Source organism: Actinoplanes sp. NPDC051537 (assembly GCF_055586105.1).
The window spans coordinates 52,996-108,891 of record NZ_JBVJIU010000012.1 but is presented as its reverse complement, the minus strand read 5'-3'; the positions used below and the strand labels follow the sequence as shown (position 1 = coordinate 108,891).

Below are 55,896 nucleotides of genomic sequence, written 5' to 3'. Positions count from 1 at the left end.
GCCCATGGCGAGCCAGAACGGCTCGGCGCTGACCCAGGCGAAGAAGCTGGCGAGCAGGCCGAGCGCGATCAGCGAGGCGAAGGCGGCGACCGGCGTACGGCGAGCGGCCGGCCGCCCGGTCCGGCGGACGGCGTGGGCCGGTCGCTCCTCGGGCAGCGGCTCGATGACCGCCTCGGGGTCGGTGTGCCAGAACGGGGAGTTCTCGAGCCGTTCCAGGCGCGCGTCGGTCTCCGGGTCGCCGGTCGGGCGCGGCAACGGCTCGGTGGGACGCTCGGCCGGCCGCTCGCGCCGGTTCTGCCGGGTGAGGCCGGGAACCGCGCCGGTGGGCTCGAGCGGCGCGGCCGGCTCGAGCGGCGCGGTGGGTTCGAGCGGCGCGGCAGGCCCGAGGGGCACGGTCGGGCGGTTGCGGGCGTTCGGCTCGGGCAGGACCATCACGTCCGGCTCCGGGGCCGTCGCCTCCGCCACGATCTCCACCTTCTCGGGCTTCTCGGGCTTCTCGGGCTTGATCTCGTCGGCGGCGACCGTCCGCGCGGCGTGCGTGGGCACGTGCCCGGCCGGCGGCCGCAGCGGGTCGTACCGGTGCCGGTCGGCCCGGTCGTGGTCGCGCTCGACGATCTGCTCGGCCCGGGCCCGGGCCTCGGGGTCGAGCTGCTGGGCGGTGTCGTGGGCGGCGACGGCGTGCGCTTCGGCCTCCTCGGCGGTGCGGCGGGGCACCTCGGCCGGCGGCAGCAGCGTGCCGGTGCCGCCGGGAGCGGGAGCGGCCTGGTGCTGAGGCGCGCGCCGGCGCGGGTGCCGGGTTCGCCCGGTGGGTGGATCGGTCGCGGCGCGCTCGCCCTCGTCGGTGCGGTGCGGCTCGCCGCGCCACCATCCCGCGCCGGGGTCGGAGAACGACCACGGGTTGCCCTCGTGCGAGGGCTTTTCCCCAGGTTGCGGCGTCTCTCCGATCACTGGTCCATTGGACTACGCGGCGGGTCGGCGATCACGCACAATTCGGGCGTGTCGTGATAAATGTGTATCTCGCCGAGGGCTGAAGCAATCCGTTCGCGGTGCCGGTCGGCCGCTCACTACTCTTAGGAACCATGAGTCACGTTCTCGCCGCGGTCGCCTGGCCCTACGCCAACGGCCCGCGCCACATCGGTCATGTCTCCGGCTTCGGGGTGCCCTCCGACGTTTTCAGCCGGTACATGCGGATGGCCGGTCACGACGTGCTCATGGTCTCGGGCACCGACGAGCACGGCACGCCGATCCAGGTGCAGGCCGACGCGGACGGCGTGACCCCGCGTGAGCTCGCCGACCGCTACAACCGGGTGATCGTCGAGGACCTGCACGGCCTCGGCCTGACCTACGACCTGTTCACCCGCACCACCACGCGCAACCACTACGCGGTCGTGCAGGAGTTGTTCTCGGTGCTGAGCCGGAACGGCTACATCGTGGCGCGTACGACGCTGGGCGCGATCTCGCCGTCGACCGGGCGCACGCTGCCCGACCGCTACATCGAGGGCACCTGCCCGATCTGCGGCTACGAGAGCGCCCGCGGCGACCAGTGCGACAACTGCGGCAACCAGCTCGACCCCGAGCAGCTGATCAACCCGCGCTCGAAGATCAACGGTGAGACCCCGGACTTCGTCGAGACCGAGCACTTCTTCCTCGACCTGCCGGCCTTCGCCGAGGCGATCGGGCGCTGGCTCGACCAGCGCGAGAACTGGCGGCCCAACGTGCTGAAGTTCTCCCGCAACCTGCTCGACGACCTCCAGCCCCGGGCGATCACCCGCGACCTCGAGTGGGGCGTGCCGATCCCGCTGGACGGCTGGCGCGACCGCACCGACAAGCGCATCTACGTGTGGTTCGACGCGGTGATCGGCTACCTGTCGGCCTCGATCGAGTGGGCCCGCCGCTCCGGCGACCCCGAGGCGTGGCGGCAGTGGTGGTCGGCCGACGGGCTCGGCAAGGACGCCCAGTCGTACTACTTCATGGGCAAGGACAACATCGTCTTCCACTCGGTGATCTGGCCGGCGCTGCTGCTGGGCTACTCGGGCGAGGGCGACAAGGGCGGCGAGCCGGGCGAGCTGGGCCGGCTCAACCTGCCCACCGAGGTGGTGAGCAGCGAATACCTGACGATGGAGGGCAAGAAGTTCTCCTCGTCCCGGCGGGTCGTCATCTACGTGCGCGACTTCCTGGAGCGCTACGACGCCGACGCGCTGCGCTACTTCATCGCCGCGGCCGGACCGGAGTCGACCGACACCGACTTCACCTGGTCGGAGTTCGTCCGGCGCAACAACGACGAGCTCGTCGCCGGCTGGGGCAACCTGGTCAACCGCTCGGTGTCGATGGCGGCCAAGAACTTCGGCGCCATCCCGGCGGCGGGCGAGCTCACCGCGGAGGACGAGGCGCTGCTGGCGGTGGCCCGGGCCGGTTTCGGCACGGTCGGCGAGCTGATCGGCAAGCACCGGCAGAAGGCCGCGATCGGCGAGGCGATGAGGGTGGTCGCCGAGGCCAACAAGTACCTGTCCGACCAGGCGCCGTGGAAGCTCAAGGCCGAGGCGGAGAAGCCACGTCAGGCCACCGTGCTGCACGTGGCGCTCCAGGTGGTCAGCGACGCGAACACGCTGCTGACCCCGTTCCTGCCGCACTCCGCGCAGAAGGTGTTCGAGCTGCTCGGCGGCGCGGGCGTGCACGCGCCGATGCCGACCATCGTGGAGGTCGACGACCTCGACGGCGGCCCGTCCTACCCGGTGCTGACCGGCGACTACACGGTCGGCGCCAAGTGGGAGTCGGTCCCGCTGGTGGCCGGCACGCCGCTGGCCGCGCCGAAGCCGGTGTTCCGCAAGCTGGAGCCCTCGATCATCGAAGAGGAGCTGGCCCGCCTCGAGAGCTGAACCGCGCCGCCGGCGTCCTCTACAGCACGTAGGGGATGTCGGCGATGTGGTGGTCCATCAGCTCGCCGACCGGGGCCCACGTCTCGTAGACGCCGCGCTCGTAGCAGCGGGCGCCGGTCGTGTTCAGCGTCTCGGCGTCCGGGCGCACCAGGCGCAGGCGGGCCCAGCTGTCGTCGCGCTGGAGGACCCAGCACGGGACGTTGCGCCACAGGGCCTGCTCGGCGCGGCGGCTCAGCGTGCTCACCGGGTACCGGGCGGCGCGGGTCAGCGCCCGCACCCGGAACTCCTCGGGCGGGTCGGCGACCGCCTCGTACTCCTTGTCCTTGATCCGGCCGATCAGCTTGGACGAGCCGGGGGCGGTGCACGGCACGTACTCCCGGTCGGGGCTGACGCCGGGCAGGTTGTCGAGCAGCGGGCGCCAGCGCGGACCGGCCAGCCGCAGCCAGCCGTGCTGTTCCGGCTGGTAGGAGTAGAGCAGGATCTCCTCGCCGCCCGGCCCGTACGCGATGATCTGCGCGTTCGCCGGCATCGGGAGGTCGGCGAAACCGGCGGTGACGTACTCGGGGACGAGGTCGTCGGTGCTCGGGCTGAAGCCGGTGCCCAGCACCATCGCGCCGACCCGGGAGTGAGCGGGCAGCAGGGCGAGGCCGGGCTGGGCCGGGCCGGCGGGCACCTCGTAGTCGATCGGGTCGACCGCGCGCCAGCGCAACGCGTACGCGACCTCGGCGCCCTCGGCCGCGCCGTCGGTGCCCAGCAGCGTGAGCTCCCGCGGGTCGTGCAGGTGGGCGATGTCGCAGGAGCGGTAGCAGAAGCCGTACGGCACCCAGCCGCCCAGATGGCCGGCCACCTGAGCGGGCGAGAGCACCTTGGTCATTCGCGTGCCGCGGTGAATCGCCGCGGTGGCCCGGATCCGGCGCAACATCACGTCATCCCGGTACGCCGCGGACTGGCTCATCCGCTGCACCTGGTTCCAGCCGAGGTCGCGGCGCAGCGGCGCCGACAGGGGCGGCTCGAGTGGATCAGCGCTGACCGCGCTGTCCTCGCCGGTCAAGGTCACGCGGCGCAAGTTAAGCGACCTCGATGGATATCAGGTGAACAAACGGTTGCCTCGAGGGGTAAGTGCAGAATGTCTCACATGCCATCCACACCGTCCGAGTCGCGCCAGGACTCCGAAGCCCGCCGCCGCGGGCAGTTCCCCGCCGCGCCCGAGCCGCTGTCCGTTCCGGTCTTCGACAGCCACACCCATCTGGATCTGACCATCCAGGAGGCCGGGGTGCCCGGCGACGGCTCCGGCGACCCGGTCGACGCGCTCATCGAGGCCGCCGCGAAGTCCGGTATCGATCGGCTGGTGCAGGTGGGTGTGGACGTGCCGTCGTCGGTCTGGGGCGCCGACCTGGCCGCCCGCAACGACGCCGTGCTGGCCGCCGTCGCGATTCACCCGAACGAGGCGCCGCATCTGTCCGACCTGGACGAGGGGCTGCGCGCGATCGAGGCGCTGGCCGGGCAGCCGCGGGTGCGCGGGATCGGCGAGACCGGGCTCGACACGTACCGCACCGGCGAGGACGGCCGGCACGCGCAGGAGGAGAGCTTCCGGGCGCACATCGCGATCGCCAAGCGGCACGGCAAGGCGCTGGTCATCCACGACCGGGAGGCGCACCGGGACGTGCTGCGGGTGCTGGACGAGGAGGGCGCCCCGGAGACGGTGGTGATGCATTGCTTCTCCGGCGACCCGGACTTCGCGGCCGAGTGCGTCCTGCGCGGCTTCCACCTGAGCTTCGCCGGGACGGTCACGTTCGCGAGCGCCGGCGCGCTGCGGGCGGCGGCCGAGATCACGCCGGCCGAGCAGGTCATGGTCGAGACCGACGCGCCGTACCTGACGCCGGTGCCCTACCGCGGGCGGCCGAACGCGTCCTATCTCATCCCGCTGACGGTCCGGGCGCTGGCCGCGGCGCGCGGGGAGGACGTCGACGCGTTGTGCGCCGCGATCTCCGCGAACGGGGAACGCGTCTTCGGCCCCTGGCGCTGATCGTCAGTCGGCGACCACCCAGGCGGCGACACCCAGCCGTTCGCCGAGGCTGTGCACGGTCTCGGCGAACGCGCGCGGCGCCGCGTTGAGCGGACCGCGGGAGACGAACCGCACCGCCCAGCCGTGCCCCTCGGCCACGTTGAAGATGCGGTGGACCACCCGGGAGCCGCGCGGGTCGGGCTCGACCGAGGTCACCCCGCGGTACCACCACTCGCCCTGGAGCGCGACCGAGCGGGCCGCCCGGTCGACGCTCACCGTCATGCGGCTGCCGTCCTTGACCGCCACGAAGTCGTCGCCCTCGTCGGTCTCGTCCACCTCACCGCTCACGGCCAGCGGTGACCGGCCGCCCGGGCGCACGTCGAGCAGCAACTCGGCGACCTGGTCGGGCGGGGCCTCGACGACCGCCCGCAGCTCGAGCAACTCGGTCATTCCTGCTTTCTACCCCGTCGCGTCCAGCCCGGCGGGCCCCCGGCCGTAGGCTCTGACCTCATGGCTGACGCTCTTCTCGGCCCGGCGGAGATCCGGGAGCTCGCGGCGCGCCTCGGCGTGGCCCCGACCAAGAAGCTCGGCCAGAACTTCCTGCACGACCCGAACACGATCCGCCGCATCGTCACCGTGGCCGGCCTGCGTCCCGACGACGTGGCCCTCGAGGTCGGTCCCGGTCTCGGCTCGCTCACCCTGGGCCTGGTCGGCGCCGTCCGGCACGTGCACGCGGTGGAGATCGACCGGAAGCTCGCCGAGGCGCTCCCGTCCACCGTGACGGCCCCCCATCTGACCGTGCACCCGGCCGACGCGATGCGGGTGCGCGCCGCCGACTTCGACCCGGCGCCGACCATGCTGGTGGCGAACCTGCCCTACAACGTGGCCGTGCCGGTGGTGCTGCATCTGCTCGCCGAGCTGCCGACCCTGCGCGGCGGCCTGGTGATGGTGCAGAAGGAGGTCGCCGACCGGCTCGTCGCGGGTCCGGGTTCCAAGGTGTACGGGGTGCCGTCGGTGAAGCTGGCCTGGTACGCGGACGCCCGCCCGGCCGGCAAGGTGCCGCCCGCCGTGTTCTGGCCGGTGCCCAACGTGGATTCCGGCCTCGTGGCGTTCACCCGGCGTACCCCACCGCCGGGGGACATCGACCGATCTGCGGTCTTTGCCGTGGTCGACGCCGCGTTCGCCCAGCGCCGCAAGACGCTGCGGGCTGCTCTCGCGGGCTGGGCCGGCGGCGCCGATCGGGCCGAGAAAGTGCTGGTCGCGGCCGGTGTGAGCCCGCAGGCGCGGGGTGAGTCGCTGACCGTGGGCGAGTTCACCGCGATAGCCGCCGCGGCGAAACTGCCGGGCGTCGGCGGTAAGCTCAGCGCGACCGACGCCCAGCCCGAAGAGGTGGACTCATGACCGCGGAACCGGTGGCGGAGTTTGCGGCCGAGCTTGTGCTGAGCGCTCCGGTCGAGATCCGGCGGCCGAGCCGGGGGACCGGTTCGTGACGGAGGCGTGGGGGCCGGACGACGATGAGCCTCGCCGGCATGCCGGCCCGGTGCGGGTGCGCGTGCCCGCGAAGATCAATCTTTATCTCGGGGTGGGGCCGCTGCGCCCGGACGGCTTTCACGAGCTGAACACCGTCTATCACGCGATCAGCCTGTTCGACGAGCTCACCGCCCGGCCGGGGGACACGCTCGCGCTGACCATGGAGGGCGAGGGCGCCGGGTCGCTCGCGCTCGACGAGAGCAACCTGATCATCCGGGCCGCACGGGCGCTCGCGGCGCAGACCCGGGTGCCGGCCCACGCGCGGCTGCACCTGCGCAAGTCGATCCCGCTCGCGGCCGGGCTGGCCGGCGGCAGCGCCGACGCGGCGGCCACGCTGATCGCCTGCGACCTGCTGTGGGGCACCGGCCTGTCGCGCGACGAGCTCGCCGAGATCGGGGCCACGCTCGGCTCCGACGTGCCGTTCCTGCTGCACGGCGGCACCGCGCTGGGCACCGGCCGGGGCGAGGCGGTCAGCCCGATCCTGGCCCGGCCCACCACCTGGCACTGGGTGCTCGCGCTCGCCGACGGCGGCCTGTCGACCCCCGAGGTCTACGCGAAGCTCGACGCGCTGCGCGAGAGCCCGTTCCCGCCCAAGGCGATGGCCGGGTCCGACGACCTGATGTCCGCCCTGCGCCAGCGCGACCCGGCCGTGCTCGGCGCCGCCCTCGGCAACGACCTCCAGCCGGCCGCGATCAGCCTGCGCCCCGAGCTGTCCGGCGTCCTCGAGGCGGGCGCCGAGGCGGGCGCGGTGACCGGGCTGGTCTCCGGCTCGGGGCCGACGTGCGTGTTCCTGGCCACCGACGCCGGCCACGCCGAGCGCGTGGCCGCCGCGCTGAACGAGACCGGCATCTGCCGCGAGGCGGTCACCGCGCGAGGCCCGATGCCCGGCGCCCGGGTGACCTGAGCCCGCCGGGTAACGTAGTTCGCATCGTGGCCAACATCATCAACCTGGACCGGGTCAGCAAGGGTTACGGCGCCGCCGGTCAGCTGCTCACCGACGTGTCGCTCGGGCTCGACGACGACGCTCGGCTGGGGGTCGTCGGCCTCAACGGGGCGGGGAAATCGACGCTGCTGCGGCTGCTCGCCAAGAGCGAGGAGCCGGACGACGGCCGCGTCACCCACCGCCGTGACCTGCGCGTCGCCAGCCTGCCGCAGACGTTCACCCTCGCCGCCGACCTCACCGTGCGCGACGTCGTGCTCGGCACCGCCTGGCTCCCGCAGAGCATGGGCGCCGAGCACGAGTGGGCCGGCGACGCCGGCGTCCGCGCGATCCTCGACGGGCTCGGCATGGGTCACCTCGGCCTCGACACCCCGGTCGGGCCGATGTCCGGTGGCGAGCGCCGCCGGGTCGCGCTGGCCGCGCTGCTCGTGCGCGACAGCGACCTGCTGATCCTCGACGAGCCCACCAACCACCTCGACGTCGCCGGGGTCGACTGGCTCGCCCGCTACCTGCTCACCCGCCGCGGCGCCCTGTGCGTGGTCACCCACGACCGGTGGTTCCTCGACGCCGTCTGCACGGGCACCTGGGAAGTCGTCGACGAGAAGGTGTACGCGTACGAGGGCGGCTACGCGGCCTGGATCCTCGCCCGCGCCGAACGTCAGCGGGTCGCCGCCGCCGTCGAGGCGCGGCGGCAGAACCTGCTCCGCAAGGAGATCGCCTGGCTGCGGCGCGGCCCGCCGGCGCGTACGTCCAAGCCACAGTTCCGCATCGACGCGGCCAACGCGCTGATCGCCGACGTGCCGCCGGTGCGCGACACGGTGAGCCTCCAGCGGCTCGCCGTCACCCGGCTCGGCAAGCAGGTCTACGACCTCGAGGACGTGTCGCTGACCGCCGGCGCCAAGCCGATTCTCGACGGGCTCACCTGGCAGGTCGGCCCCGGCGACCGGATCGCGATCCTGGGCGCCAACGGGGCCGGCAAGACCACCCTGCTGCGGCTGCTCGCGGGCGTGAGCACGCCGGCCGGCGGGCGCCTGGTCACCGGCTCGACCGTGCGGGCCGCGTTCCTCTCCCAGGAGCTCAAGGAGCTGCCGGGCGAGCTGCGCCTGCTCGAGGCGGTCGAGGAGGTCGCCAAGCGGGTCCGGCTCGGCGACCGGGAGCTCTCGGCCGGCCAGCTCGCCGAGGTGTTCGGCTTCACCGACAAGCGCATCTGGACGCCGGTCAGCGACCTCTCCGGCGGCGAACGGCGGCGGCTGCAGCTGCTGCGCCTGCTGGCGGCCGAGCCCAACGTGCTGCTGCTCGACGAGCCCACCAACGACCTCGACACGGACACGCTCGCGGCGCTCGAGGATCTGCTCGACTCCTGGCCGGGCACGATGATCGTGGCGAGCCACGACCGGTACCTGGTCGAGCGGGTCACCGACACGGCGTACGGGATGTTCGGGGATGGCCGGCTCGTGCACCTGCCGGGGGGCGTCGATGAATATCTCGCCCGCGCGGCGACGCGGCTGACGGTAGGCGTACGGGAAACGCAGTCGCAGACGACGACGCCGAGCGCGGCCGGCCTCTCCGCGGGTGAGGTTCGCCAGGCTCGCAAAGATCTTGCTCGGTTGGAGCGGCAGCTCGGCAAGCTCGAGGAGCGGATCCTGAAGATCAACGAGGCGCTGGCCGAGCACGGCGCCGACTATCAGAAGCTGATCGAGCTGGAAGCCCAGCTCAAGGCCGTCCAGGAGGAGCGCGGGCAGGTCGAGGAGGCCTGGCTCGAGCTGGCGGAGATCGTGCCCGAAAACTGATCCGGGGGGTGTGCCTGCGCCGGTTGACCGGGATACGCGAGAATCGGCGTGGACAACACCTGACCTTGGAGACGGACACACCATGGCGCACAACCCCGTCAATCACCACCTGCGGCCGCTCTACCGCGTCCTCGGGTTCCTCGCCGGCGCGTACCTGGTCGTGTTCGGGATCATCGGACTGATCCAGACGTCCGGTGACGGCACCGACGGTGATGTCGTCCTCGGCCAGGGCGCCAACACGCTGCTCTCGATCATCATGCTGGTCATCGGCGCGATCGTGCTGGTGGCCACCGTTCTCGGCCGCAACCTCGACACCGCGGCCGACAAGTACCTCGGCTGGGCCCTGCTCGTCCTCGGCAGCTACGGCCTGGCGTTCAGCCGCACCGACGCCAACATCTTCGGTCAGAGCATCGAGACCGTGATCGTCACCTACATCGTCGGGCTCGCGCTGATCACCGTCAGTCTCTACAGCAAGGTCGCGCCCGCCGCGCAGGCCGGCGCGCCCCGACAGGTAAGGGAGGGCCGCACGGCCTGATGGCGCACTATCCCCTCAATCATCACCTGCGTCAGACGTACCGTTTCCTCGCCGGCCTGGCCGGCTTGTACATGACCCTGTTCGGCGTCATCGGCATCGCGAAGACCTGGGGCGACCCGTTCTTCTATCGCGACGGCGGCGACTGGGTGCTCGGGCTGCGGACCAACCCCGCCGCGGCCTGGCTCTACACGATCGTGGGCGTCGTGCTGCTGGCGGCGGTGCTGCTCGGCGGCAACCTCTACCACCGCGTCACACTCGTGCTCGGCTGGGGACTCTGCGGCCTGGCCGTGCTGATGATGGCCTTCATCCAGACCGACGCGAACGTGCTCAACGCATCCATGATCAATGTCATCGTGACGATCATTCTCGGGCTCGTCGCGCTCGTCGGTGGTCTTTACGGCAAGGTGGGTACGCCCAAAGCCGCGCAAGCCGAGCAGATGGCGGCGCACAACGCGCGCTAGCGAGTCTTCCTTGTCAGCAAGGTCGGCTTCGGTTCGAGATGGGACAGGCCGTTCCACGCCAGGTTCACCAGGTGGGCGGCCACCATCTCCTTCTTCGGCTTGCGCGCCTCGCGCCACCACTGACCCACCAGCGCGACCATCCCGACCAGCGCCTGCGAATACAGCTCGGCGAACTTCGGGTCCATGCCGCGGCGCTTGAACTCGCCGCCCAGGATGTGCTCGACCTGGTGGGCCACGTCGTTCATCACGCTCGAGAAGTTGCCGGCCGGGGACAGCACCGGCGACTCCCGCACCAGCACCCGGAAGCCGTGCGGCTCGTCCTCGATGTAGTCCAGCAGCGCGAGCGCGGCCTGTTCCAGCAGCTCGCGCGGATGGCCCGCGGTCAGCGCCGCGGCGATCCGGTCGAGCAGCGAGCGCACCTCGCGGTCGACGACGACCGCGTACAGGCCCTCCTTGCCGCCGAAGTGCTCGTACACCACCGGTTTCGACACCTTGGCCCGCGCCGCGACCTCTTCCACACTGGTCGCGTCGAAACCGCGCTCGGCGAACAACTGCCGCCCGATCGCGATCAGCTGCTCCCGGCGCTGGGCGGCCGACATGCGTACCCGTGGGGTCGCCGCCGGCCGCTGCCGCCGAACGCGTCGCTGCTCGTCGCTGCTGTCGCCCGTCTCGGTCACCTGGCCATCCTGCCAGTTGTGCCCTTTGTCCATGTCCCCCGTGGACGGGCTCACGCTTTCGTCATCTTGGTGGAAAGTCGCTCCATGTTCGGCCACTTGACCGCCCACGCGGCGCCGCTCTTCTCGAACAGCCAGATCACACGGGCCGAGATGTCGATCTGACCGCGCAGCACGCCGTGCCGGGCGCAGGTCGGGTCGGCGTGGTGCAGGTTGTGCCAGCTTTCCCCGAACGACACGATCGCCAGCGGCCAGAAGTTCGAGGCCTTGTCCCCGTTGCGCACCTCGAACGGCCGCTCGCCGTACACGTGGCACACCGAGTTGATCGACCACGTGATGTGGTGCAGCAGGCCGATGCGCACGATGCCGGCCCAGAAGAACGCGGTCAGCGCGCCCTGCCACGACCAGGTCACCAGGCCGCCGATCAGCGCCGGGCCCGCGGTCGAGAAGATCACGATCGCCGGGAACAGCTTGTCGATCCGGTTCATGTCCTTGTCGGCCAGCAGATCCGGCGCGAACCGCTCCCGGTTCGACAGCTCGCGGCTGAACATCCATCCCATGTGGGCGAACCAGAGGCCCTTGGTCAGGGCCCAGAAGCTGGTGCCGTACCGCCACGGCGAGTGCGGGTCGCCCTCCTGGTCGCTGAACATGTGGTGCCGCCGGTGGTCCGCCACCCACTGGATGATGTTGCCCTCGATCGCCAGCGACCCGGCCAGCGCCAGGGAGACCCGCAGCCAGCGCTTCGCCTTGAACGACCCGTGCGTGAAGTACCGGTGGAAGCCGACCGTGATGCCGAGCCCGGAGATCAGGTAGAAGACGGCGCCGATGGCGATGTCCGTCCACGAGAGCCAGCCGCCCCAGGCGACGGGGATCGCGGCCAGGACGGCCAAGAAGGGGACCACCACGAAGGCGTACAGGGCGATGAGGATGCCGCGGGACTGCGGCCCATCGGTGAGCGGTTTCGGACCGGCCTGGGGCTCGGCCTGGACAACGGCTTCGACGGTCATGACACCTCACTGAGCTGGGGGGCAGGGGGAGATGACGGCGCGGGGAGATCAAGTAGTTACGCCTACGTCACCGTAACTTACGCCACCGTAGCTGGAGCGGGTCGCGACTCCAAGAGGTCGCGTCAAGCGAATTGTCTGGCATGCCTTGGGGCTTACCGCTCTGCGTACGAGCGTCCTAACGTAGGTACGTAAGGAGGTGGCGTGGTGGTGAGGGCGAAGAAGGACGAACGGCGGGCGGCGATCGCGATGCGGTTGGACGGGTTTTCGGTGCCGCGGATCGCGATCGAGCTCGGCGTGTCGAAGTCGACGGCGTATCTGTGGACCCGGGACATCCCGCGGGACGCGACGCCGGAGGAGGCGGCCGCGCGGCGAAGCCGGCACTCCAAGGAGATGGCGATCGCCCGGTGGGCGCCGATAAACAGGGAGCGTGACGCTCGCCGGGCAGACCTGAACCGCGCGAGCCGGGACTGGGTGGGCGCGTTGACCGACCGCGAGGTGCTGCTCCTCGGCGCCATGAGCTACTGGTGCGAAGGGACGAAGTCCAAGCCGTGGCAGCCCCATCAATGTCGAGTCACGTTCATCAACAGTGACCCGGCGCTGATTCTCGTCTTTCTCCGTTTCCTCGAGTTGGCCGGTCAGGATCGGCAGCGGCTGGTCTATCGGATTCACATTCACGAGTCGGCGGATGTCGATGCAGCCGGTCGCTGGTGGGCAGATGTCGTGGGGGTTCCCGTCGAACGGTTCGCGCGCCCGACGCTGAAGACGCACAACCCGTCCACCGTCCGGCGCAACGTCGGCGATCCTTATCGGGGCTGCCTGATCGTCCGGGTTCCCAAGTCGCGGGAGCTGTACTGGAAGATCGAGGGTTTGGTGAGTGGGATTGCAGATGCGGGGGCGCCGACCGGGGGCGGTAGTATGTGTCCCACGGAAATGACCTAGAAGGTTTGTCCGCTTTGCCCTCCCGAGTCGTCTAAGGGCAGGACATCACATTTTGGTTGTGATTATAGGGGTTCGAATCCTCTCTCGGGAGCTCTCCACCTGCGGCTGAGTTGTCGCCGCGTCGCGCAGTGTCAACTGCGAACAATGCCTACAGCGAACAATGGAGTTATCGCGTGAGCCAGGCCCCTCGTCGAACTGTTGTCGTGCTTGCTGCCGGTGAGGGCAAGCGGATGAAATCCGCCCTCCCCAAGGTGCTGCACCCGCTGCTCGGGCGCACGCTGCTCGGGCACGTGCTGGTCGCGGCCGAGGCAGTCGAGGCGGAGCAGACCGTCGTGGTGGTGGGGCACAAGGCCGAGCAGGTGCGGGCGCACCTGGCCGAGGTCGCGCCGGCGGCGGTGCCGGTGCTGCAGGCCGAGCAGAACGGGACGGGGCACGCGGTGCGGATCGCGCTGGACGCGGTGCCCGAGGCGGCCGGCACCGTGGTCGTGCTGTCCGGTGACGCGCCTCTGTTGCGGGCCGAGACGCTGGCGGGGCTGATCGAGGCGCACGAGTCGGGGAACCGGGCGGCGACCGTGATGGCCGCGGTGGTGGACGACCCGACGGGGCTGGGCCGGATCGTGCGGGACGCCGGGGGCGGCCTGTCGCGGATCGTGGAGCAGCGGGACGCGTCGGCCGAGGTGCGGGCGATCAAGGAGATCAACGGCGGGATCTACGCGTTCGACGCCACCGCGCTGCGGTCGGCGCTCGGGAAGATCTCGACGGACAACGATCAGGGCGAGGAGTACCTGACCGACGTGTTCGCGCTGCTGGTCGAGGTGGGCAGCCCGGTCGGCGTGTTCGTGGCGCCGGACGCGGCGGAGACGCTCGGGGCCAACGACCGGGCGCAGCTGGCCGAGCTGCGGTCGCTGCTGCGGGATCGGGTGAACACGGCCTGGATGCGGTCGGGGGTCTCGATCCTCGACCCGGCCACCACCTGGATCGACGTGACCGTCACGCTCGAGCCGGACGCGGTGATCGACCAGAACTCGCAGCTTCAGGGCGACTCGTCGGTGGCGGCGGGCGCGGTGGTGGGGCCGGACACGACTTTGATCGACACGTCGGTGGCGGCGGGGGCGACGGTTCTGCGTACGCACTCGATCGGCGCCGAGGTGGGACCGGACGCGACCGTGGGGCCGTTCTCGTTCCTGCGGCCGGGCACGAGGCTGGCGCGCAAGTCGAAGATCGGCGGCTTCGTCGAGGCCAAGAACGCCGAGCTGGGTGAGGGCGCGAAGGTGCCGCATCTGTCGTATGTGGGTGATGCCTCGATCGGGGCCAAGGCGAACATCGGCGCCGGCACGATCTTCGCCAACTACGACGGGGTCAACAAGAACCGGACGACGGTGGGCGAGGCCGCGTTCGTCGGGTCGGACACGGTTTTGATCGCGCCGGTCGAGGTGGGTCCGGGGGCCTATGTGGCGGCCGGCAGCGCCATCGGCAAGGACGTGCCGTCGGGGAGCCTGGGCGTGACGCGGGCGCCGCAGCGCAACGTGGAGGGCTGGACGGCCCGGCGCCGGGCGGGGACGGTGTCGGCCGAGGCTGCCGAGCGGGCCGCGCGGGGCTCGGGCGAGGTCTCCGAGGCCGAGTAGGCGAAGCGGGGCACAGGCGAGGTCCCGGCGGCCGAGTGGGCGAAGCGGGCTCTTCGGGGGCTCGCGGTAGGGAAAGCTGGGCTTGCGGCAGGGGAAAGCTGGGCCTGCGGCGGAGGAAGCCGGGCCGGCGGAGCGGAAAGCTGGGCCGGCGGCACGGAAAGCTGGAGTGGGCCGGGTGAGGCATCTCATCCGGTGGGCTCGGGGGCATGGCAAGTCGGTGGCCTCGGGGGATACTTCAGGTGACTAACCCCTCGATCCAACGGGAGCAGCGAGCCGATGGGCAGCATCGTCGCGGAGAACCGTAAGAGCCTGATGCTTTTCTCCGGCCGGGGTTTCCCGGAGCTGGCGGAGGAGATCGGCCAGGTGCTGGGCGTGGCGCCGACGCCGTCGGACTCGTACGAGTTCGCGAACGGCGAGATCTTCGTTCGTTTCAAGGATTCGGTTCGTGGTTCGGACGCCTTCGTCGTGCAGTCGATGACGGAGGGGGTGAACCGGTGGGTCATGGAAACGCTGATCATGATCGACGCCCTGAAGCGGGGGTCGGCGAAGCGGATCACCGTGGTGTTGCCGTTCTACCCCTACGCGCGGCAGGACAAGAAGCACCGCGGCCGGGAGCCGATCTCGGCCCGGCTGGTGGCCGACCTGCTGAAGACGGCGGGCGCGAACCGGATTCTCACCGTCGACCTGCACACCGCGCAGATCCAGGGCTTCTTCGACGGGCCGGTGGACCACCTGTTCGCGATGGACATCCTGGCCGAGCACGTGGAGAAGAAGTTCGCGGGCCGGCCGCTGACGGTGGTGGCGCCGGACTCGGGCCGGGTGCGGGTGGCGGAGCGCTGGACGGACCGGCTGGGGGGCTGTCCGCTCGCGTTCATCCACAAGACCCGTGACCCGCTGAAGCCCAACCAGGTGGTGGCGAACCGGGTGGTCGGCGAGGTCGAGGGCCGGGTGTGCCTGATCGTCGACGACATGATCGACACCGGCGGCACGATCACCAAGGCCGCCGACATCCTCTTCGAGGAGAACGCGGCCGATGTGATCGTGGCCTCGACCCACGCGCTGCTGTCCGACCCGGCGACCGAGCGGTTGAAGAACAGCCGGATCAGCGAGCTCGTGGTGACGAACACGCTGCCGCTGCCGCCGGAGAAGCGGCTCGACAAGATCACCGTGTTGTCGATCGCGCCGCTGCTCGCCCGGGCCATCCGCGAGGTCTTCGACGACGGCTCGGTCACCACGCTTTTCGGCGGCTTGAGCTAGAAAGTCCGGTTGCCGGCGATGCAACTTGCATCGCCGGAGTGAACTCGCGCGGGCAGCACGGACCCGCTGGGGAGTCGCTCGGTGTGGCAGGTAAGATGGTGCGGTTGCCACGGCGAGGGTGCCCCGCGGTCTGCTGAGGTTCGCAGCCGCTGGGGGGCACCGTGATCGACGCGGTGCTCCGGGCCTGTGCCCAGCGCGCCTCCCTCTGCCCGGCAGCGCCGACGACGGCCTTCAGCACCTTGGCGGCCGATTACCACGCCGGAACAGCACTGCCGGACCATCGCAGCCCGCCGACTTACGACGCAGCCCGATCGAAGAGTTTCAGGAGTTTCCCCGTGTCCGAGGTAAAGATCAGCGCCGAGCCCCGTACCGAGTTCGGCAAGGGTGGTGCCCGCCGCACGCGCCGGGCCGGTTTGGTGCCCGCCGTGCTGTACGGCCACGGCGAGAAGCCGCAGCACATCGCCCTGCCGGCCCGCGAGTTCGCGGCCGCTATCCGGCACGGCGGCCTCAACCAGGTTTTCACCATCGACATCAACGGCGCGTCGGGCACCACGCTCGCGCTGCCCAAGGCCATCCAGCGTGACCCGGTCAAGGACACGTACGAGCACGTGGACCTGCTGATCGTGAAACGTGGCGAGAAGGTCCAGGTCGACGTCCCGGTGACGCTGACCGGCGAGGCCGCTCGCAACACCCTCGTGGTGAGCGAGTCGACGACCCTGGCGATCGTGGCCGAGGCCATGCACCTCCCGTCCGGCTTCGAGGTCTCGATCGAGGGCCTCGAGGCGGGCGCGCAGGTGACCGCCGGCGACGTGAAGCTGCCGAGCGGTGTCGAGCTCGCGGTCGAGCCCGACTACGTGCTGGCGATCGTCTCCCAGGCGCAGACGGCCGAGCAGCTCGAGGGGGCCGAGGCCACCGAGAGTGCCGAGGCGACCGAGGGCGAGACCGCCGAGGGCGCGTCCGAGGAGTAAATCCGCTTCGGCGGTGCCAAGCAGTGATCAGGGAAAGCGCCCCGGGCGGGCGCTTTCCCTGACGTGTATGTGGAGGGTCTGTGAGCGACGACTCGACGTGGCTGGTGGTCGGCCTGGGCAACCCGGGCAAGGAGTACGCCGGCAACCGGCACAACGTGGGCTTCATGGTGGCCGAGCTGCTGGCGTCCCGGGTGGGCGCGAAGTTCGGCCGGTCGAAGCGCGCGCACGCCGAGGTGGCCGAGGGCCGCCTGGGCTTCGGCGGGCCGAAACTGGTGCTGCTCAAGCCCCTGACGTACATGAACCTGTCCGGCGCGCCGGTGGCTTCGCTGGCGCAGTTCTTCAAGGTGCCGGTGGCGAACGTGATTGCCGTGCATGATGAGCTTGACGTGCCGTACGGGCAGGTGCGGGCCAAGCGGGGCGGCGGCGAGGGCGGCCACAACGGGTTGCGGTCGATGTCGAAGTCGCTGTCCAGCAAGGAGTACGCGCGGGTCCGTTTCGGGATCGGACGGCCGCCGGGCCGGCAGGACCCGGCCGATTACGTGCTGTCCGACTTCTCCGGCGCGGAACGCAAGGAGCTCGAGTTCCTCGTCGACCGGGCCGCGGACGTCGTCGAGGCGGTCGTGCTCGAGGGCGTCGAGTGGGCGCAGAACAAATACCACGGCGGCTGATCCGGCGGGGTCCGAACGGATAGATCCTTTGGGCGGTTTTGTCCGTCTCGCGATCCCGTGACGCTGGCCGCCGTCCGAGCGTTGGTCACTCGTACGCACCGCGCGGTGCGGCGGGCCGGCGTGGCGGGGGGAGGTTCGGGGTGAAGCAGGACCTGTCGGCGGAGCAGGATGCGGTGTTGACCGAGCCGACCGTTCTGCTGCCGGAGATCCGGTCCACCCCGGCCGAGATGCCGCCGGAGGGATACGGCCCGGCGAACCATCCACCGGCCAACCACGGACCACGGCCGCGACCGAACCGGACCGCGAGCCGCAAGCGCAACGCGAAGATCCCGGCGCCGGTGGTGCCGCTGAGCCCGCCGCCCGCGGGAGCCCAGGCCGCACCGGCGCGGCCGAACACGACGAACGAGTCGGCGCGGCCGAAGACGACGAACGAGCAGGCCGCGCCGCCGCGGCCGAAGCCGGACAACGCGCCGCCGCGGTCGGTGCGCGGAGCGCCGGACCGGGAACGCAACCAGGCCGGCGACCGGCGCTGGTCGAAGCGGCGCAACCGGTCGGCGGCGACCAGGCCGGCGGCCCGGCCCTTCGTGCGGGTGCGCGGCCGCCACGCGGCGATGTCCCGGCGTCAGCGGTGGGAGCGCAGCTACGTGCGGGCGCTCGTGCTGTGCGACCTGCTGGCGGGCAGCGCGGCCGGCGCGGTGACGTTCGGGGTGCGCTTCGGCGACGAGGTCACCGCCTACAACCGCGGCTACATGGTGCTGACGGCGCTGCTTCCGGTGCTGCTGCTGGCGGTGCTGGCGGTCTCCCGGGCGTACGAGCGCCGGTTCCTCTTCGTCGGGACCGACGAATACCAGCGGGTCCTCCGCGGCGGGATGGGTCTGATCGCGGGGGCGGCGCTGGTCTCGTACGCGCTCGATCTCGATTTGGCCCGGGGTTATGTTCTCGCCGCCCTGCCGACGGCCGTCGTCTCCGCCGTGGTGCTGCGGTTCGCCCTGCGCAAGCGGCTGCACTGGGCCCGTGCCCGCGGGGAGAGCCTGCGCCGCGTGATACTGGTCGGCCACGAGCTGTCGGTCATCGGGATGGCCCGCCAGCTGCGCCGGGAGCGCTATCACGGCCTCGAGGTGGTGGGCGCGTGCCTGCCGCCGGCGCACGACGGCGCCGGGATGGGCGTGCTGCCGATCTACGGAACGTTCGAGGACGTGGCGAACGCCGTCGATCTCGCCGACGCGGACACGGTGGTGGTGCTGAGCTGCCCGGAGCTGGACGGCGCGCACCTGCGCCGGCTGGCCTGGCGGCTCGAGCGCGACGAGGTCGACCTGGTGGTGGCGAGCGCGCTGGTCGACGTGGCGGGCGCGCGCACCACGATCCGGCCGTTCGACGGGCTGCCCATGCTGCACGTCGAGCACCCACGGCTGCACGGCGGGTCGCGCCTGGTCAAGGACGCGTTCGACCGGATCGGCGCGCTGGCGTTGCTGGCCGCCTTCGGGCCGCTGCTGCTGACCGTCGCACTGTGTGTGCGGATGACCTCGCGCGGGCCGGTACTCTTTCGTCAGGTACGGGTCGGGCGCGACGGCCGCCTGTTCCGCATCTTCAAGTTCCGGAGTATGTACGTCGACGCCGAGGCCCGGCTGGCCGAGCTGCGGCATCTCAACGAGCACGACGGTGTGCTCTTCAAAATCCGCGACGACCCGCGGGTCACCCGGGTGGGCCGGTGGATACGCCGGTTCTCGCTGGACGAGCTTCCGCAGCTGCTGAACGTGGCGCTCGGCCAGATGTCGTTGGTGGGCCCGCGACCGCCGCTGCCGTCGGAGGTGGCCGCGTACGCCGACGACGTGCGGCGCCGTCTGGCCGTGAAACCCGGCATGACGGGCCTTTGGCAGGTTTCCGGACGATCGGACCTGCCGTGGGAGGAAGCCGTCCGGTTGGACCTGCGCTATGTGGAGAACTGGTCGCTCAGTTTGGACCTGGTGATCCTTTTGCGGACGATGACCGCCGTGGTGCGCTCGTCGGGAGCGTACTGAAGTGAGGGAGCCTCCATGACCAGCGAGCGGACAGAGACGTCCCCGCGCATCATCAGCCAGCGGGACGACGCCGCCGGCACGCCCCCGGTGATCGACTCGGCGTTCGCGCGCTGGCTCGCCGACCGGGCGGGGCAACTGTTGCTGCAGGTCCGCGATGAGCTGGGCTACTCGGACGGCAAGGCGCTCAAGACCGCCGGCGACCGCGCCGCCCACGATCTGCTGCGCGCGGAGCTGGCCCGCTGGCGTCCCGCCGACGCGGTGCTCTCCGAGGAGGACGACCACTCCCGGCTCGCCTGGCAGGACGGCGAGCACACGACCGTACGCCCGGAGCGTCTCGGCGCCGGGCGGGTCTGGATCATCGACCCGCTCGACGGCACCCGCGAGTTCTCCGAGGAGGGGCGCACCGACTGGGCCGTGCACGTGGCCCTCTGGACCGCCGAGTCGGCGAGCCCGAGCCACCTGGCGGCGGGCGCGGTGGCGATGCCGGCCCGGCACCGGACGATCGCCACGGATCACGCGCCGGCGTACCCGCCGATGCCGTTGCACGACGACGGCCGCATCCGGATCGCCGCGAGCCGCACCCGCCCGCCGGCCTTTGTGACCGCTCTCGCGGACGACATCGATGCCGAGCTGGTGCCCATGGGATCGGCCGGTGTGAAGATCGCCGCGGTGATAAACGGCGAGGCAGATGCCTATGTGCACGCGGGTGGGCAGTACGAGTGGGACTCCGCCGCCCCGGTCGCTGTGGCGCTGGCCACCGGCCTGCACGCTAGCCGAATCGACGGTTCTGCGCTGAAATACAACGAGGCCGACCCTAAGTTGCCGGACCTCGTGGTGTGCCGTAAGGATCTCGCTCCTCGGTTGCTTGCAGCGTTGCAGCGTCACCTCCCGTCAGAATGACGGTTCACACTTGCAACACGGCCGTAAACCCCCGGAAAGGTCGGGAAACCGCATGAGCCAGGCAGGGCACTACCGCGTCTCGCATCTCGATGCTCTCGAGGCCGAGAGCATCTTCGTCATGCGCGAGGTGATGGCCGAGTTCGAGCGTCCCGTCCTGCTGTTCTCCGGCGGCAAGGACTCGATCGTGATGCTGCGGCTGGCCGAGAAGGCGTTCGCGCCGGCCCGCATCCCGTTCCCGGTCATGCACGTCGACACCGGCCACAACTTCGGCGAGGTCCTCGAGTTCCGCGACACCCGGGTCGCCGCGCTCGGCCTCAACCTGGTGGTCGCCAGCGTGCAGGAGGCGATCGACACCGGCCTGGTCCGCGAGCTTCCCGACGGCACGCGCAACCGGATCCAGACGCCGGTGCTGCTGAACGCCGTCGAGAAGTACCGGTTCGACGCGCTGTTCGGCGGCGCCCGCCGGGACGAGGAGAAGGCCCGGGCCAAGGAGCGGATGTTCAGCTTCCGCGACGAGTTCGGCCAGTGGGACCCGAAGAACCAGCGTCCCGAGCTGTGGGCGCTCTACAACGGGCGGCACCACCCGGGCGAGTCGATCCGGGTGTTCCCGCTGTCGAACTGGACCGAGCTCGACGTGTGGCACTACATCGCCCGGGAGAACATCCCGCTGCCGAGCATCTACTACGCCCACGACCGCGAGGTCGTCGAGCGCAACGGCATGTTCTACGCGGTCAACGAGTTCATCAAGCTGCGCGACGGCGAGACCAGCGAGGTGCGACGGGTGCGCTACCGCACGGTCGGCGACGCCTCGCAGACCGCCGCGGTGCTGTCCGACGCGGACACGGTGGAGAAGGTGATCGACGAGGTCGCCGCCACCCGGATCACCGAGCGCGGCGCCACCCGCGGCGACGACAAGGTCAGCGAAGCAGCGATGGAAGACCGCAAGCGAGAGGGTTACTTCTGATGAGTCAGGCCGTCCTGGAGAATGAGACGGCGCCGCCGGCGCGCATGGACCTGCTGCGGTTCGCCACCGCGGGCAGCGTCGACGACGGCAAGTCGACCCTGATCGGGCGTCTCCTCTACGACACGAAGACGATCTTCGCCGACCAGCTCGAGGCGGTCGAGGCGGCCAGCGCGTCCCGCGGCGACGAGTACACCAACCTGGCGCTGCTCACCGACGGCCTGCGGGCCGAGCGGGAGCAGGGCATCACGATCGACGTCGCGTACCGCTACTTCGCCACCCCGCGGCGGAAGTTCATCATCGCCGACACCCCCGGGCACATCCAGTACACCCGGAACATGGTCACCGGCGCCTCCACCGCCGACCTGGCGCTGATCCTGGTCGACGCGCGGAAGGGCCTGGTCGAGCAGTCCCGCCGGCACGCGTTCCTGACGTCGCTGCTGCGGGTGCCGCACCTGGTGCTGTGCATCAACAAGATGGACCTGGTCGACTGGGACAAGGCGGTCTACGACAAGATCGCCGACGAGTTCACCTCGTTCGCGGCCAAGCTCGAGATCACCGATCTCACGATCATCCCGGTCTCGGCGCTGAACGGCGACAACATCGCCTCGCGCTCGGAGAACAGCCCCTGGTACGAGGGCCCGTCGCTGCTGCATCACCTGGAGCACGTGCACATCGCCTCGGACCGCAACCTGGTCGACGTGCGGTTCCCGGTGCAGTACGTGATCCGCCCGCAGTCGACCACGGTCACCGACTACCGCGGCTACGCCGGACAGGTCGCCTCGGGCGTGCTCAAGCCCGGCGACGAGGTGATGGTCCTGCCCTCGGGCCTGCACAGCACCATCGCGGCGATCGACACCGCCGACGGCCCGGTCGCGGAGGCGTTCCCGCCGATGTCGGTCACCGTCCGGCTGGCCGACGAGATCGACATCTCCCGTGGCGACCTGATCTGCCGGCCGCACAACGCGCCGGCCGTCGCCCAGGACATCGAGGCGATGGTCTGCTGGATGGACGAGACGGCCCCGCTGCGGGTCGGCGGCAAGTACGCCATCAAGCACACCACCCGGACGGCCCGCACGGTCGTCCGCGGGCTGCAGTACCGCCTCGACGTGAACACCCTGCACCGCGACGACAAGGCCGGCGAGCTTCAGCTCAACGAGATCGGCCGGGTCAAGCTGCGCACCACCGTGCCGCTGCTCGCCGACGAGTACCGCCGCAACCGCACCACGGGTGGCTTCGTCCTCATCGACGAGAGCACCAACCGTACGGTCGGCGCCGGGATGATCATCGAGGCTCAGTAAGGCGTTCCTGCAGCGTCGCCCAGACCACCTTGCCGGTCCGCGTGGGCAGCCAGCCCCACGCGGCCGCGGTGGCCGCCACCACCCGCATGCCCCGGCCCCGCTCGTCGAGCGGCCGGCCCCGCATCGGCCGGGCCGGCTTGAGCAGTCGGGGCGGCGCGGCCACGCCGTCCGAGACGGTCAGATGGATGCCGTTGCCGCGCAGGCCGGCCGCCACCGTGATGGTGGTCCGCGCGTGCTCGATCGCGTTGGTGACCAGCTCCGACATCACCTGCCGGCTCGGGTGCAGCAACTCCGGCCGGCCCCACGCCAGGCAGGCGTCGCCGACCAGGTTGCGGGCCATGCTCGGCGACTCCGGATCCGGCGGCAGGATCGCCATCACCCGCTCGGTCAGCGGCAGCCGGCCGGCGATCGCCACCCGGGCCTGGCGCACCCGCGCGTAGACCGGCAGGAAGCGGGGCGCGCCGAGCCGCTGGAGGCGGTCGGCGAGCGGCAGCCGCGGCGGCACGCACAGGGCCAGCTGGACGCCCGGCTCGCGGGCGAAGGCGCTGCTGCGGGCCGCCATCCACGTCGGCGCGCTCACGCTCTGCGGGTCGTCGAGGTCGGTCAGGTCGATGATGAGCGCCTCGGGATGCTCGGCGAGGCACTTCTCGAGCACGGTGCGGACCTGGCGCCGCAGCGGGCGGTCCCAGCGGCCCCGCACGGTCATGAGGGCCACCGCGGCGTCGAGGTCGCCCTCGATCCGGACCTCGGGTGGACACGCTGCGCTTACGGACATGCCGTCACGGTAACCGCGCCGGGGGAATCTCCTGGGTGACGGTAGCCCGCGCGGGTGATCGGATTTAAGTCCTGCAACGTTGTAAAGTCCTGCCGTGCCGCCCGGCCTGAAGGACGTCGCCGCCCGGGCCGGTGTGTCGATCAAGACGGTGTCCAATGTCGTCAACGGCTACGTGCACGTCGCGCCGCTGACCCGGGCCCGGGTCCAGGCCGCGATCGACGCCCTCGGCTACGTGCCCAACTCCGCCGCGCGCCGCCTGCGCGGCGGGCGCTCCGGCGTGGTCGCGCTCGCCGTCCCCGAGCTGCGCTCGCCCTACTTCGCCGAGCTCGCCGGGCAGATCGTGCGGGCGGCCGAGCCGCGCGGCTGGACCGTGCTGATCGACCAGACCGGCGGCCGCGGGGACCGGGAGCGCGACATCGTCGCCGGCCTGCGCCGGCACGCGATCGACGGGCTGATCCTCAGCCCGGTAGAGATCCCGGCCGGCGATCTCAGCCGGCGGCACGGGGTGCCGGCCGTGCTGCTGGGCGAGCGGATCCGGGACGGGCCGGCCGACCACGTGGCGATCGACACCGCGGCCGCGGCCACCGAGGCCACCCGCCACCTGCTGCGCCTCGGCCGGCGCCGGATCGCCGCGATCGGCGTGCCGGACGGGCCGTCGGCGGTCACCCGGCGGCTGCGACTGGCCGGCTACCGGTCGGCGCTGGCCGAGGCCGGGATCGCACCCGACCCGGGGCTGGAGACGCCGGCCGGCGGCGTGCGGCGGGCCGACGGCGCGGCGGCGATGGCGTGGCTGCTCGATTCCGGCCGGCGGCCGGACGCGGTCTTCTGCTTCACCGACCTGCTCGCCCTCGGCGCCGTCCGCACGCTGCTGGAGCGCGGCGCGGACGTGCCCGGCGACATCGCGGTGATCGGCACCGACGGCCTCGAGGAGGGCCGGTTCAGCACGCCGTCGCTGAGCACGGTCGACCCGGACACCGAGCGGATCGCGCAGCTCGCCGTCGACCTGCTGGCCGAGCGGCTCGGCGAGATCGACGGCGCGGCGACGCCGGCGCCGCCGCGCCAGATCTGCGTCGAGCACCGCCTGATCGCCCGGGAGAGCACCCTCGGGCGCCCCTAGGACTCGTCGTCGTCCTCGTGGTCGCGGTCGGTGGCCTCTTCGATCGCGTGGGTGATCGCGCCGGTGAGGTCGCCGGACGGCACCGCGATGCTCTCGCCGTCGACCTCCTCGGCCGGGCGGCGGTCGGGCTCCGGCTCGGGCGCCGTGGCGCCGCCGGAGAACCCGAACTCGTTGGGCTGGTCCGTTTCGCGAGTCATACCGTCCTGGTTACCCGGCGGAAAGCCGTTTCAAAGCTTTCCCGCGCCCGGGCCGGCCGTGGCGATCCAGCAGGTGGGGGCCGTGAAGCCGGCGTCCGCGTAGGCGGCCTCGACGGCCTCGATGGTGGCGTCCGCCCGATCGGTGTCGATCAGGGCGAGGACGCAGCCGCCGAACCCGCCGCCGGTCATCCGCGCGCCGTGCGCCCCGGCCGACAGCGCCGACTCGACGGCGAGGTCGATCGGGGCGACCGTGATCTCGAAGTCGTCCCGCATCGAGGCGTGCGACGCGGTCAGCAGCGGGCCGATCTCGCGCACCCGGCCGTCCTGCAGCAGCGCCACCGTGTCGAGCACGCGCTGGTCCTCGGTGACGATGTGCCGCACCCGGCGGCGCATCACGCCGTCGTCGCCGTCGTCGAGCCTGTCCAGGGCCGCGGCCAGGCCGTCGAGCGGCACGTCGCGCAGCGCGGGGACGCCCAGGATGCGGGCCGCCTCCTCGCACGACTTGCGGCGGGCGCCGTACTCGCCGTCGACGTGCTGGTGCGGGGCATTGCTGTTGATCACCAGGATGGCCAGGCCGGCGGCGGCCAGGTCGAACGGGATCTGCTCGACCTCGTAGGTGCGGCAGTCGAGGAACAGCGCGTGGCCCTCGAGGCACCGGATCGACGCCGACTGGTCGAGGATGCCGGTGGGGGCGCCCACGTACACGTTCTCGGCCCGCTGGGCCAGCGCGGGGCGCCGCTCGACCGGCAGATCGAGGCCGCCCAGGTCGACCAGCGCGGTCAGCACCGAGGACTCGAGCGCGGCCGAGGAGGACAGGCCGGAGCCGACCGGCACCTCGGAGTCGAGCGCGATGCGCGCGCCCGGCACGTCGAAGCCGGCGTCCCGCAGCGACCAGACGATGCCGGCCACGTAGGCCGCCCAGCCGGTCACGCCGCCCGGCTCGGTCTCGCCGAAGGTGACCGTGCCGTCCTCGAACGTCGAGCAGACGGTCCACTCCCCGGCGGGGGCCGGACCGACCGCCGCCGTCGTGCGCTGCGGCAGCGCGAACGGGAGCACGAAGCCCTCGTTGTAGTCGGTGTGCTCGCCGATCAGGTTGACCCGGCCGGGCGCGAACCACAGGCCGGCCGGCTCGGTCCCGAACTCCTTGCGGAACAGGTCCGCGGCGCTCATGCGACGTGCGAGCGGTAGAAGGTCCAGGCGTCGCCGATCATCGCCTGGAGCGTGTTCTTCGCCGGCACCCAGCCGAGCTCGTCCCGGGCCTTGGCCGACGACGCCACCAGCGTGGCCGGGTCGCCCTCGCGGCGCGGCGCGAGCTCGGCCGGCAGCTCGGCGCCGGTGACCTCGCGGGCCACCTCGACGACCTGCTTGTTGGAGAAGCCGTTGCCGTTGCCCAGGTTGTAGATGCGGTGCTCGCCCGGGGTGGCCGCGTCCAGCGCCAGCAGGTGCGCGCGGGCCAGGTCCTCGACGTGGATGTAGTCGCGCACGCAGGTGCCGTCGACCGTCGGGTAGTCGTCGCCGAACAGCTGGAGCTTGGCCCGCTTGCCGGCGGCCACCTGAAGCGCGATCGGGATCAGGTGCGTCTCGGGGTCGTGCCGCTCGCCGATCTCGTAGCCGTCCCGGATGTACGCCCCCGCGACGTTGAAGTAGCGCAGCGAGACCGCGGCCAGCTTGTGCGCGAACGCCTCCGAGGTCAGCGCGTGGTCGAAGGTCAGCTTGGTGGCGCCGTACGTGTTCGTCGGGGCCTTCGCCGCGGACTCGGTGATCGGCAGCTCGACCGGGTTGCCGTAGACGGCGGCCGTCGAGGAGAAGATGAACCGCGGCACCCGGGCCGCGCGCACCGCGTCGAGCAGCGCCAGCGACTTGACCACGTTGTCGTGCCAGTAGAGCTCGGGCTTGACCATCGACTCGCCGGCCGCGATCAGGCCCGCGAAGTGCAGCACCGCGTCGAACCCGGCCTCGGGGGTGAGCACCTCGGCGGCGTCGCGGATGTCCTTCTCCACGAAGTTGGCATCCGGCGCGACGGCCGCCCGGAAGCCCGTGCTGAGATTGTCGAGCACGACGACCTCGTGCCCCGCGTCGAGCAGCAGCCGGCTGGTGACGCTGCCGACATAGCCGGCGCCCCCGGTGACGAGCAGTTTCACGGTGGTCTCGACCCTCTCGCTAGGCTTCTAGGGCAAGTCTGGCGCTAAAACGATCACAAGTCAACAGAAATGAACATAGACTCTCATGTGATCTAGCGGTGATCCCGTCACGGGAGTGGCCACGGGGGCGTTGGCCATCCAGTAACCACGACTGACAGAATGGCCCTCATGTCCGACGCCGCCCGCCGACCCCGCGTGCTCTCCGGCATTCAGCCGACCGCCGACTCGTTCCACCTCGGCAACTATCTGGGCGCGGTGCGCAACTGGGTGTCGTTGCAGGACACGCACGACGCGTTCTACTGCGTGGTCGACCTGCACGCGATCACGATGGGGCACGACCCGATCGCCTTGCGGAACCGCACCCGCATCTCGGCCGCCCAGCTGCTCGCCGTCGGCCTCGACCCCGAGCGCTGCACGCTGTTCGTCCAGTCGCACGTGCCCGAGCACGCCCAGCTCGCCTGGGTGCTCAGCTGCATCACCGGCTTCGGCGAGGCCGGTCGCATGGTCCAGTTCAAGGACAAGTCGGCCAAGGCCGCCGACACGACGACCGTCGGGCTGTTCACCTACCCGATCCTGCAGGCCGCCGACATCCTGCTCTACCAGGCCGACCAGGTCCCGGTCGGGGAAGACCAGCGGCAGCACCTCGAGCTCACCCGCGACCTGGCGCAGCGGTTCAATACGCGCTACGGCTCGACGTTCACGGTCCCGTCGGCGTACATCGTCCGCGACACCGCGAAGATCACCGACCTGCAGGACCCGACCGCGAAGATGTCCAAGTCGGCGTCCTCGCCGAACGGCATCATCGAGCTGCTCGAGGAGCCGGCCCGCTCGGCCAAGAAGATCAAGTCGGCGGTCACCGACGCCGGGCGCGAGATCCTCTACGACGAGGAGAACAAGCCGGGCGTCAGCAACCTGCTCACGATCTACGCGGCGCTCACCAACCGGGCCATCGACGAGCTTCTCGAGATGTACGAGGGCCGCGGCTACGGCGACCTCAAGAAGGATCTCGCCGAGATCGTCGTCGAGTTCGTGAAGCCGATCCAGGAGCGCACCCGGGCCTACCTCGAGGACCCCGGCTACCTCGACAAGGTGCTCGCCGTCGGGGCCGAGAAGGCGCGCGCCGTCTCGGCGGCCACGCTCGCCACGGCGTACCAGAACGTGGGCTTCCTCAGCCCGGCCCGCGAGGCCTGATCGCCGTGGCCGCGACCACGCGGATCGGCGTCGCGATCGACATCCCGCAGCCGTGGGGCGATCAGCTCACCCGCCGGCGGGCCGAGGCCGGTGACCCGCAGGCCGCCTACACGCCGGCGCACGTCACGCTGCTCGGTCCGACCGAGGTGGACGGCGCCGCGCTGCCGGCGATCGAGCGGCACCTGGAGAAGGTGGCGGCGGCCCAGCAGCCGTTCACCATCCACCTGCGCGGCACCGGCACGTTCCGGCCGATCACCGAGGTGGTCTTCGTGACGCTCGCGGTCGGCATCAGCGAGTGCGAGCTGCTGGCCGAGGCGATCACCTCGGCCGAGGACATCGACCGGGACTCGCGGTTCCCGTACCACCCGCACGTGACGGTCGCCCAGGACGTACCGGCCGAGCAGCTGGACGCGGTCTTCGAGGACCTCGCCGGCTTCTCGGCCAAGTTCCACGTCACCTCGTTCACGCTGTTCTCGCACGGTGGCGAGGGCCCCTGGCGACCGCGCCGCGACTTCCCGCTCGGTGCTTGAGCTGACCCGCGGCGGAAAACCCCAGATGGCAAAGCATGGGAAGTTTCCCAACCCGTGATTTCGGTTACGGTGCGCGCGTGAACCCGATCGATCGCGCCTACGAGGCCGCCGAGGCGCGCATCCTGCGGTTACGGATCAGATCTCGCTATTTCGACCACTTCAGCCGGGCGCTGATCCGCTTCTGGGACGTGCAGGGTGGACGGCTGGCCGCCGCCATCGCGTACTACGGCTTCTTCGCGATCTTCGCGCTGCTGCTGATCGGGTACTCGATCTTCGGGATCCTGCTCACCAACAACAAAGAGCTGTTCGACATCGTCCGCGACTTCCTCGCCGAGAACCTGCCGTTCATCGAGCCCGAGGCGATCCTCTCCAGCGGCAAGACCGTCGGCATCGTCGGCATCATCGGCCTGACCTTCACCGGCATCGGCTGGGTCGAGTCGATCCGCTCCTCGCAGCGGCTCATCTGGCGCGTTCCCGAACAACCCGGCTACATCGGCGTACGCCAGGCGCTCGATCTCGTGGTCCTGATCGGCATCCTGCTGCTGCTCGCCCTCTCCCAGCTCGCCGTCTACGGCCTGGAGAAGGTGCTCAACTGGCTGGCCGACGGCCTCATCCAGTCCGCGGTCAGCCTGCTGCTGACGATCGCGGTCAACATGCTGCTGGCGGCGGCGCTGCTGGCGGCCGTGCCCCGGCTGCGGATGACCGTGCGCCGGATCGCCCCGCCGGTGCTCCAGGTCGGCATCGGCATCACCCTGCTCAACACCGTCGGCAAGTCCTTCGTCGGGCTGGTGCAGCGCAATCCGGCATATGGGCTCGTCGGCTCGGCCGTCGGCGTACTGGTCTACCTCTATGTCTTCAACCAGTTGTTGCTGTTCGGAGCGGCCTGGGCGGCGACCAGCCCGCACGGCCGGGTGGTCGACCTGTCAGCTGACGATAAAAATGCCCCCGTGGGGCAAAACACCTGGATTCGGCACAGCCACCCGGAATGATGTGCCCGTGGGCACTCTGGTGACACTTGACCTGCCGGCGAACTCGCCGGTGGCCGACCTTCCCTGGGTCATCACGATCGGGTCGCTGGGCGACGAGGAAGACTGGGAACCGATCGTCTGCGGCCCCTACGAACGGGCGCACGCGCTCGCCCTCGCCCAGGCCGTGGTGGCCGACGAGGAGCTGATGGCGGTGGTCGAGCCGCTGCTGCCCCGCCCCGACGCCGAGGCGATCCGCGACGAGATCGAGCTGGCCCGGGCCGCGGTGGAAGGGCCCGGCGAGGCCGGGAACGGCGACGAAGATCTCGAGACCCGGCACGTACGCCCGGGGCGCGCGCCGACCGAGGGGGAGGTGCGCGCCGGCTGGGCCCGGATCGCCGAGCGCCTCACCGCTTGAGCAGCGTGCGGATCCCGTCCAGATAGGTCTCCTTGTCGGGAACGCCGGTCAGCAGGCGCTGCAGCGCGTATCCCGGCAGGAACCCGTAGTACGCCGTGGTGGTGGCCGCGATGTCGGTGCCCGGCGGCAGCTCGCCGCTCTCGACCGCGTTGGCGACCAGCGCCCCGATGCTGTCCCGCAGCGACTCGTACCGCTCCTTGACGATCGCGCCGATCGTCGGGTCGAGCGTGGCCTCGGCCCACACCTGCAGGGCGATCGGCAGGAAGCCGCCCGGCCCCATCTGGCGGTCGACCTCGTCGAGGACCAGCGACATCGAGTCGATCAGCGGCAGCCGCCGGACGGCCACCTCGTCGATGTGCTGCTGGATGCCGCCGACGACGGTGCCGGCGATGGCGCTGATGATCTCGTTCTTGGACTTGAAGTAGCGGTAGACCGCGCCCACCGACAGGCCGGCCTCCTGGATCAGGTCCTGCATCGAGGTGTTGTGCAGGCCCTTGCTCAGGAAGCAGACGCGGGCCGCGGCCAGGATCTGCTCCCGGCGGGCGGTCAGGTGTTGTTCGGAGACTCGTGGCACGACCCACATTCTAAAACGAGCGTTCGTTCTTGACTCGATCTCGTGTCCGGCGTCATGCTGTGCGCATAAAAGAACGAGCATTCGTTTTAGGAGAACGACATGCGCCGCAACTTCCTGGCCCTCGGCGTCCTCATCGCGATCGCGGTGGTCGCCGCACAGGCCCTGCTCATTCCGTTGTTCGCCGCTCCGGCCGCGAACCTGGCGCCGCGCGACCTCCCGCTGGCCGTGGCCGGTCCGCCGCAGGTCGCGCAGAAGCTGGCGGCCGAGCACCCGGGCGCCTTCGCGATCACTTCGGTGCCCGATGCGGCGACGGCCGACCAAAAGATCAAGGACCGGCAGGTGTACGGGGCGATCATCGTCACCGCGGCCGGACCCGAGCTCCACATCGCGTCCGCCGCCAGCCCCACCGTGGCCCAGCTGCTCACCCAGGCCGTGGGTAGCGGCACAGTGCGTGATGTGGTCCCGGTCGACCCGGACGACCCGCGCGGCGCCGGCTTCGGCGCCGGGTTCCTGCCGCTGGCCATCACCAGCCTGCTCGCCGGCGTGCTGGTCTACTTCTTCGTGCCGCGCCGCTCGGCCCGCCTGGTCGCGTTGCTGACCTTCGCCGCCCTGGCCGGGGTGGCCGGCGCCGGCGTGCTGGTCGGCTGGCTGGCGATCCTGCCCGGCGCCTACTGGGCCGTGGCCGGGGTGCTGGCGCTGGTCACGCTCGCGATCTCGGCGGCCGTGAGCGGGGTGGCCGCGCTGATCGGCCGCGAGGGCCTCGGGCTCGGGGCGGTCGTGGTGTTCCTGGTCGGCAACGCCCTCTCCGGCATCGCGGCGGCGCCCGAGCTCCTGCCGCAGCCGTGGGGCGAGATCGGCCAGTGGCTCCCGATCGGGGCCGGCGGCACGCTGCTGCGGTCGGTGGCCTATTTCGACGGTCGTGGGGCTGCCTTCGCGGCGACGGTGCTCAGCGCGTACGCGATCGGGGGCCTGTTCTTGATCTTGATCGGTCGCCAGGGGCTGGCGAAGAAGCCGGTGAGCGCGCCGGTCGAGGCCGCACCGGAGCTGGTGACGGCACACTGAGATAGTGGGCCCATGGTGCTCTCGCGGCGATGGGCGGTCTTCCTGACCTTGGTCGGCGTCTGGACCTGGGTGATCTGGCCCCGGTTCGGCCTGGCCATCTACCGGGACGACCGCTCGTTCGCCGACGGGAGACCCACATCGTTCCTGGTCGTGCACGTTTTGCTGATCGCCGCGTCGCTGGTCGTGGGCACTGTCGTGGGCGTCCTCGGCGTGCGGGCGTGGCGCGCAACCCGCCGATCGGCCGAAGAATTCGTGGCCACGGGCCCGTCGAGGCCGCAAGATTAACGGCATGTTACGCGATTGACCGGCTAATTGCCGGTCAGATCGACCTAAACAGGCGTTCAAAGTGATCTGCGGTTGCGGCGAGATAACGGTGCGCCAACAGTCCGGGACAAACCTCCGCCGCTGCCCTGGCCTGCGGCTACGCTCCCCAACTTGAAGACTCACCGACGGGTGTCGGTGTGCGTTGGAAGGAGGGCGTCTTGCGCCCAGTACGTGGGAAGCGGATCCTTGCGATTCTCGCGGCAGGTGGGCTGACGCTCGCCGCCGCCGCTTGTGGTGACGCCCCGGACGAGACTCCCAGTGGTAGCAGCAGCAGCGCCGCCACCGCAGCCGCATACAAGGCCTGCATGGTCACCGACACCGGTGGCATCGACGACAAGTCCTTCAACGCGTCGGCCTGGGCCGGCATGCAGGCCGCGCAGGCGCAGGCGTCCAACGTCGACCCGAAGTACGTGGCGTCGACGGCCGAGGCCGACTACGAGCCCAACCTGCAGGGCTTCGTGACGCAGAAGTGCAGCTTCATCCTCTCGGTCGGCGGTCTGATGGGCGACGCCACCAAGAAGGTGTCGGACCAGAACAAGGACGCGCAGTTCGCGATCGTGGACAGCGGCAGCACCGGGTCGAACGTGTACCCGATGCAGTTCGCCACCCACCAGGCCGCGTTCCTCGCCGGCTACCTGGCCGCGGGCTTCTCGAAGTCGCAGAAGGTCGCGACCTTCGGCGGCAAGCAGATCCCGCCGGTCACCATCTTCATGGACGGCTTCGCCGACGGCGTGGCCTACTACAACCAGAAGAAGGGCAAGAGCGTCCAGGTCCTCGGCTGGGACAAGGCCAAGCAGGCGGGCAGCTTCGCCGACGACTTCGCCAACCCGGCCAAGGGCAAGGCGCTGGCCAACACGTTCGTCGCGCAGGGCGCCGACGTGGTCCTGCCGGTCGCCGGCGGCACCGGCCTCGGCGCGGCCGAGGTCGCCCAGGGCTCCAGCGGCAAGGTCTCGGTCATCTGGGTCGACCAGGACGGCTGCAAGAGCGCGGCGCAGTACTGCAACGTGTTCCTGACCACCGTCGTCAAGAACATCACCAGCGCGGTGCAGAAGGCGGTCGTGGCCGGCGCCACCGGTCAGCCGCTCGCACCGAGCCCGGGCTACCTGGGCACGCTGGAGAACGACGGCGTCGAGCTCGCGCCGTACAACCAGTTCGACAGCAAGGTTCCGGCCGACCTCAAGGCCGAGGTCGACCAGCTGAAGAAGGACGTCATCTCGGGGACCGTAAAGATCGAGTCGGCCAACGCCCCTAAGTGATCCAGCAGTAGTAACATTCCGGCCGCCGCCCGGCTGCGAGTCTTTCTCGCAGCTGTGCGGCGGCTCCCTGCATACGGCCGAGGTCAGGAGATTCCGCTGAGACTCGAATTGCGCGGCATCACCAAGCGCTTCGGCGACCTGGTGGCCAACGACCACATCGACATCACCGTCGAGCCCGGCGAGGTGCACGCCCTGCTGGGCGAGAACGGCGCCGGCAAGTCGACGCTCATGAACCAGCTCTACGGCCTGCTCCAGCCGGACGAGGGCGAGATCCTGGTGGACGGCGAGGCCAAGGTCTTCCGCAGCCCCCGGGACGCCATCGCGGCCGGCATCGGCATGGTCCACCAGCACTTCATGCTGGTGCCGGTCTTCACCGTCGCGGAGAACATCGCGCTCGGCGCCGAGGACGTGCGCGGCGGTCCGCTCGGCATCCTCGACCGGCGGCGCAACCGCCGCGACGTGCTGGAGACCTCGAAGCGGTACGGCCTGCCGGTCGACCCCGACGCCGTGGTGGAGAACCTGCCGGTCGGCGCGCAGCAGCGGGTCGAGATCGTCAAGGCCCTCACCCGCGACGTCGACCTGCTCATCCTCGACGAGCCGACCGCGGTGCTCACGCCGCAGGAGACCGACGAGCTGCTCGCGGTCATGCGCTCGCTGGCCGAGACCGGCAAGTCGATCGTCTTCATCACCCACAAGCTGCGCGAGGTCAAGGCCGTCGCCGACCGCATCACGGTGATCCGCCGCGGTCGCACGGTCGGCACCGCGAGCCCCGACACCTCCGAGGACGAGCTGGCCGCGCTCATGGTCGGCCGCGACGTCAGCCTCGAGGTCACCAAGACCCCGGCCGACCCCGGCCGCGAGGTGCTCAAGATCTCCGGCCTGGTGGTCGACGACGACCGCGGCGTGCGCGCGGTCGACGGCGTCGACCTCGAGGTGCGGGCGGGCGAGGTGCTGGGCATCGCGGGCGTGCAGGGCAACGGCCAGACCGAGCTGGTCGAGGCGATCATGGGCCTGCGCCCGGTCCGGGCCGGCGCGATGGAGCTCGACAGCGAGAGCCTGGCCGGCATGGGCACCAAGAAGATCCTGCGCTCCGGCGTCGGCTACATCCCCGAGGACCGCAGCCTCGACGGCGTGGTCAAGGAGTTCTCGGTCGCGGAGAACCTCGTGCTCGACATGTACGACCGGGAGCCGTTCGGCAACTCGTTCCGGCTGAACCCGAAGGCGATCGCCGAGTCGGCGCGGGAGCGGGTCGACCAGTTCGACATCCGCACCTCATCGCCGGAGCACGCGGTCAGCACCCTCTCCGGCGGCAACCAGCAGAAGGTCGTGGTCGCCCGGGAGATGTCCCGCCCGCTGCGCCTGATGATCGCCAGCCAGCCGACCCGCGGCGTGGACGTGGGCTCGATCGAGTTCATCCACAACCAGATCATCCACGAGCGGGACAACGGGACCGCGGTTCTGGTGGTCTCCAGCGAGCTGGACGAGGTGGTCGGCCTCGCCGACCGGGTCGCGGTCATGTACCGCGGCCGGATCCTGGCGACGGTCTCGCCCGACATGCCCCGGGAGGAGCTCGGCCTGCTGATGGCCGGCGTCACCGGCGCGGCCGAAGAGGAAGCAGCCGCAGAGGAAGAGGAAGAGGCAGCAGAGTGAGCACCGACGTGGCCGAGGCGCCGTCCTCGCCGGCCCCACCACCCGAGAAGAAAGACTCGTTCCTCGGCCTCTTCCTGCGGAACCTCTGGTCGGCCAACACCGTCACCGTCACGATCCTGTCGATCATCCTGGCGCTGGTCATCGGCGCCGTGCTGATGGTGATCTCGGACTCCGAGGTGCTGTCGACGTTCTCGTACTTCACCGCCCGGCCCGGTGACGCCCTCAACGCCAGCTGGGATCTGATCAGCCAGGCGTACGGCGACCTGTTCAAGGGCGCGATCTTCGACCCGGCCGCGTTCCAGGCCTGGTTCAACGGCACCGGGACCTGGCAGGCCGCGTTCGGCCCGATCTCCGAGACCCTCACCTACGCGACGCCGCTGGTCTTCACCGGCCTGTCGGTGGCGATCGCGTTCCGGGGCGGCCTGTTCAACATCGGCGGCCAGGGCCAGGCGATCATCGGCTGCGTCCTCGGCGCCGTGGCCGGCTTCGCGTTCAGCCTGCCGGCCGGCGTGCACCTGATCGTGGCGCTGCTGTTCGGCGCGATCGGCGGTGGCCTCTGGGGCTTCCTGCCGGGCCTGCTCAAGGCCCGCACCGGCGCCCACGAGGTGATCACGACGATCATGCTCAACTACACGGCCGCGCTGTTCCTGGGCTGGCTGATCCTGCAGAACGGCATCCGCGACCCGCAGCGCTCGGACGCGATCAGCAAGACCATCAAGACCACGGCCGAGCTGCCCGCCCTCCCCGCGCCGCTGCGGGTCCACCTCGGCATCGTGTTCGCCGTGATCGTCACGGCGGGCGTCGCCTGGCTGATCAACCGGTCGTCGTTCGGCTTCGAGCTGCGCGCGGTGGGCGTCAACCCGCCCGCGGCGAAGACCGCGGGCATGAGCGTCGCCAAGACGTACACGCTGCTGATGGTCGTCGCCGGCGCGCTGGCCGGCCTCGGCGGCGCGGTCCAGGTGCTCGGCACCGCCGACAAGCTGACCGGCCAGGTGGCCGGCAACATCGGCTTCGACGGCCTGCTGGTCGCGCTGCTCGGCCGCAACAAACCGTGGGGCACGCTGTTCGCCGCGATCCTCTACGGCGCGCTGCGGGCCGGCGGCAACCTCATGCAGGTCGACGTGGGCGTCTCGCTCGAGCTGGTCACCGTCCTGCAGGCCCTGATCGTCATCTTCATCGCGGCGCCCGCCCTGGTGAAGGCGATCTTCCACCTCCGTGCCGCCCGTGCCGCCCGGCTCGGCACCTCGATGGCGAAGGGCTGGTGAGCCACGTGTCGACGGCGACTGTGGAAGACCTGACCGAGGTCAGCGCCCCCGACCCGTTCTGGAACCGGGAACGCCGGCTCGGCGCCGGCATCACCGTCATCGGCCTGATCGCGACCTTCGTCTTCGGCGCGCTGGCCGAGTCGAAGACCGCGCGGTTCACGCTCAGCACCGACGCGACCGGCGCCGCCCTGTCGATCAACGGGCAGGCCGGCACGATCGCGTTCGGCCTGTTCACCGTCGCGATCGGCGTGATCATGCTGGTCGGCAAGGCCCGCCGTTTTCAGACCCTGCTGCTCAGCCTGGGCATCCTGGCGTTCGTGCTGTCGTTCCTGTGCTGGCAGGTGGCAGGCAAGTTCCTGCCGCTGGTCGACACCCTGGACGGCAGCCTCGAGTACGCGCTGCCGCTGATCCTGGGCGCGCTGGCCGGCGTGCTCGGCGAGCGCTCCGGCGTGGTCAACGTGGCGATCGAGGGCCAGTTCCTGATGGGCGCGTTCGGCGCGGCCCTGGTCGGCACGCTCGCCACCAGCGTCTGGGCCGGCCTGATCAGCGCGATGATCGGCGGCCTCATCATCGCCGCCATGCTGGCCGTGCTGGCCATCCGCTACCTGGTCGACCAGGTCGTGGTCGGCATCGTGCTCAACCTGTTCGCGCTCGGCATCACCGGCTTCCTCTACGAGCGCCTGATGCAGCCGAACGCGCTCAAGTACAACCAGCCGCCGAAGCTGCCCGAGTGGAAGATCCCCGGCCTCGGCGACATCCCGGTGATCGGCCCGGTGCTGTTCGACACCAACCTGCTGGTCTGGCTCGCGCTGATCCTGGTCTTCGTCATCCACTTCGCGCTCAAGAGCACGCGGTGGGGCCTGCGCACCCGGGCGGTCGGCGAGCACCCCACGGCGGCCGACACGGTCGGCGTGCGGGTTCTCGGCCTGCGGTACGTCAACGTGCTGCTCGGCGGCCTGATCGCGGGCGCCGGCGGCGCGTACTTCACGATGGTGTCGACCGGGGCGTTCAACAAGAACATGACCGCGGGCGCGGGCTTCATCGCCCTGGCCGCGCTGATCTTCGGCCGGTGGACGCCCTTCGGCGCGCTCGGGGCGGCGCTGTTCTTCGGGTTCGCGCAGAAGCTCGCGTACTACCTGAGCGTGGCCGGCAGCCCGGTGCCCAACCAGTTCCTGAACATGCTGCCGTACCTCGCGACGATCATCGCGGTGGCCGGCCTCGTCGGGCGGGTGCGCGCGCCCGCCGCCGACGGTGTGCCGTACGTGAAGAGCTGACCCCATCGATGGGGCAGAATCGGCCTCATGGAGATCGACTGGGCTGAGCTGAGGGCCGCCGCCATCGAGGCCATGCGGCACGCCTACGCCCCCTACTCCGACTTCCCGGTCGGAGTGGCGGGGCTGGTGGACGACGGCCGGGTGGTCGTCGGCTGCAACGTGGAGAACGCGTCCTACGGCGTCGGGCTCTGTGCCGAGTGCGGGCTGGTCAGCTCGCTGCACGCGACCGGCGGCGGGCGGCTGGTGGCGATCTCGTGCGTGGACGCCAACGGCGAGCCGCTGATGCCGTGCGGGCGCTGCCGCCAGCTGCTCTACGAGCACGGCGGACCGGAGTGCCTGGTCGAGGCGGTGCCGGCGCCGCTGCGGGTGCACGACCTGCTGCCGTACGCGTTCGGCCCGGCCGACCTCGACAAGGTCAACGGAACGCCGGTCGGCCCCCAGGTGCCCGAGGCGCTGGCCAAGTGGCGCGGCCGGGGGACGGTCTTCGTGCACCCCGACCTGTCCGGCGGCGCTACGGTCTGGACCGGGTACTGGGAGCGGTCCGGGGGCAGCCCTTCGGAAAGTGACGCCGCGAAAGGCGTGCTGGAGGAGGGACCGAACTTCCCCTCGGCGGCCGAGGCGGTCGCCTGGGGCCGGGTGCGCACGCCGCGGATCGTCGTGGTCGACGCGGCCGGCGGGCTGGCGTGGGCGGGCGAGGGAGAGCCGCCGGAGGGCATTCCGGCGCGCTGGACGGAGGAAGCATGAGTGAGTTCGCAGCCGTCGACGTCATCCGCGCCAAGCGGGACGGGCAGGTGCTGTCCGACGCGCAGATCGACTGGGTGGTCGACGCGTACACCCGGGGCGTGGTCGCCGACGAGCAGATGTCGGCGCTGGCGATGGCGATCCTGCTGCGCGGCATGACGCCGGCCGAGATCGCCCGGTGGACCGCCGCGATGATCGCCAGCGGGGAGCGGCTCGACCTCTCCGCGGTCACCCGCCCGACCGCCGACAAGCACTCCACCGGCGGCGTCGGCGACAAGATCACGCTGCCGCTCACGCCGCTGGTGGCCGCCTGCGGCGCCGCCGTGCCGCAGCTCTCCGGCCGCGGCCTCGGCCACACCGGCGGCACCCTGGACAAGCTCGAGTCGATCGCGGGCTGGCAGGCCTCGATCTCCAACGAGGCGTTCAAGCGGCAGCTGGAAGACGTCGGCGCGGTCATCTGCGCGGCCGGCGAGGGTCTCGCCCCCGCCGACCGCAAGCTGTACGCCCTGCGCGACGTCACCGGCACGGTCGAGGCCATCCCGCTGATCGCCAGCTCGATCATGAGCAAGAAGATCGCCGAGGGCACCGGCGCGCTGGTGCTGGATGTCAAGGTCGGCTCGGGCGCCTTCATGAAGGACCTGGCGACCGCCCGCGAGCTGGCCAGCACGATGGTGCGGCTGGGCCAGGACAGCGGCGTCAACACCATCGCGCTGCTCACCGACATGAGCACCCCGCTCGGCCTGGCCGTCGGCAACGCCATCGAGGTGGCCGAGTCGCTCGAGGTGCTGGCCGGGGGCGGCCCGGCCGACGTGGTCGAGCTGACGCTGGCGCTGGCCCGGGAGATGCTGGCCGCGGCCGGGGTCGACGCCGACCCGGCCAAGGTGCTGGAGTCGGGCGCGGCCATGGACACCTGGCGGCGGATGATCGAGGCGCAGGGCGGGGACCCGTCGGCGGCGCTGCCGGTCGCCCGGGAGAACGAGGTGCTGCGGGCCGCCTCCGACGGGGTGGTGACGGCCGTCGACGCGTACGGGATCGGGCTCGCCGCCTGGCGTCTCGGCGCCGGCCGCGCCCGCAAGGAAGACCCGGTCAGCTTCGGCGCCGGGGTCATGCTCAAGGTCCGGCCGGGCGACCGGGTGCGGGCCGGCGACGTGCTGCTGGAGCTGCGTACGGATGAACAATCGCGGATCCCGGCGGCACGCGATGTCGCCGCAGATGCGGTGATTGTCGGAGAGGTCGCGCCCACCCTTACCCCGCTGGTGCTCGACCGCATAGCCTGACGCACCATGACGAAGGCCGCACCCGACCCGCGCGCGGTCCGCGAGGCCAGCCTGGACGAGATCGAGCGACTCGGCCTGCCCCTGCCGCCGCCGGGCTTCCCGCTGATCTGGGAGCCCGGCGACACGGTGGAGCTGCGCCCGACGGTCGAGATCGAGGCGCGGGCCGCGGTGCTGCACGTGGTCGTGGCGCGTTGCTTCGGCATGCCCACCGAGATCGCGATGGGCTGGCTGCTCGGGTCGCATCTCGTCGACCTGGTCACCCCGCCGGAGTGGCAGTTCGTGATCGGCGCCAAGGGCGACCACCGGTCGTTCGTGCTGCACCACGACGCGGTCTTCGCGCTGGCCTGGCTGCTGGGCCTGAGCCGGCACCTCGACCCGACCGCGCCGCCCGAGGGCCGGCTGATGTCGCAGATGCCCGACCTGCCGGCGGGGGAGACGTTCGGGAGCTGGCGGTCGCGGTCGCTGATGTCGCCCCGCGACCCGGTCGACGCCGCCGTGCTGCTCGATTTGTACTACTGCCTCGACTGGTCGTTTCAGGAAGTGGAGCGACTCGGCGAAACGGTGCCGGGCGGCATCAACGCCAATGCGATCGGGCAGCGGCGATGGGCGCTCGAATGGGCCGTCATCTTTCACGGCCCTTATCACGACAAGCCGCCAGAATGGGAAGAAGTCGACTTGTCCGTTTAAATCGGACAATAAATGCGAATCTCGACCTCGGCGATCGTGGTGACCGGCGTGGTTTCGCCGGGTTTCCGGTGCCGCGCGCTCGGCGTCATGCCGATCAGCGTGCGGACCTCCCCGGCGGCCAGGTCGAGCTCCCGCCGGTGGGTCTCCACATCCTCGAGCTCGAAATGATCCTTGAGCGTCCCGCGCACCCGCTCGTTCTTGTCCGGATCAACCCCGATCAGCCCGTACGCCGCGACCAGCTCGGCGAGATGGCCGGCGGCCGGGGTGACGACCAGCAGGCGACCGCCCGGGCGCAGGATGCGGCGGAACTCGGCGCCGTTGCGCGGCGCGAAGACGTTCAGGACCGCGTCGGCCGCCTCGTCCACGATCGGGAGCGGGCGCCACAGGTCGGCCAGCACCGCCGCCGCCCGCGGGTGGGCCCGGGCGGCCCGGCGCAGCGCCGGCTTGGAGACGTCCAGCCCGAGCCCGGTCGCGGCCGGCGCCCGGTCGAGCACCCGCGCCAGATAGCGGCCGGTGCCGACGCCGGCGTCGACCACGAGGCCGCCCGGGACGGAGGCGGCGAGCGCGTCGGCGATGAAGTCGTAGTGGCCCGCAGTAAGAAAGGTGTCACGGTCCGTGATCATCTCGGCAGTGTCGCCCACGTGCGGCAGGCGGCCGGCGCTCAGATCCGCGTAGCCCTGCCGGGCCAGGTCGAAGCTGTGTCCCCGGGCGCAGCGCAGGGCCCGGTCGTCCCGTCGCAACGACCGTTCGCAATTCGGGCACCGCAGGTACGGCAATGCTCCGTCGATCATTCGTCACCGCCCTCTAGGCTCGGCTGATGGCGGCCATCACGCATTCCGACATCGTCAAGGCGCCGAAGGCGCTGCTGCACGACCACCTCGACGGCGGTCTGCGCCCCGCGACCATCCTCGAGCTGGCCTCGGCCGTGGGGCACCCGCTGCCCGCGGACGACCCCGAGACGCTGGGCAACTGGTTCGTGGCCGCGGCCGACTCGGGCTCGCTGGAACGCTACCTGGAGACCTTCGCGCACACCGTGGCGGTCATGCAGACCGAGGAGGGGCTGCACCGGGTGGCGAAGGAGTGCGCGCTCGACCTGGCCGCCGACGGCGTCGTCTACGCCGAGGTGCGGTACGCGCCGGAGCAGCACCTGGAGCGCGGGCTCTCGCTCGACGCGGTGGTCGACATCGTGAACGCGGGCTTCGTCGAGGGCGCCGCCGAGGCCGCCGCGCTCGGCCGGCCGATCCGGATCGGGGTGCTGCTGACCGCCATGCGGCACGCGGCCCGCTCGCAGGAGATCGCCGAGCTGTCCGTGCGCTACCGGGACGCGGGCGTGGTCGGCTTCGACATCGCCGGCGCCGAGGCGGGCTTCCCGCCCACCCGGCACCTGGACGCCTTCGAGTACCTCCAGCGTGAGAACTTCCACTTCACCATCCACGCCGGCGAGGCGTTCGGCCTGCCGTCGATCTGGCAGGCGATCCAGTGGTGCGGCGCCGACCGGCTGGGCCACGGCGTCCGGCTGGTCGACGACATCACCGGCGGGGCGGTCCTCGGCCGCCTGGCCGCTTATGTGCGAGACAAGCGTATTCCGCTGGAATTGTGCCCTTCGTCCAATGTGCAGACCGGCGCGGCGGCCTCGATCGCCGAGCATCCGATCGGGATGCTGCACGATCTGCGCTTCCGGGTGACGGTCAACACCGACAACCGGTTGATGAGCGGCACCTCGATGTCGCGGGAGATGGCCCTGCTCAGCGAGGCGTTCGGCTGGAGCTGGGCGGAGCTTCAATGGCTCACCATCAATGCGATGAAGTCGGCCTTCATCCCGTACGACGAGCGGCTCGCCATCATCAACGAGGTGATCAAGCCGGCGTACGCGAAGCTGCTGGTTTGAGTGACGTGGAGCAAATACCACCCCTCCTACGGTTTGCGACGCTGCCGATTCGGTGAGTCCTCTCATCCGTTCGGTCAGAATGGTCCCTACAAACACTGCAAAATCCGGCATCTCACCTTGCCGTGAGGCCAGGACCGCGCCATCGTCTCTCCTGCCGCGATCCACTACGATCGGGCCCGGTCGACCTGCGACACCCCCACGCCGTGTCGACCGGCGCGAGTGACTCTGAGAGACGCACACAAATACACGCAGTCATATCGAACCGGCTATGTCCAACTCCGACGGAGCGACATCGCATCACACAACCGGTCCGTGCCCGGCTGCTCTTTCTCTTTGACACTCGTCGTGATGGAATCTCGGGGGCCCGACGCGGTAGTCGGCCGTGTGCGGCGTCCGGCGACCCGATGCCGGGCCCGAATCAGGAGGACGGTGACGTGAGCAAGCGCCCCAAGACGGCGACCGGCGTCATGTCGCGTCTCCGTCGGCCGGCCGATCGGTTGCGAGACCTGCCGATCTGGTCGAAGCTCGGTTTGATCATGCTGGTCCCCACCCTGGCGACGATCATCGTCGGCGTCAGCGGTCTGGTGGACCACATCGATACGGCCAGCAACGCGGAGCGCGCACGGAACCTTTCGGTGTTGTCGGAGGCTGCCGGTGGCCTCGTCGACCGCCTGCAGAACGAACGCGCCTATGGCGTCATGATCACGACCAACGCCCCGAAGAGCCCCGTCGGGCAGGCCGCGCTCAAGGCCTACAACGGCGAGCACACCGCGGTCGACCAGGCCAAGGTGCCGTACTCGCAGCAGAAGGCGGCGCTGGACGACGTTCCGCCCAAGGTCGCCACGCTGCTCCTGCGGCTCGACCGCAACCTCGAGGACCTGCCCTCCAAGCGCAGCCAGATCGCCAACGGCACGCTCAAGGCCGCGGATGTCGAGGACACCTACAACAAGCTGATCGACGACCTGCTGTCGGTGCGTGACGTCTCGGCCCAGCTGTCCAGCGACACCGAGCTGAGCGACCACCTGCGTTCGGTCGCCGCGGTGGCCCGCGCCAAGGAGTTCATCTCCCAGCAGCGCGACGTCGGTCACGAGGTGCTCGGCAAGGGCGACTTCGACGCCACCCTGCGCCGCAAGTTCCTGCTCACCGACACCGGCTTCGAGCTCGCGCAGACGACCGTTCACTCGGTCGGCACCGACTCCGAGATCGCGCTGTTCGACCGCGTGCAGAACGTTCCGGACGGCCGCGCCGCGACCAACCTGACCGGTCAGCTGCGGTCGCTGAACGGCTCGAACACCAAGAACATCCCCTACGACGCCCAGTCGTGGGAAAAGGCAATGATCGGCTACAACAACCTGTTCCGGCAGGTTGAGCAGAAGATGGACGCCGACATCGTGGTGCAGGCCACCGACCTGCGAAACGCCGTGAACCGGCGGGTCTTCATCGAGACCAGCGTGCTGCTCGCGATGCTGCTGCTCGCGATCCTGTTCGCCTGGCTCGTGGCCCGGTCGATGGCCCGGTCGCTGCGTGAGCTGCGGCAGGGTGCGCTCTCGGTCGCACAGTTCGGGCTGCCGCACGCGGTCTCCCGGCTGCGTGACCCGACCCTCGCCACCTCGATGACGCCGGCCCAGGTCGCCGACCAGATCGCCGAGCCGCTGCCGGTGCGCAGCCGGGACGAGTTCGGCCAGGTGACCGAGGCGTTCAACGCGGTTCACCTCGAGGCGGTTCGCACCGCGGCCGAGCAGGCCGCCCTGCGTGCCTCCGTCGCGACGATGTTCGTCAACCTCGCCCGCCGTTCGCAGATCCTGGTCGACCGGCTCATCGGTCACCTCGACCGGCTGGAGCGCGGCGAGGAGGACCCGGACCGCCTGGCCGAGCTGTTCCAGCTCGACCACCTTGCCACCCGGATGCGGCGTAACGACGAGAACCTCCTGGTTCTCGCGGGCGCCGACTCGACCCGCGTGCAGCGCGAGCCGGCCGCCCTGATCGACGTGCTCCGCGCCGCGCAGTCCGAGGTCGAGCACTACACCCGCATCGAGTTCGGCATGATCGACCGGGACATCGAGGTGGCGGCGCACGCCGTCAACGACATGGTCCACCTGGTCGCCGAGCTGTTCGACAACGCGACCGCCTTCTCCCCGCCCAACTCGACGGTCACCGTCGAGGCTCGGCGGCTGGGCGACGGCGCCCTGCTCTCCGTCGAGGACCGCGGCATCGGCATCAGCCGGGAGCAGCTGCGCGACCTCAACGAGCGGCTCGCCAACCCGCCCATGGTCGACGTGGCCGTCTCCCGCATGATGGGCCTGGTCGTGGTCGCCCGGCTGGCGAACCGGCACGCGGTCAAGGTCGAGCTTCGGCCGGCCGACGCCGAGCGCGGCACGGTGGCCGAGGTCAGCCTGCCGATCCAGGTGCTCATCGCCGGCGCGATGGCCGGTCGCGGGCTCCAGGCCCCCGGTGGCTACGACAGCGGCCCGCAGGGCGGCCGTCCGGGCATGCCCGAGCCGCTGGCGCTGGAGAGCGGCCGTGGCGGCTACCCCGGTGGCCGTCCCTTCGACCCGAACCCGCCGATGTCCAACGGCGGCATGCTCGGCACCGGCGGCCGGTCGGTTCCGGCCTGGTCCGACCTCACCGGCGCGCCGGGCAACGGCAGCAACGGGACGAACGGCTTCGGTTCGAACGGCTTCGGCGGCGCCAACGGGTCGAACGGCTCGAACGGCTCCGCCAACGGCACCAACGGCAACGGCTTCTACGGCCCGCGCAGCAACGAGATGATCCCGCCGCTGCCGTCCGGCCCGGGCTCGGCCCCGTCCGGCCCGCAGGGCTTCGCGGGTCCCGACGGGCTGCCGCAGCGCCGCAACGGCGAGCCGTTCCGCCCCGACAGCGACAGCGGCTTCGGCGCCACCATCCCGCGCCAGCTGCCGTCGAACCCGGAGAGCCAGCGCGGTGGGTTCGTCCCGCCGGTCTCGGCTCCGCCGGTGCCGCCGGTCTCCGCGCCGCCGGTGCCCTCCGGCCCGCCGTACGGTGGCGGCCGCCCGACCTCGGTGCCCCCGGCCAACGAGCCCCCGACCGCCGGCGCGCCCGTCGCGCCGCCGTCGTGGCCGCCGGTCGCCCCCGAGCGTGACCCGAACGCCGCTCCGCACGTGCCGGAGAGCCTCGCGGCCGCGCTCGACATGACGGCCGAGATCCCGCGCTACCGTCCCGCCGACCAGCAGCCGCAGGTCGAGCGCCCGACGAACCCGCAGACCGCGCCGATCCCGTCGTCCGCCCCGCCGGCTCGTCCGGTGTCCGCGACCCCGGTCTCCGCGACGCCCTCCTCGGGCGCCGGGCCGACCGAGGCGCAGCGGGCGGCCGCCGCGGCCCGGGCGGCGCACGAACTGGCCGCCGCGCAGGCGGCCGAGGCCCAGGCCACGGCCGCTCAGCAGATCGCCGCGGCGCAGGCCGCGGCCCGGCAGCGGGACAACAACCAGGGTCAGTTCGCGGACGAGACCATGGAGCTGCCGATCTTCCGCGAGCTCGAATCGGCCTGGTTCACCACCGGACATCCGGCCGACCGGCCGGCGAACGGCGACGACGCGAGCCCGCAGCGCATCCCGACGGGTGAGCCGAGTCGTACGGTCGGCGTGCCGCATCAGGCCGGATCGCCCGAATCGCGCGACCAGGAACCCACTCCGGTGGGCGTCGGGGCCGCGAACGGCTACGGTTCAGCGAATGGCAACGCCTCGAACGGCAGCGCGGGTTCCAACCCGTGGCAGACTGCTGCCGACGAGGGCTGGCAGGCGGCCCGTGCGGCCGCCGAGCACACGATCGACACCACCACGAACGCCGGGCTGCCCAAGCGCACACCGATGGCGCAGCTCGTCCCCGGTGGGGTCGACCGGGGCGGGAACCCCGCCCAGAAACGTACTCCCGAAGGTGTCCGCGGCTTGCTGTCCGCGTACCACCGAGGTGTTCAGCGCGGTCGCACCAAGGAACAATCGACCAACCCGGAGGGAACTCCGGGAGGGCAGCAGTCCTCGCAGGCTGGCAAGGAGCATGAGGCATGACATCTACGCAGGATCTCGGTTGGCTTCTGGCCAACTTCGCCGACCGCGTTCCCGGAGTCGCGCATGCGATCGCGGTCTCCGCCGACGGTCTGCTCCTGGCGGCCTCGCGGGACCTTCCGCGTGACCGTGCCGACCAGCTGGCGGCGATCGCCTCCGGCCTGGTCAGCCTCACTCAAGGCGCCGCTCGGTGCTTCGAGGGTGGTGCGGTGCTGCAGACGGTCGTCGAGATGGACAACGGGTTCCTCTTCCTGATGTCGATCTCCGACGGTTCGTCGTTCGCCGTTCTGGCGGCGCGCAGCTGTGACGTCGGCCAGGTCGGTTACGAGATGGCTCTTCTCGTCGACCGTGTCGGCGAGGCCCTGACCCCCGCCCCGCGTTCCGCGGCCGGGGTGCTCGGCTGAACGGGCAGTTTGCCGGCGTCACCCCAACGTGGGTTGCTCCGGCTTACTGTTCAAAACATTGACAACAAGGGACACTTCTAAGGGTTCGAGGAAGGGGTGAGCGGTGACGATGCCCGAGCGTGATGAGCCGACCGGCGCGCTGGTAAGGCCGTACGCCGTGACCCGTGGTCGGACCCGGCCGAAGCTTGAGATAGCGCTTGAAGCGCTGGTCGAGACAACCGTGCGCGGCCGATCTGGAATGATCCGCGGCGGGCAGGGTGGAAACGAGCATCAGTACATCGCGGCCATGTGCGACGGCGGCCGCGTGCAGTCGCTCGCCGAAATCGCAGCACGCATGCAACTGCCGCTCGGTGTGGCTCGAGTGATCGTCGCCGACATGGCCTCGGATGGCCTGGTCGCGGTGTACGAGCCCACCTCGCTGGAAGACGAGACCGACGCGGTAGGCACGGAACTGCTGGAAAGGGTGCTGAGTGGACTTCGCAGGCTCTGACATGTCGCACCGTCCCGCTGCTGGGGGACGCGTTACATCGGCGAAGATTGTCATCGCCGGTGGGTTCGGCGTCGGCAAGACGACGCTGGTCGGGTCGGTATCGGAGATCACCCCGCTGACCACCGAGGCCATCATGATCTCGGCCGGCGTGGGTGTCGACGACAACCGGCAGGTGCCGGGAAAGATGACGACCACCGTCGCCATGGACTTCGGCCGTATCAGCATCGACCGTGACCTGATCCTCTACCTGTTCGGCACCCCCGGCCAGACGCGGTTCTGGTTCATGTGGGACGAGCTGGTTCGGGGCGCGATCGGTGCCGTGGTCATGGTGGACACGCGTCGGCTCGCCGACTGCTTCGCCGCCATCGACTTCTTCGAGCATCGCCGCCTGCCGTACCTGGTGGCGATCAACTGCTTCGACGGCATGCAGTATCACAACGCGCAGGACGTCCGGGACGCGCTCGCGATCTCGAGCGACGTGCCCGTGGTGAGCTGCGACGCCCGCAACCGCGAGTCGACGAAGAACGTCCTCATCTCGCTTGTCGAGTATGTGTTGACGATGCGTCGCACGCGCGCAGTCGCACCGGCGTAGCGATCGAGGGCGACCCCTGTCCGCAGAAAGCGCGGACCGGAGTCGCTCGCTACATATCTGCTCCGGGGGCCGAGCCCCCGGAATCCCCGCGATGTAGCGGGTGCCCCGCTCCGCTGGCCGGAGCGGGGCTTCTGCATGCTCAGGAACCGATGACGGCGGGCAGGTCGTCCAGGTCGTCGATCGCCAGCTCCGGCACGTAGGTGTCCGGGTCGCTGCGGAAGTCGGTGGCGCCCGGGTAGGCCGCGTTCGTGACCAGGATCGGACGCATCCCGGCCCGGCGCGCGCCGTCGTGCTCGCGGGAGCCGCCGTCGCCCACGTACCAGCAGCCGGCCGGCTCGACGCCGAGACGGGCGCTCACGGTCGCGTAGAGGCGCGCATCGGGCTTTCGGCACCCTTCCCGCCAGGAGAACACCGCCGCGTCGATGCGGGACGCATAGGGCGTTTCCGGCCACGCCTCGCAGAGCTCGCTTGAGCAGTCGCTGATCAGCCCAAGCCGGAAGCCGTCGCCCCGCAGCCGGTCGAGCAGCTCCAGCACGCCCGGCCGCGGCGGCCGCACCAGCTCGGCGCCGGCCCGCTGCGCCACCACCGCCGCGTCCAGGGCGGCCTCGGCCGGATCGGCACCGCACTGCTTCGCGATCGCGCGCAGCGTCTCGCGGGTGTCGCCGTAACGCCCCACGATCCGCTCCGGGAAGCTCGCGGCCATCTCCCGCCAGAAGTCGTCCGCCGGGACGCCCAGCGCCGCCGCGGTGGCGGCGAAGGAGGCGCGCCGGCCGGCCTCGGCCGAGGGGTCGGTCAGGGTTCCGAAGAAGTCGAAGACAATCGCCCGCATCCCGCCATGATGCCGTCGAGCGGTGGATCGGGCGCCGAGAGTGCCGCGCAGTGCGAGCAGGAGGCGAACGACTACGCTCTCGAACCGGATCAACTGGACCACGTCTTCGGCCCGGCCAAGCACAAGTTGGGCGGCTTCGTCGAGCAGGAAGGCGGCGAGGAGAACGCGATGCGGGCCCCGATCAGGAGCGTCGCCGGGAGCCGGACGGCATCTACGGCCGCCCTCGAGGCGGCCGCCCGGCGGGAGGAGTCGGTGCTGGAGCTCGCGCAGCTCTGGATCGAGCCGATGCACCGGGAGGACGACGCCGCCGCGCTGGTGGAGACCTTCCTGCGGGCCGAGCCGGGCAACCCGCGCGCGGTCGTGCTCTCCGCCTACCTGGCGCTGCACTACTGGATGGACGACGAGCACCTCGACGCCGCGGCCGGGCGGCTCCGCGACGTGCTCGCCCGCAGTGCCGATATCGGCGCCGCGGCGATGCTGCTGGACGAGATCCTTCGGCAGCGAGGGCCGGACGCGCCCGACGCCAACATCGACCTGCTGCGGCGGTCGGTGGCGGCGGAGCCGTCCTGGTCGCTCAACCACGTCCGGCTCGCCCGGGCGTACGCGGCGGGCGGCGACCTCGAGGCCGCCCGGGCCGAGCTCGACACGGCGATCGCCAACGTCCTCGACCCGGAAATCCCGCTCGACCCGGTCGTCGAATCGTTCCACACCCTGTTCACCGGGCGTCTCAACATCCGGGATCGGCTGCTCAGCGAGCGGGCCAAGATGATCTAAGTCATAGGCGTATCTACATACTTGCGTGTCTCATGCGGTGCCGCTAGCGTGACGCTGCCTGAATGGGTCAATCGCCAAAGCCCATTCCGGTCCACGGGGGAAACAACAATGAGGCGTACGGCCTTGGGCTGCCTTCCAGGCCGCAATTCGTCGTGCCTATGCCGTCGGCGTTTTCCATCCTGCTCGTGGGGTTCCGCATGCAGAAATCCCCCTGCATGAGCGCATTCAAGGAAAGAGGAAACCGCCTGATGAAGGCACGCAACGTCCTCGTCGCGGCCGTGCTCGGCGCGACCGGCCTGCTCGTCGCGCCGACCGCCGCTCAGGCCGCCGACCACGGTGACGGCAAGGCCGCCTGCAACAGCACCGAGATCTGCTTCCAGTGGATCTGGGACAGCTTCACCACCCAGCAGTGGCAGCGCCATTTCTGGAACAGCGACTCGGACCACACCAACGACACCTTCGGCAACGTGCCCGACGGGTACCCGCCGGTGACCCTGGCCGCCAACGCCGAGGGCATCTTCAACCGGGACAGCACCTGCACGGTGACGCTGTACATGTCGACCGGTTACAAGACCGCGTACGCCAGCGTGCCGCGCGGTACCAAGCAGTCCATCTCGCCCTGGAACGCGTCGCACAAGCGCTGCGCCTAGCACGGGATCCGTGTGGGCGGCGCGCCATTGGCGCGTCGTCCACGCTGGGCTTTCTCAACGACGTCGCTTTTTCTGAAGGAGAGATCATGCGGAGGCGTGTGGCCCTGGTCGCGCTGGCCGTCCTGCTGCTGCCCGTGGCGGCCTGCTCGAAGTCGCCGGCGGGTGCGACGCCCGGCGCGGCCGGCCGGAAGAACGCGCAGCCCTTCTCGATCTTCCTCGGGGACGCGCTCGGCGTCGTGGACTATGCGCAGCTGAAGGCGCTCAGCCAATGCATGGCCGACGCCGGCTATCCGCAGAGTCTGCGGGTGATGGGTCCGGCGCCGAAGAATCCGTTCCCGCAATTGGTGGTCACCGAGTCGACATTCGGCCCGGCCTCCGAACAGGTGGCGAAGGAACGCGGTTTCGGGCAGGACGAGGCGCCCGTTCCGCCGGCCATCGCGAGCTTCGACCCCAACTACGACCACGCTTCCGACCAGTGCACCGCCAATGCCTGGAAGAAGCTCTCGCCGACCGCCGAAAAGGTCTACTACAGCTATTTCGACCTCGGTAATGCCCTCAGCTCGCCCTTTCTGCTGACCGTTTATCAGCGGGTCGGGCAGCCCACGTGGCGGACGCTGTTGACCTGCCTCGCCGGCAAGGGATACCGCACCTCCAAAGAGGACAGCTTCTTCCGCATTCCCGACCCGGCGCTGTTCGGCGTGCCGCTCGGCGACACCGCCGAGGACCCGGCCGAGAACTGGAAGCCCAAGCAGGTCCCGGGCACGGTCGAGGTCGGGCCCGCCACCCCCGCGAAGCGGTACGTGCCCAGCGCTCCCGAGTCCGCCTTCGCCGTCGCGTGGTTCACCTGCGAGCGGGACACCGGCATCGCGAAACTCCAGATGGATCTCGCCCTGCAGGTGCAGCAGGAGCTGGTCGCCAAGAACGAGTCGAAGCTGACCGAGCTCAACCCGAAGATCCAGGAGATCGCCAAGCAGGCCGCCACCCTGATCGGCGCGCCGTGAGCGCCGGGGACACGCTCACCGTCCGCCGGCGGCGTTTCGTGACGCTGTTCGTGGCCCTGGCCGTGGTGGTCGTGCTGGTGGGCGTGACGGCGGTCTTCGTCGGGTCGCGGCTGCGGTCGCCGGCGCAGGTCGCCGCCGACGCCGCCCCGCCGAAGCCCTCTCTCGTGACGGCCGAGGTCTCGCTCCGGCAGCTCAGCGAGCCGGTGGTGCTGCGCGGGCAGCTCCAGGCGAGCCAGAGCGTCAAGGTGCGGCCGCCGGCCGCCGCCGTCGGCCCCAACAGCGTGGTGACGAAGGTGCTGGTCAAGCAGGGCGACCGGCTCAAGGAAGGCCGGGTGCTGCTCGAGCGCATGGGTGAGCCGCTGGTCGTCCTCGACCTGGCGTTCCCGCTCTATCGCGACATCTCGGCCGGGATGACCGGTCCCGACGTGGCCGAGATCCAGCGGGCCCTCCGCCGGCTCGGATACCGGGTCGATGTCACCAAGGTCTTCGACGACGCCACGCAGCAACAGGTCGCCCGCTTCTTCCGGGACCGGGACTATCCGATCGCCGCTGGCACGCCGGACAAACCGGCCGGCGCGGGGGCCGTCAAGATCTCCCAGGCTTCGGTGCTGGTCGTCGCCGGCCACGGTCAGACCGTCACCAAGGTGCACGCCAAGGTCGGCCAGGTGCTGACCGACCCCGATGCGGCGCTGCTCGAGCTCGACGGCAAGGCGCCGGTCGTCGTCGCCGTCGCCGACCGCGACCAGGCGAAACTGCTCCGGGCCGGGCTGACCGCCGACGCCGTCGACGATCTCACCGGGGACAAGGCCCCGACGACCATCACCGCGATCGGCGATCAGCCGGTCACCGGCGCGGACGGGACGAACGGCTTCCAGGTGCGGTTCCAGTTCACCGGCAAGGCGATCGGCGGCGGCGTGAACCGGTCGTTGCGACTCGACGTCCAGGTGGCCTCGGGCGCGACCAAGGTGCCCGCGGTGCCGGTGACGGCGCTCTACTCGCGGGCAGACGGATCGACCTTCGTCACCACCGTGTCCGATCGCGGCGAGACCGCCGACGTCACGGTGACGACCGGGCAGATCGCCGGCGGCTGGGTCGAGATCCAGGAGCCGGAGCTCGCCGACGGCGCCCGGGTCGTGGTCGGTTCGCAGCCGGCCGGCTGATGCTCACCATGCGCCAGGTGGCGCGCACCTACGACGACGGTCAGCCGGTGCACGCGCTGCACCCCACCGACCTGCACATCGCGGCCGGCGACCACGTCTCGATCACCGGGCCGTCCGGGTCCGGCAAGTCGACGCTGCTGAACATCTTCGGCCTGCTCGACGTGCCGTCCACCGGCTCCTACCAGGTCGCCGGCGTTGACACGGTCACCTGCGGGCCGGCGATGCGCGGCGCGATCCGGGGTCAGGTCTTCGGCTTCGTCTTCCAGTCCTTCCACCTGCTGCCCGGGCGCACCGCGCTGGAGAACGTCGAGATCGGCCTGCTCTACGGGCCACACCGGCGGCGCAAGCGGCGGCAGATGGCGGCCGAGGCCCTGGAACGCATGGGCCTGAGCCACCGGATGCGGGCCGACCCGCGGCAGCTCTCCGGCGGCGAGAAGCAACGCGTCGCCATTGCCCGCGCGGTCGCCGCCCGGCCGCGGGTGCTGTTCTGCGACGAGCCGACGGGGAACCTCGACAGCGCGAACACCCAGGTCGTGCTGACCCTGTTACGCCAGCTCAACACCGACGGCCTGACCGTGGTCGTGGTGACCCACGATCCGATCGTGGCCGAGACGGCCGGGCGCCGGCTCCGGGTGAACGACGGCGTGGTGCGGGAGATATGAGAAAGCTCGATACCGGCGACCTGCGGCTCCGGACCGCCCGGCTGCGCTGGGACGACCTGGTGCGGGAGGCCGCGCTGTCGGTGCTGCGCAACCCGGGCCGCTCGCTGGCCACCGTCATCGGGACGGTCGTCGGCGCGGCGGCGTTCGTGGCCAGCCTCGGCCTCGGCACCACGCTCGACCACCAGGTCTCGTCCTCCTTCGACGTCCGCCGGGCGACCGAGGTGCTCGTGCAGCCGGAGAGCGACGGAACGCCGGCGACGTGGTTGACCGAGACCGCGCTGGACCGTTTGACCCGTCTCCACGGCGTGGTCGCGGCCGGCCGCCGCACGCTGCTCGCCGAGCACCCGATCCGCCGCACCGTCGACTTCGACGACGCCGGCGTCACGGTCCCGATCATCGGCGCCGACCCGGCCGCGGTCCGGGTGATGGCGCCGGCCCTGACCGTGGGCCGCACCTACGACGACTTCCAGGAGAAGAACGCCATCCCCGTCGTGTTGCTGGCCGAGCCGATCGCGCAGCGGCTCCACATCGGCCGGTCGGGGGTCGCGGTCTTCCTGGACGGCCGCGCCTACACGGTGATGGGCATCTACCACGACGTCGACCGCCGACCGGAGGCGATGACCTCCGTGATCATGCCGTACTCGGTGGCCGCGAACCTGCCCGGAACCGCGGCCGGCGCCGTCTCCAAACAGGACGTGCTCATCGAGACGGCGCCCGGTGCGGCGCAGCTGATCGGCCGGCAGGCGCCGCTCGCGCTCCGCCCGGAGGCACCCACCGACCTGCGGGCGATCGCGCCCCCCGACCCGGCCACCCTGCGCCAGGAGATCGAGTCGAACGTGACCCGCTCCACGGCCCTGCTCAGCGTCGCCGCCCTGCTCATCGGCACGATCTCGATCGGCAACGCGGCCACCGCGGGCATCGCCGCGCGCACCCAGGAGATCGGGCTGCGCCGGGCGGTGGGCGGCGGGGGCCGGCACATCTTCCTGCAGCTCATCCTCGAGACCGCGGCGCTCGGCGGCCTCGGCGGGACGATCGGCGTCGGCCTCGGCATCCTCATCACGTGCGCGGTGTCCCTGGCAAACGCGTGGACGCCGGTGATCGGCCTCTCGTCGGCGCTTGGCGCGTGCGCGGTGAGTGCGGCCGCTGGGTTGGTCGCCGGCCTCATTCCCGCCGCCCGGGCCGCGCGCATCCCGCCGGTGCGCGCTCTGCAACGCTGACCCCGTCGTGCGGCGCGCCCTCCGCCGGGCGGCGCGCCGCGACGCCGGACCGCGTGCCGTCGCTTTGCTTACCTATACGCGCCGCACCCGCGTGCCGTCGCTCTGCTTACCCATGCGCGCCGCACCCGCGTGCCATCGCTCTGCTCACCTATACGCGCCGCACCCGCGTGCCATCGCTCTGCTCACCCATACGCGCCACACCTGCGCGCCGCCCGCGCTGCAGTGACGCCGGCTCGCCGCGCCCCCAAATCGGTTGTCGCCGGCTTCCGCGGTCGGCAGGATCGAGGACCATGCGCGCGTTTCTGGGTGTGGACGATCTCGGTGGGCTGGTGCGCGAGGTGTTCGGGGGCGATCGGCGCCCGGCCGGGCTCGATCGGCTGGCCGGCGGAACCAAGAAGGGCGTGTACCGGCTACGGCTCGACGACGCGACCACGGCGATCCTCTACTACTGGGCGCCCGCCGAGAACTACTGGCCCGAGGCGGCGAGTGTGCCCGGCGACCCGTTCGCCGACCCGGGTGGCGCCGAGCGGTTCCGGCTGAATCACCAGGCTCTGGCGGGCGCCGGGGTCCGCGTACCGGAAATGCTGTTCTGGGGTTCTGATCTTGCTTTGGTCGAGGACGCCGGTGGGGTGACGCTCGAGCGGCTGATGGAGTCGGATCCGGCCTCGGCCGCCGAGCCGCTGGCCGCCCTCGGCGCCGCGATGCGCCGGATGCACACGACCTACCAACCGCATTACGGCCCGCTCACCCAGCCGAAGCCGCCGGAGCGCCCGGCCGAGGACGTCATCGTGGACCGGGCGCTCGCTCACCTCGACGCGGTGTCCGCTCAGGACGCTCGCCTCGCCGCTGCGCGACCTCGGATCACCGACCATTTGCTCGCGCTGCGTGAGCGGATTTCTCCCCGGCAGACGTACGCGCTGGTCCATGGCGAACTCGGACCCGACCACGTGCTGATCACCTCGTCCGGCGAGCCCGTCGTGATCGACTTCGAGGGGCTGATCGCGTTCGACGTCGAGTGGGACCACGCCTGGACCGAGATGCGGTTCGAGGAGACGTACCCGCTGCTGAACCCGGTTCCCCTTGATGCGGCTCGGCTCGATTTCTACCGGTACGCGCAGGTGCTGTCGCTGATCGAGGGCCCGCTCCGGATCGCCGGCACCGACTTTCCGGACCGGCAGTGGATGCTCGACCTCGCCGAGTGGAACATCGGGAAGGCGCTGGCCCCGCTCGGGCGCGAGGATAGGGGCATGACGAAGCTGACGGGACAGCAGATAGCGGCGGAGGGCCTGACCGGGTGGGTGCTGCTCGCCAACAGCCTGCACACGCGCATCCAGAGCGGGAACTTCGCCGCCGGCCTGAAACTGGTCGACGCGATCGGCGCGGCGGCCGAGGAGGCAAACCACCACCCCGACGTCGACCTGCGCTATCCACACGTCGACATCCGCCTGCTCAGCCACGACGCGGGCGGCGTGACAGCGCGCGACGTCAAGATGGCCCGCACGATCTCGGCCCTGGCCGCCGAGGCCGGCCTGTCCCAGTCGGCGAGCGGCCTGAGCGAGCTGGAACTGGCCCTGGACACTCCCGCGCTCAAGGACGTGCTGCCGTTCTGGGCCGCGGTGATGGGCATGGAAAGATCCGATGACGACGTACGCGACCCCGCCGCCCGCCTCCCGTTGATCTGGTTCCAGGAATCCGGCCGCGACGAGCCCCGCCAGCGTTGGCACCCCGACCTCTGGGTCGATCCCGCCGAGGTCCAGCCCCGCATAGACGCCGCCGTAGCCGCCGGCGGCACACTGGTCAGTGACGCCGAGGCCCCAAGCTTCTGGGTGCTGGCCGACCCCGAGGGCAACAAGGTCTGCCTGTGCACATGGCAGCACCGCGACGCCTGAGCCCCGAGCTCGCCACGTCGTGATCGCCGCGCGGCTGCGCCCGCCCGCGCCTACTGCGGCGCGATTGGCTTGGCCTCCGAGCGATATTCCACCTGACGGGGCAAATTTCCGGCTACGGGGGATTTCTTGGTGGCGCCTCGACGGGTGGGCTGGCCGCGCCGGAAAGCGGAACGGCCGCTGTCGGCCGGAAAGCGAAACGGCCCTGTTGGCCCGATAGCGCAACGGCCCTGTCGGCCGGAACGGCGAAGCGGCCGCGACATCTGTCGGCCCGGAAGCGAAACTGCCCTGTCGGCCCGGAAGCGGAACGGCCCTGTCGGCCGGAATGGCGAAGCGGGGGGGGGGGGGGGGGGTGGGCGGGGGGGGGGGGGTGGGGGGGGGGGGGGGGGGGTTGACGGGCGTGAAAG

54 protein-coding genes, 1 tRNA gene and 1 pseudogene (1 of these 56 only partly in view) are annotated in these 55,896 nt (G+C 70.9%); 44 read left to right on the top strand and 12 right to left on the bottom strand.

Annotated elements, in window-relative coordinates; translation table 11 throughout:
• Positions 1-948 carry the 5' portion of a hypothetical protein gene (locus ACZ6TB_RS28520; RefSeq protein WP_465558811.1) on the bottom strand. Its footprint begins 393 nt before the window's first position, so 948 of the gene's 1,341 nt are visible here — the first part of the coding sequence; the start codon lies at positions 946-948; its stop codon lies off the left edge, out of view.
• 131 nt (positions 949-1,079) lie between these two features.
• Here ACZ6TB_RS28520 and metG point away from each other — a divergent pair, with 131 nt between their 5' ends.
• Positions 1,080-2,876 (top strand): methionine--tRNA ligase, encoded by a 1,797-nt coding sequence (gene metG, locus ACZ6TB_RS28515; protein ID WP_465558810.1) that lies wholly within the window; start codon positions 1,080-1,082, stop codon positions 2,874-2,876.
• A gap of 19 nt (positions 2,877-2,895) precedes the next feature.
• Here the strand turns inward: metG and ACZ6TB_RS28510 are convergent, their stop codons facing one another.
• The gene (locus ACZ6TB_RS28510; RefSeq protein ID WP_465558808.1) at positions 2,896-3,933 is read right to left on the bottom strand and encodes a hypothetical protein; all 1,038 of its coding nucleotides are present in this window, start codon (positions 3,931-3,933) and stop codon (positions 2,896-2,898) included.
• Positions 3,934-4,002: 69 nt separating this feature from the next.
• Here ACZ6TB_RS28510 and ACZ6TB_RS28505 point away from each other — a divergent pair, with 69 nt between their 5' ends.
• A complete protein-coding gene (locus tag ACZ6TB_RS28505; RefSeq protein WP_465558806.1) occupies positions 4,003-4,902 on the top strand; it encodes a TatD family hydrolase in 900 nt (299 codons plus the stop codon).
• Positions 4,903-4,905: 3 nt separating this feature from the next.
• Here the strand turns inward: ACZ6TB_RS28505 and ACZ6TB_RS28500 are convergent, their stop codons facing one another.
• Positions 4,906-5,331: a hypothetical protein gene (locus ACZ6TB_RS28500; RefSeq protein ID WP_465558805.1), complete on the bottom strand. Its 426-nt coding sequence runs from the start codon at positions 5,329-5,331 to the stop codon at positions 4,906-4,908.
• A gap of 60 nt (positions 5,332-5,391) precedes the next feature.
• On the opposite strand from ACZ6TB_RS28500, the gene rsmA reads away from it, so the two are divergent.
• The 5 genes from rsmA to ACZ6TB_RS28475 all read left to right on the top strand — a co-directional run bounded on the left by rsmA (position 5,392) and on the right by ACZ6TB_RS28475 (position 10,137).
• Positions 5,392-6,282, top strand: coding sequence for a 16S rRNA (adenine(1518)-N(6)/adenine(1519)-N(6))-dimethyltransferase RsmA (gene rsmA, locus ACZ6TB_RS28495; RefSeq protein ID WP_465558803.1), 891 nt, complete (start codon positions 5,392-5,394; stop codon positions 6,280-6,282).
• Between the two features lie 85 nt (positions 6,283-6,367).
• Positions 6,368-7,315: a 4-(cytidine 5'-diphospho)-2-C-methyl-D-erythritol kinase gene (locus ACZ6TB_RS28490; protein WP_465558801.1), complete on the top strand. Its 948-nt coding sequence runs from the start codon at positions 6,368-6,370 to the stop codon at positions 7,313-7,315.
• Between the two features lie 26 nt (positions 7,316-7,341).
• On the top strand, positions 7,342-9,141 hold the full coding sequence (locus ACZ6TB_RS28485) for an ABC-F family ATP-binding cassette domain-containing protein (RefSeq protein ID WP_465558800.1): 1,800 nt from the start codon (positions 7,342-7,344) through the stop codon (positions 9,139-9,141).
• An 82-nt stretch (positions 9,142-9,223) separates the two neighbouring features.
• The gene (locus ACZ6TB_RS28480; protein WP_465558798.1) at positions 9,224-9,676 is read left to right on the top strand and encodes a DUF4383 domain-containing protein; all 453 of its coding nucleotides are present in this window, start codon (positions 9,224-9,226) and stop codon (positions 9,674-9,676) included.
• Complete coding sequence (locus tag ACZ6TB_RS28475; RefSeq protein WP_465558796.1) at positions 9,676-10,137, top strand: DUF4383 domain-containing protein; 462 nt, start codon at positions 9,676-9,678, stop codon at positions 10,135-10,137. Before ACZ6TB_RS28480 ends, ACZ6TB_RS28475 begins: the two co-directional genes overlap by 1 nt.
• Here the strand turns inward: ACZ6TB_RS28475 and ACZ6TB_RS28470 are convergent.
• Together ACZ6TB_RS28470 and ACZ6TB_RS28465 are read right to left on the bottom strand one after the other, a co-directional pair.
• On the bottom strand, positions 10,134-10,736 hold the full coding sequence (locus ACZ6TB_RS28470) for a TetR/AcrR family transcriptional regulator (RefSeq protein ID WP_465559265.1): 603 nt from the start codon (positions 10,734-10,736) through the stop codon (positions 10,134-10,136). The two genes, ACZ6TB_RS28475 and ACZ6TB_RS28470, sit on opposite strands and share 4 nt — an antisense overlap.
• A 128-nt stretch (positions 10,737-10,864) precedes the next feature.
• Positions 10,865-11,818 carry an acyl-CoA desaturase gene (locus ACZ6TB_RS28465; protein WP_465558795.1) on the bottom strand — a complete coding sequence of 318 codons (954 nt, stop codon included), beginning with the start codon at positions 11,816-11,818 and terminating at the stop codon, positions 10,865-10,867.
• 201 nt (positions 11,819-12,019) lie between these two features.
• Between ACZ6TB_RS28465 and ACZ6TB_RS28460 the strand changes: the two genes are divergently transcribed.
• From ACZ6TB_RS28460 to ACZ6TB_RS28415, 10 genes are all read left to right on the top strand, one after another.
• Positions 12,020-12,757 (top strand): helix-turn-helix domain-containing protein, encoded by a 738-nt coding sequence (locus ACZ6TB_RS28460; protein ID WP_465558793.1) that lies wholly within the window; start codon positions 12,020-12,022, stop codon positions 12,755-12,757.
• A 20-nt stretch (positions 12,758-12,777) separates the two neighbouring features.
• A tRNA-Gln gene (locus ACZ6TB_RS28455) sits at positions 12,778-12,848 on the top strand.
• Between the two features lie 139 nt (positions 12,849-12,987).
• Positions 12,988-14,382 (top strand): bifunctional UDP-N-acetylglucosamine diphosphorylase/glucosamine-1-phosphate N-acetyltransferase GlmU, encoded by a 1,395-nt coding sequence (gene glmU / locus ACZ6TB_RS28450; RefSeq protein WP_465558791.1) that lies wholly within the window; start codon positions 12,988-12,990, stop codon positions 14,380-14,382.
• Between the two features lie 276 nt (positions 14,383-14,658).
• Positions 14,659-15,639 (top strand): ribose-phosphate diphosphokinase, encoded by a 981-nt coding sequence (locus ACZ6TB_RS28445; RefSeq protein WP_465558789.1) that lies wholly within the window; start codon positions 14,659-14,661, stop codon positions 15,637-15,639.
• Between the two features lie 335 nt (positions 15,640-15,974).
• Complete coding sequence (locus tag ACZ6TB_RS28440) at positions 15,975-16,607, top strand: 50S ribosomal protein L25/general stress protein Ctc (protein ID WP_465558788.1); 633 nt, start codon at positions 15,975-15,977, stop codon at positions 16,605-16,607.
• An 80-nt stretch (positions 16,608-16,687) separates the two neighbouring features.
• Positions 16,688-17,275, top strand: coding sequence for an aminoacyl-tRNA hydrolase (pth, locus tag ACZ6TB_RS28435; protein ID WP_465558786.1), 588 nt, complete (start codon positions 16,688-16,690; stop codon positions 17,273-17,275).
• Positions 17,276-17,886: 611 nt separating this feature from the next.
• Positions 17,887-19,293: a sugar transferase gene (locus ACZ6TB_RS28430; protein ID WP_465559263.1), complete on the top strand. Its 1,407-nt coding sequence runs from the start codon at positions 17,887-17,889 to the stop codon at positions 19,291-19,293.
• A gap of 15 nt (positions 19,294-19,308) precedes the next feature.
• Complete coding sequence (locus ACZ6TB_RS28425) at positions 19,309-20,193, top strand: 3'(2'),5'-bisphosphate nucleotidase CysQ (RefSeq protein WP_465558785.1); 885 nt, start codon at positions 19,309-19,311, stop codon at positions 20,191-20,193.
• 52 nt (positions 20,194-20,245) lie between these two features.
• The gene (gene cysD / locus ACZ6TB_RS28420; RefSeq protein ID WP_465558783.1) at positions 20,246-21,157 is read left to right on the top strand and encodes a sulfate adenylyltransferase subunit CysD; all 912 of its coding nucleotides are present in this window, start codon (positions 20,246-20,248) and stop codon (positions 21,155-21,157) included.
• The gene (locus tag ACZ6TB_RS28415) at positions 21,157-22,455 is read left to right on the top strand and encodes a sulfate adenylyltransferase subunit 1 (protein WP_465558781.1); all 1,299 of its coding nucleotides are present in this window, start codon (positions 21,157-21,159) and stop codon (positions 22,453-22,455) included. Before cysD ends, ACZ6TB_RS28415 begins: the two co-directional genes overlap by 1 nt.
• Here ACZ6TB_RS28415 and ACZ6TB_RS28410 read toward each other — a convergent pair.
• Positions 22,439-23,230, bottom strand: coding sequence for an ATP-binding protein (locus ACZ6TB_RS28410; RefSeq protein WP_465558779.1), 792 nt, complete (start codon positions 23,228-23,230; stop codon positions 22,439-22,441). The genes ACZ6TB_RS28415 and ACZ6TB_RS28410 overlap by 17 nt on opposite strands.
• 94 nt (positions 23,231-23,324) lie before the next feature.
• Between ACZ6TB_RS28410 and ACZ6TB_RS28405 the strand changes: the two genes are divergently transcribed.
• The gene (locus ACZ6TB_RS28405) at positions 23,325-24,347 is read left to right on the top strand and encodes a LacI family DNA-binding transcriptional regulator (RefSeq protein ID WP_465558777.1); all 1,023 of its coding nucleotides are present in this window, start codon (positions 23,325-23,327) and stop codon (positions 24,345-24,347) included.
• On the opposite strand, the gene ACZ6TB_RS28400 is transcribed toward ACZ6TB_RS28405, so the two are convergent.
• From ACZ6TB_RS28400 to galE, 3 genes are read right to left on the bottom strand one after another with little or no spacing between them, the layout of a single operon-like run.
• Entirely contained in the window at positions 24,344-24,544 is a 201-nt protein-coding gene (locus ACZ6TB_RS28400) for a hypothetical protein (RefSeq protein WP_465558775.1), read from the bottom strand. The two genes, ACZ6TB_RS28405 and ACZ6TB_RS28400, sit on opposite strands and share 4 nt — an antisense overlap.
• Positions 24,545-24,574: 30 nt before the next feature.
• Positions 24,575-25,714, bottom strand: a complete 1,140-nt coding sequence (galK, locus tag ACZ6TB_RS28395) for a galactokinase (protein WP_465558773.1) — start codon at positions 25,712-25,714, stop codon at positions 24,575-24,577.
• Positions 25,711-26,685, bottom strand: coding sequence for a UDP-glucose 4-epimerase GalE (gene galE / locus ACZ6TB_RS28390; protein WP_465558771.1), 975 nt, complete (start codon positions 26,683-26,685; stop codon positions 25,711-25,713). Before galE ends, galK begins: the two co-directional genes overlap by 4 nt.
• Before the next feature lie 168 nt (positions 26,686-26,853).
• Between galE and trpS the strand changes: the two genes are divergently transcribed.
• From trpS to ACZ6TB_RS28370, 4 genes are all read left to right on the top strand, one after another.
• Positions 26,854-27,876: a tryptophan--tRNA ligase gene (gene trpS / locus ACZ6TB_RS28385; protein ID WP_465558769.1), complete on the top strand. Its 1,023-nt coding sequence runs from the start codon at positions 26,854-26,856 to the stop codon at positions 27,874-27,876.
• Positions 27,873-28,406, top strand: coding sequence for a 2'-5' RNA ligase family protein (locus tag ACZ6TB_RS28380; RefSeq protein WP_465559260.1), 534 nt, complete (start codon positions 27,873-27,875; stop codon positions 28,404-28,406). The genes trpS and ACZ6TB_RS28380 overlap by 4 nt, the downstream gene beginning before the upstream one ends.
• Positions 28,407-28,483: 77 nt before the next feature.
• Positions 28,484-29,395 (top strand): YihY/virulence factor BrkB family protein, encoded by a 912-nt coding sequence (locus tag ACZ6TB_RS28375; RefSeq protein WP_465558767.1) that lies wholly within the window; start codon positions 28,484-28,486, stop codon positions 29,393-29,395.
• A 7-nt stretch (positions 29,396-29,402) separates the two neighbouring features.
• The gene (locus tag ACZ6TB_RS28370; protein WP_465558765.1) at positions 29,403-29,789 is read left to right on the top strand and encodes a hypothetical protein; all 387 of its coding nucleotides are present in this window, start codon (positions 29,403-29,405) and stop codon (positions 29,787-29,789) included.
• Here ACZ6TB_RS28370 and ACZ6TB_RS28365 read toward each other — a convergent pair.
• Positions 29,779-30,372 carry a TetR/AcrR family transcriptional regulator gene (locus tag ACZ6TB_RS28365; protein WP_465558763.1) on the bottom strand — a complete coding sequence of 198 codons (594 nt, stop codon included), beginning with the start codon at positions 30,370-30,372 and terminating at the stop codon, positions 29,779-29,781. The genes ACZ6TB_RS28370 and ACZ6TB_RS28365 overlap by 11 nt on opposite strands.
• A gap of 90 nt (positions 30,373-30,462) precedes the next feature.
• Here ACZ6TB_RS28365 and ACZ6TB_RS28360 point away from each other — a divergent pair, with 90 nt between their 5' ends.
• From ACZ6TB_RS28360 to ACZ6TB_RS28320, 9 genes are all read left to right on the top strand, one after another.
• Positions 30,463-31,425 carry a hypothetical protein gene (locus ACZ6TB_RS28360; protein ID WP_465558761.1) on the top strand — a complete coding sequence of 321 codons (963 nt, stop codon included), beginning with the start codon at positions 30,463-30,465 and terminating at the stop codon, positions 31,423-31,425.
• Between the two features lie 12 nt (positions 31,426-31,437).
• Positions 31,438-31,710 carry an SCO4848 family membrane protein gene (locus ACZ6TB_RS28355; RefSeq protein WP_465558760.1) on the top strand — a complete coding sequence of 91 codons (273 nt, stop codon included), beginning with the start codon at positions 31,438-31,440 and terminating at the stop codon, positions 31,708-31,710.
• 197 nt (positions 31,711-31,907) lie between these two features.
• The gene (locus tag ACZ6TB_RS28350) at positions 31,908-33,005 is read left to right on the top strand and encodes a BMP family lipoprotein (protein WP_465558758.1); all 1,098 of its coding nucleotides are present in this window, start codon (positions 31,908-31,910) and stop codon (positions 33,003-33,005) included.
• Between the two features lie 108 nt (positions 33,006-33,113).
• Entirely contained in the window at positions 33,114-34,655 is a 1,542-nt protein-coding gene (locus ACZ6TB_RS28345) for an ABC transporter ATP-binding protein (protein ID WP_465558756.1), read from the top strand.
• A complete protein-coding gene (locus ACZ6TB_RS28340; protein ID WP_465558754.1) occupies positions 34,652-35,920 on the top strand; it encodes an ABC transporter permease in 1,269 nt (422 codons plus the stop codon). Before ACZ6TB_RS28345 ends, ACZ6TB_RS28340 begins: the two co-directional genes overlap by 4 nt.
• Positions 35,921-35,925: 5 nt before the next feature.
• Positions 35,926-37,194 (top strand): ABC transporter permease, encoded by a 1,269-nt coding sequence (locus tag ACZ6TB_RS28335; protein ID WP_465558752.1) that lies wholly within the window; start codon positions 35,926-35,928, stop codon positions 37,192-37,194.
• A 27-nt stretch (positions 37,195-37,221) separates the two neighbouring features.
• On the top strand, positions 37,222-37,938 hold the full coding sequence (locus ACZ6TB_RS28330) for a cytidine deaminase (protein ID WP_465558750.1): 717 nt from the start codon (positions 37,222-37,224) through the stop codon (positions 37,936-37,938).
• Entirely contained in the window at positions 37,935-39,212 is a 1,278-nt protein-coding gene (locus tag ACZ6TB_RS28325) for a thymidine phosphorylase (protein WP_465558748.1), read from the top strand. The genes ACZ6TB_RS28330 and ACZ6TB_RS28325 overlap by 4 nt, the downstream gene beginning before the upstream one ends.
• A 6-nt stretch (positions 39,213-39,218) precedes the next feature.
• A complete protein-coding gene (locus ACZ6TB_RS28320; RefSeq protein ID WP_465558746.1) occupies positions 39,219-39,899 on the top strand; it encodes a DUF4272 domain-containing protein in 681 nt (226 codons plus the stop codon).
• Here ACZ6TB_RS28320 and ACZ6TB_RS28315 read toward each other — a convergent pair.
• Complete coding sequence (locus ACZ6TB_RS28315; protein ID WP_465558744.1) at positions 39,896-40,690, bottom strand: putative RNA methyltransferase; 795 nt, start codon at positions 40,688-40,690, stop codon at positions 39,896-39,898. The two genes, ACZ6TB_RS28320 and ACZ6TB_RS28315, sit on opposite strands and share 4 nt — an antisense overlap.
• A 26-nt stretch (positions 40,691-40,716) precedes the next feature.
• Here ACZ6TB_RS28315 and ACZ6TB_RS28310 point away from each other — a divergent pair, with 26 nt between their 5' ends.
• From ACZ6TB_RS28310 to ACZ6TB_RS28290, 5 genes are all read left to right on the top strand, one after another.
• Positions 40,717-41,787 (top strand): adenosine deaminase, encoded by a 1,071-nt coding sequence (locus tag ACZ6TB_RS28310; RefSeq protein WP_465558742.1) that lies wholly within the window; start codon positions 40,717-40,719, stop codon positions 41,785-41,787.
• Positions 41,788-42,221: 434 nt separating this feature from the next.
• Positions 42,222-45,827, top strand: a complete 3,606-nt coding sequence (locus tag ACZ6TB_RS28305) for a sensor histidine kinase (RefSeq protein WP_465558741.1) — start codon at positions 42,222-42,224, stop codon at positions 45,825-45,827.
• A complete protein-coding gene (locus ACZ6TB_RS28300; RefSeq protein WP_014447580.1) occupies positions 45,824-46,228 on the top strand; it encodes a roadblock/LC7 domain-containing protein in 405 nt (134 codons plus the stop codon). Before ACZ6TB_RS28305 ends, ACZ6TB_RS28300 begins: the two co-directional genes overlap by 4 nt.
• 109 nt (positions 46,229-46,337) lie before the next feature.
• A complete protein-coding gene (locus ACZ6TB_RS28295; RefSeq protein WP_465559257.1) occupies positions 46,338-46,718 on the top strand; it encodes a DUF742 domain-containing protein in 381 nt (126 codons plus the stop codon).
• A 1-nt stretch (position 46,719) separates the two neighbouring features.
• On the top strand, positions 46,720-47,310 hold the full coding sequence (locus ACZ6TB_RS28290) for a GTP-binding protein (protein WP_465559254.1): 591 nt from the start codon (positions 46,720-46,722) through the stop codon (positions 47,308-47,310).
• A gap of 139 nt (positions 47,311-47,449) precedes the next feature.
• On the opposite strand, the gene ACZ6TB_RS28285 is transcribed toward ACZ6TB_RS28290, so the two are convergent.
• On the bottom strand, positions 47,450-48,139 hold the full coding sequence (locus tag ACZ6TB_RS28285) for an HAD family hydrolase (RefSeq protein WP_465558739.1): 690 nt from the start codon (positions 48,137-48,139) through the stop codon (positions 47,450-47,452).
• 6 nt (positions 48,140-48,145) lie between these two features.
• Between ACZ6TB_RS28285 and ACZ6TB_RS28280 the strand changes: the two genes are divergently transcribed.
• From ACZ6TB_RS28280 to ACZ6TB_RS28245, 8 genes and pseudogenes are all read left to right on the top strand, one after another.
• Positions 48,146-48,913, top strand: a complete 768-nt coding sequence (locus ACZ6TB_RS28280; RefSeq protein WP_465558737.1) for a hypothetical protein — start codon at positions 48,146-48,148, stop codon at positions 48,911-48,913.
• Between the two features lie 248 nt (positions 48,914-49,161).
• Positions 49,162-49,563: a hypothetical protein gene (locus ACZ6TB_RS28275; protein ID WP_465558736.1), complete on the top strand. Its 402-nt coding sequence runs from the start codon at positions 49,162-49,164 to the stop codon at positions 49,561-49,563.
• Positions 49,564-49,649: 86 nt separating this feature from the next.
• Positions 49,650-50,564, top strand: a complete 915-nt coding sequence (locus ACZ6TB_RS28270) for a hypothetical protein (RefSeq protein WP_465558735.1) — start codon at positions 49,650-49,652, stop codon at positions 50,562-50,564.
• Positions 50,561-51,724 carry a peptidoglycan-binding protein gene (locus tag ACZ6TB_RS28265; protein ID WP_465558733.1) on the top strand — a complete coding sequence of 388 codons (1,164 nt, stop codon included), beginning with the start codon at positions 50,561-50,563 and terminating at the stop codon, positions 51,722-51,724. Before ACZ6TB_RS28270 ends, ACZ6TB_RS28265 begins: the two co-directional genes overlap by 4 nt.
• A gap of 8 nt (positions 51,725-51,732) precedes the next feature.
• Entirely contained in the window at positions 51,733-52,386 is a 654-nt protein-coding gene (locus ACZ6TB_RS28260; protein WP_465559251.1) for an ABC transporter ATP-binding protein, read from the top strand.
• On the top strand, positions 52,383-53,603 hold the full coding sequence (locus ACZ6TB_RS28255; RefSeq protein ID WP_465558731.1) for an ABC transporter permease: 1,221 nt from the start codon (positions 52,383-52,385) through the stop codon (positions 53,601-53,603). The genes ACZ6TB_RS28260 and ACZ6TB_RS28255 overlap by 4 nt, the downstream gene beginning before the upstream one ends.
• Before the next feature lie 290 nt (positions 53,604-53,893).
• Positions 53,894-54,832: pseudogene (locus ACZ6TB_RS28250) on the top strand (aminoglycoside phosphotransferase); the annotation flags it as partial.
• An 18-nt stretch (positions 54,833-54,850) separates the two neighbouring features.
• Positions 54,851-55,492 carry a 4a-hydroxytetrahydrobiopterin dehydratase gene (locus ACZ6TB_RS28245; protein ID WP_465559248.1) on the top strand — a complete coding sequence of 214 codons (642 nt, stop codon included), beginning with the start codon at positions 54,851-54,853 and terminating at the stop codon, positions 55,490-55,492.
• The last annotated feature ends 404 nt before the right edge of the window (positions 55,493-55,896 follow it).

Excerpts from the sequence above, each read along its gene's own strand:
- ACZ6TB_RS28465 (WP_465558795.1), bottom strand. The coding sequence starts at position 11,818 with ATGACCGTCGAAGCCGTTGTCCAGGCCGAGCCCCAGGCCGGTCCGAAA.
- ACZ6TB_RS28310 (WP_465558742.1), top strand. The coding sequence starts at position 40,717 with ATGGCGGCCATCACGCATTCCGACATCGTCAAGGCGCCGAAGGCGCTG.
- ACZ6TB_RS28245 (WP_465559248.1), top strand. The coding sequence starts at position 54,851 with ATGACGAAGCTGACGGGACAGCAGATAGCGGCGGAGGGCCTGACCGGG.
- ACZ6TB_RS28400 (WP_465558775.1), bottom strand. The coding sequence starts at position 24,544 with ATGACTCGCGAAACGGACCAGCCCAACGAGTTCGGGTTCTCCGGCGGC.
- ACZ6TB_RS28475 (WP_465558796.1), top strand. The coding sequence starts at position 9,676 with ATGGCGCACTATCCCCTCAATCATCACCTGCGTCAGACGTACCGTTTC.
- ACZ6TB_RS28300 (WP_014447580.1), top strand. The coding sequence starts at position 45,824 with ATGACATCTACGCAGGATCTCGGTTGGCTTCTGGCCAACTTCGCCGAC.
- galK (WP_465558773.1), bottom strand. The coding sequence starts at position 25,714 with ATGAGCGCCGCGGACCTGTTCCGCAAGGAGTTCGGGACCGAGCCGGCC.
- cysD (WP_465558783.1), top strand. The coding sequence starts at position 20,246 with ATGAGCCAGGCAGGGCACTACCGCGTCTCGCATCTCGATGCTCTCGAG.
- ACZ6TB_RS28360 (WP_465558761.1), top strand. The coding sequence starts at position 30,463 with ATGCGCCGCAACTTCCTGGCCCTCGGCGTCCTCATCGCGATCGCGGTG.
- ACZ6TB_RS28425 (WP_465558785.1), top strand. The coding sequence starts at position 19,309 with ATGACCAGCGAGCGGACAGAGACGTCCCCGCGCATCATCAGCCAGCGG.
- ACZ6TB_RS28325 (WP_465558748.1), top strand. The coding sequence starts at position 37,935 with ATGAGTGAGTTCGCAGCCGTCGACGTCATCCGCGCCAAGCGGGACGGG.
- ACZ6TB_RS28480 (WP_465558798.1), top strand. The coding sequence starts at position 9,224 with ATGGCGCACAACCCCGTCAATCACCACCTGCGGCCGCTCTACCGCGTC.
- ACZ6TB_RS28275 (WP_465558736.1), top strand. The coding sequence starts at position 49,162 with ATGAAGGCACGCAACGTCCTCGTCGCGGCCGTGCTCGGCGCGACCGGC.
- rsmA (WP_465558803.1), top strand. The coding sequence starts at position 5,392 with ATGGCTGACGCTCTTCTCGGCCCGGCGGAGATCCGGGAGCTCGCGGCG.
- ACZ6TB_RS28280 (WP_465558737.1), top strand. The coding sequence starts at position 48,146 with ATGATGCCGTCGAGCGGTGGATCGGGCGCCGAGAGTGCCGCGCAGTGC.
- ACZ6TB_RS28365 (WP_465558763.1), bottom strand. The coding sequence starts at position 30,372 with ATGTGGGTCGTGCCACGAGTCTCCGAACAACACCTGACCGCCCGCCGG.
- ACZ6TB_RS28415 (WP_465558781.1), top strand. The coding sequence starts at position 21,157 with ATGAGTCAGGCCGTCCTGGAGAATGAGACGGCGCCGCCGGCGCGCATG.
- ACZ6TB_RS28295 (WP_465559257.1), top strand. The coding sequence starts at position 46,338 with ATGCCCGAGCGTGATGAGCCGACCGGCGCGCTGGTAAGGCCGTACGCC.
- trpS (WP_465558769.1), top strand. The coding sequence starts at position 26,854 with ATGTCCGACGCCGCCCGCCGACCCCGCGTGCTCTCCGGCATTCAGCCG.
- ACZ6TB_RS28255 (WP_465558731.1), top strand. The coding sequence starts at position 52,383 with ATGAGAAAGCTCGATACCGGCGACCTGCGGCTCCGGACCGCCCGGCTG.
- ACZ6TB_RS28270 (WP_465558735.1), top strand. The coding sequence starts at position 49,650 with ATGCGGAGGCGTGTGGCCCTGGTCGCGCTGGCCGTCCTGCTGCTGCCC.
- ACZ6TB_RS28285 (WP_465558739.1), bottom strand. The coding sequence starts at position 48,139 with ATGCGGGCGATTGTCTTCGACTTCTTCGGAACCCTGACCGACCCCTCG.
- ACZ6TB_RS28290 (WP_465559254.1), top strand. The coding sequence starts at position 46,720 with ATGTCGCACCGTCCCGCTGCTGGGGGACGCGTTACATCGGCGAAGATT.
- ACZ6TB_RS28445 (WP_465558789.1), top strand. The coding sequence starts at position 14,659 with ATGGGCAGCATCGTCGCGGAGAACCGTAAGAGCCTGATGCTTTTCTCC.
- ACZ6TB_RS28330 (WP_465558750.1), top strand. The coding sequence starts at position 37,222 with ATGGAGATCGACTGGGCTGAGCTGAGGGCCGCCGCCATCGAGGCCATG.
- ACZ6TB_RS28320 (WP_465558746.1), top strand. The coding sequence starts at position 39,219 with ATGACGAAGGCCGCACCCGACCCGCGCGCGGTCCGCGAGGCCAGCCTG.
- ACZ6TB_RS28355 (WP_465558760.1), top strand. The coding sequence starts at position 31,438 with ATGGTGCTCTCGCGGCGATGGGCGGTCTTCCTGACCTTGGTCGGCGTC.
- metG (WP_465558810.1), top strand. The coding sequence starts at position 1,080 with ATGAGTCACGTTCTCGCCGCGGTCGCCTGGCCCTACGCCAACGGCCCG.
- ACZ6TB_RS28430 (WP_465559263.1), top strand. The coding sequence starts at position 17,887 with ATGTCCCGGCGTCAGCGGTGGGAGCGCAGCTACGTGCGGGCGCTCGTG.
- ACZ6TB_RS28470 (WP_465559265.1), bottom strand. The coding sequence starts at position 10,736 with ATGTCGGCCGCCCAGCGCCGGGAGCAGCTGATCGCGATCGGGCGGCAG.
- ACZ6TB_RS28500 (WP_465558805.1), bottom strand. The coding sequence starts at position 5,331 with ATGACCGAGTTGCTCGAGCTGCGGGCGGTCGTCGAGGCCCCGCCCGAC.
- ACZ6TB_RS28410 (WP_465558779.1), bottom strand. The coding sequence starts at position 23,230 with ATGTCCGTAAGCGCAGCGTGTCCACCCGAGGTCCGGATCGAGGGCGAC.
- ACZ6TB_RS28260 (WP_465559251.1), top strand. The coding sequence starts at position 51,733 with ATGCGCCAGGTGGCGCGCACCTACGACGACGGTCAGCCGGTGCACGCG.
- ACZ6TB_RS28315 (WP_465558744.1), bottom strand. The coding sequence starts at position 40,690 with ATGATCGACGGAGCATTGCCGTACCTGCGGTGCCCGAATTGCGAACGG.
- glmU (WP_465558791.1), top strand. The coding sequence starts at position 12,988 with ATGAAATCCGCCCTCCCCAAGGTGCTGCACCCGCTGCTCGGGCGCACG.
- ACZ6TB_RS28505 (WP_465558806.1), top strand. The coding sequence starts at position 4,003 with ATGTCTCACATGCCATCCACACCGTCCGAGTCGCGCCAGGACTCCGAA.